This is a genomic window from Demequina capsici (genome assembly GCF_032102965.1).
GTDB classification, from domain to species: Bacteria; Actinomycetota; Actinomycetes; order Actinomycetales; family Demequinaceae; genus Demequina; species Demequina capsici.
This window is the reverse complement of the sequence record NZ_CP134880.1, coordinates 1,256,604-1,314,274: the sequence shown is the minus strand read 5'-3', so window position 1 is coordinate 1,314,274 and position 57,671 is coordinate 1,256,604. Positions and strand designations below refer to the sequence as shown.

The 57,671-nt window shown below is 69.7% G+C and carries 51 protein-coding genes (1 of these 51 only partly in view); 20 read left to right on the top strand and 31 right to left on the bottom strand.

From position 1 onward, the window contains the following. Positions 1-101 precede the first annotated feature (101 nt). Positions 102-680 (bottom strand): TetR/AcrR family transcriptional regulator, encoded by a 579-nt coding sequence (locus RN607_RS06320; RefSeq protein WP_313545107.1) that lies wholly within the window; start codon positions 678-680, stop codon positions 102-104. A 156-nt stretch (positions 681-836) separates the two neighbouring features. On the opposite strand from RN607_RS06320, the gene RN607_RS06315 reads away from it, so the two are divergent. The 3 genes from RN607_RS06315 to treZ all read left to right on the top strand — a co-directional run bounded on the left by RN607_RS06315 (position 837) and on the right by treZ (position 5,639). Then, positions 837-1,283 carry an Ohr family peroxiredoxin gene (locus RN607_RS06315; protein WP_313545105.1) on the top strand — a complete coding sequence of 149 codons (447 nt, stop codon included), beginning with the start codon at positions 837-839 and terminating at the stop codon, positions 1,281-1,283. A gap of 100 nt (positions 1,284-1,383) precedes the next feature. Then, a complete protein-coding gene (treY, locus tag RN607_RS06310) occupies positions 1,384-3,900 on the top strand; it encodes a malto-oligosyltrehalose synthase (protein ID WP_313545103.1) in 2,517 nt (838 codons plus the stop codon). Then, positions 3,897-5,639, top strand: coding sequence for a malto-oligosyltrehalose trehalohydrolase (treZ, locus tag RN607_RS06305; RefSeq protein ID WP_313545101.1), 1,743 nt, complete (start codon positions 3,897-3,899; stop codon positions 5,637-5,639). Before treY ends, treZ begins: the two co-directional genes overlap by 4 nt. Positions 5,640-5,727: 88 nt before the next feature. Here the strand turns inward: treZ and zapE are convergent, their stop codons facing one another. From zapE to gnd, 3 genes are read right to left on the bottom strand one after another with little or no spacing between them, the layout of a single operon-like run. Next, positions 5,728-6,711: a cell division protein ZapE gene (gene zapE, locus RN607_RS06300; RefSeq protein WP_313545099.1), complete on the bottom strand. Its 984-nt coding sequence runs from the start codon at positions 6,709-6,711 to the stop codon at positions 5,728-5,730. A 34-nt stretch (positions 6,712-6,745) separates the two neighbouring features. Further along, a complete protein-coding gene (locus RN607_RS06295) occupies positions 6,746-7,969 on the bottom strand; it encodes a carboxylate--amine ligase (RefSeq protein WP_313545096.1) in 1,224 nt (407 codons plus the stop codon). Between the two features lie 5 nt (positions 7,970-7,974). Continuing rightward, the gene (gene gnd / locus RN607_RS06290; protein ID WP_313545094.1) at positions 7,975-9,408 is read right to left on the bottom strand and encodes an NADP-dependent phosphogluconate dehydrogenase; all 1,434 of its coding nucleotides are present in this window, start codon (positions 9,406-9,408) and stop codon (positions 7,975-7,977) included. Positions 9,409-9,509: 101 nt separating this feature from the next. On the opposite strand from gnd, the gene RN607_RS06285 reads away from it, so the two are divergent. After that, positions 9,510-10,070, top strand: a complete 561-nt coding sequence (locus RN607_RS06285) for a DUF3000 domain-containing protein (protein ID WP_313501100.1) — start codon at positions 9,510-9,512, stop codon at positions 10,068-10,070. Further along, entirely contained in the window at positions 10,067-11,353 is a 1,287-nt protein-coding gene (locus RN607_RS06280) for an HRDC domain-containing protein (protein WP_313545092.1), read from the top strand. The genes RN607_RS06285 and RN607_RS06280 overlap by 4 nt, the downstream gene beginning before the upstream one ends. Before the next feature lie 3 nt (positions 11,354-11,356). Here the strand turns inward: RN607_RS06280 and dxs are convergent, their stop codons facing one another. The 4 genes from dxs to RN607_RS06260 all read right to left on the bottom strand — a co-directional run bounded on the left by dxs (position 11,357) and on the right by RN607_RS06260 (position 19,177). After that, entirely contained in the window at positions 11,357-13,216 is a 1,860-nt protein-coding gene (dxs, locus tag RN607_RS06275) for a 1-deoxy-D-xylulose-5-phosphate synthase (RefSeq protein ID WP_313545090.1), read from the bottom strand. Positions 13,217-13,304: 88 nt separating this feature from the next. After that, positions 13,305-16,001 (bottom strand): aconitate hydratase AcnA, encoded by a 2,697-nt coding sequence (acnA, locus tag RN607_RS06270; RefSeq protein WP_313545088.1) that lies wholly within the window; start codon positions 15,999-16,001, stop codon positions 13,305-13,307. A gap of 90 nt (positions 16,002-16,091) precedes the next feature. Then, positions 16,092-17,279, bottom strand: coding sequence for a class I SAM-dependent RNA methyltransferase (locus RN607_RS06265; RefSeq protein ID WP_313545086.1), 1,188 nt, complete (start codon positions 17,277-17,279; stop codon positions 16,092-16,094). After that, the gene (locus RN607_RS06260; RefSeq protein ID WP_313501091.1) at positions 17,276-19,177 is read right to left on the bottom strand and encodes an APC family permease; all 1,902 of its coding nucleotides are present in this window, start codon (positions 19,175-19,177) and stop codon (positions 17,276-17,278) included. Before RN607_RS06260 ends, RN607_RS06265 begins: the two co-directional genes overlap by 4 nt. Before the next feature lie 41 nt (positions 19,178-19,218). On the opposite strand from RN607_RS06260, the gene RN607_RS06255 reads away from it, so the two are divergent. Further along, a complete protein-coding gene (locus RN607_RS06255; protein WP_313501089.1) occupies positions 19,219-19,884 on the top strand; it encodes a potassium channel family protein in 666 nt (221 codons plus the stop codon). After that, positions 19,881-20,555, top strand: a complete 675-nt coding sequence (locus RN607_RS06250; RefSeq protein ID WP_313501088.1) for a potassium channel family protein — start codon at positions 19,881-19,883, stop codon at positions 20,553-20,555. Before RN607_RS06255 ends, RN607_RS06250 begins: the two co-directional genes overlap by 4 nt. Here RN607_RS06250 and RN607_RS06245 read toward each other — a convergent pair. The 5 genes from RN607_RS06245 to RN607_RS06225 all read right to left on the bottom strand — a co-directional run bounded on the left by RN607_RS06245 (position 20,485) and on the right by RN607_RS06225 (position 23,166). After that, a complete protein-coding gene (locus RN607_RS06245) occupies positions 20,485-21,159 on the bottom strand; it encodes a DUF3159 domain-containing protein (protein ID WP_313501085.1) in 675 nt (224 codons plus the stop codon). The genes RN607_RS06250 and RN607_RS06245 overlap by 71 nt on opposite strands. After that, complete coding sequence (locus tag RN607_RS06240) at positions 21,156-21,443, bottom strand: OB-fold nucleic acid binding domain-containing protein (protein ID WP_313501082.1); 288 nt, start codon at positions 21,441-21,443, stop codon at positions 21,156-21,158. The genes RN607_RS06245 and RN607_RS06240 overlap by 4 nt, the downstream gene beginning before the upstream one ends. Beyond that, positions 21,440-21,901, bottom strand: a complete 462-nt coding sequence (gene dut / locus RN607_RS06235) for a dUTP diphosphatase (protein WP_313501079.1) — start codon at positions 21,899-21,901, stop codon at positions 21,440-21,442. The genes RN607_RS06240 and dut overlap by 4 nt, the downstream gene beginning before the upstream one ends. A gap of 20 nt (positions 21,902-21,921) precedes the next feature. After that, a complete protein-coding gene (locus tag RN607_RS06230; protein ID WP_313501077.1) occupies positions 21,922-22,221 on the bottom strand; it encodes a DUF4193 domain-containing protein in 300 nt (99 codons plus the stop codon). Positions 22,222-22,356: 135 nt separating this feature from the next. Then, entirely contained in the window at positions 22,357-23,166 is an 810-nt protein-coding gene (locus RN607_RS06225) for an inositol monophosphatase family protein (RefSeq protein ID WP_313545084.1), read from the bottom strand. Positions 23,167-23,231: 65 nt separating this feature from the next. On the opposite strand from RN607_RS06225, the gene sepH reads away from it, so the two are divergent. Next, on the top strand, positions 23,232-24,284 hold the full coding sequence (gene sepH / locus RN607_RS06220) for a septation protein SepH (protein ID WP_313545082.1): 1,053 nt from the start codon (positions 23,232-23,234) through the stop codon (positions 24,282-24,284). 56 nt (positions 24,285-24,340) lie between these two features. Here the strand turns inward: sepH and RN607_RS06215 are convergent, their stop codons facing one another. Together RN607_RS06215 and RN607_RS06210 are read right to left on the bottom strand one after the other, a co-directional pair. Beyond that, positions 24,341-25,510 carry an alkaline phosphatase family protein gene (locus RN607_RS06215; protein ID WP_313545079.1) on the bottom strand — a complete coding sequence of 390 codons (1,170 nt, stop codon included), beginning with the start codon at positions 25,508-25,510 and terminating at the stop codon, positions 24,341-24,343. After that, positions 25,507-26,073, bottom strand: a complete 567-nt coding sequence (locus tag RN607_RS06210) for a DUF5998 family protein (RefSeq protein WP_313501066.1) — start codon at positions 26,071-26,073, stop codon at positions 25,507-25,509. The genes RN607_RS06215 and RN607_RS06210 overlap by 4 nt, the downstream gene beginning before the upstream one ends. A 123-nt stretch (positions 26,074-26,196) precedes the next feature. Between RN607_RS06210 and RN607_RS06205 the strand changes: the two genes are divergently transcribed. Then, positions 26,197-28,644: a DNA gyrase/topoisomerase IV subunit A gene (locus tag RN607_RS06205; protein WP_313545077.1), complete on the top strand. Its 2,448-nt coding sequence runs from the start codon at positions 26,197-26,199 to the stop codon at positions 28,642-28,644. 40 nt (positions 28,645-28,684) lie between these two features. Here the strand turns inward: RN607_RS06205 and RN607_RS06200 are convergent, their stop codons facing one another. The 5 genes from RN607_RS06200 to RN607_RS06180 all read right to left on the bottom strand — a co-directional run bounded on the left by RN607_RS06200 (position 28,685) and on the right by RN607_RS06180 (position 33,401). Beyond that, positions 28,685-29,953, bottom strand: coding sequence for a threonine/serine exporter family protein (locus RN607_RS06200; protein WP_313545075.1), 1,269 nt, complete (start codon positions 29,951-29,953; stop codon positions 28,685-28,687). A 64-nt stretch (positions 29,954-30,017) separates the two neighbouring features. Further along, positions 30,018-30,422 carry a hypothetical protein gene (locus tag RN607_RS06195; protein ID WP_313545073.1) on the bottom strand — a complete coding sequence of 135 codons (405 nt, stop codon included), beginning with the start codon at positions 30,420-30,422 and terminating at the stop codon, positions 30,018-30,020. Further along, complete coding sequence (locus RN607_RS06190; protein ID WP_313501056.1) at positions 30,419-32,515, bottom strand: DNA gyrase/topoisomerase IV subunit B; 2,097 nt, start codon at positions 32,513-32,515, stop codon at positions 30,419-30,421. Before RN607_RS06190 ends, RN607_RS06195 begins: the two co-directional genes overlap by 4 nt. 66 nt (positions 32,516-32,581) lie before the next feature. Next, a complete protein-coding gene (locus RN607_RS06185; RefSeq protein ID WP_313501054.1) occupies positions 32,582-33,043 on the bottom strand; it encodes a GNAT family N-acetyltransferase in 462 nt (153 codons plus the stop codon). A 7-nt stretch (positions 33,044-33,050) separates the two neighbouring features. Next, positions 33,051-33,401, bottom strand: a complete 351-nt coding sequence (locus RN607_RS06180; protein ID WP_313501051.1) for a hypothetical protein — start codon at positions 33,399-33,401, stop codon at positions 33,051-33,053. Between the two features lie 162 nt (positions 33,402-33,563). On the opposite strand from RN607_RS06180, the gene RN607_RS06175 reads away from it, so the two are divergent. Continuing rightward, entirely contained in the window at positions 33,564-34,553 is a 990-nt protein-coding gene (locus RN607_RS06175; protein ID WP_313501048.1) for an EamA family transporter, read from the top strand. A 92-nt stretch (positions 34,554-34,645) separates the two neighbouring features. On the opposite strand, the gene RN607_RS06170 is transcribed toward RN607_RS06175, so the two are convergent. Together RN607_RS06170 and RN607_RS06165 are read right to left on the bottom strand one after the other, a co-directional pair. Beyond that, a complete protein-coding gene (locus tag RN607_RS06170) occupies positions 34,646-35,869 on the bottom strand; it encodes an RNA polymerase sigma factor (protein ID WP_313501045.1) in 1,224 nt (407 codons plus the stop codon). Between the two features lie 205 nt (positions 35,870-36,074). Beyond that, on the bottom strand, positions 36,075-37,091 hold the full coding sequence (locus RN607_RS06165; RefSeq protein WP_313545071.1) for a DUF4192 family protein: 1,017 nt from the start codon (positions 37,089-37,091) through the stop codon (positions 36,075-36,077). A 120-nt stretch (positions 37,092-37,211) separates the two neighbouring features. On the opposite strand from RN607_RS06165, the gene RN607_RS06160 reads away from it, so the two are divergent. After that, positions 37,212-38,297 (top strand): polyprenyl synthetase family protein, encoded by a 1,086-nt coding sequence (locus tag RN607_RS06160; RefSeq protein WP_313545069.1) that lies wholly within the window; start codon positions 37,212-37,214, stop codon positions 38,295-38,297. A gap of 19 nt (positions 38,298-38,316) precedes the next feature. On the opposite strand, the gene RN607_RS06155 is transcribed toward RN607_RS06160, so the two are convergent. Continuing rightward, a complete protein-coding gene (locus tag RN607_RS06155; protein WP_313501040.1) occupies positions 38,317-38,667 on the bottom strand; it encodes an Rv2175c family DNA-binding protein in 351 nt (116 codons plus the stop codon). A gap of 114 nt (positions 38,668-38,781) precedes the next feature. Here RN607_RS06155 and RN607_RS06150 point away from each other — a divergent pair, with 114 nt between their 5' ends. Continuing rightward, positions 38,782-40,131 carry a LysM peptidoglycan-binding domain-containing protein gene (locus RN607_RS06150; protein WP_313545067.1) on the top strand — a complete coding sequence of 450 codons (1,350 nt, stop codon included), beginning with the start codon at positions 38,782-38,784 and terminating at the stop codon, positions 40,129-40,131. A 79-nt stretch (positions 40,132-40,210) separates the two neighbouring features. Further along, complete coding sequence (gene pknB, locus RN607_RS06145; RefSeq protein ID WP_313501038.1) at positions 40,211-42,199, top strand: Stk1 family PASTA domain-containing Ser/Thr kinase; 1,989 nt, start codon at positions 40,211-40,213, stop codon at positions 42,197-42,199. A 70-nt stretch (positions 42,200-42,269) separates the two neighbouring features. On the opposite strand, the gene RN607_RS06140 is transcribed toward pknB, so the two are convergent. From RN607_RS06140 to RN607_RS06125, 4 genes are all read right to left on the bottom strand, one after another. Beyond that, complete coding sequence (locus tag RN607_RS06140) at positions 42,270-43,619, bottom strand: class II 3-deoxy-7-phosphoheptulonate synthase (RefSeq protein WP_313501037.1); 1,350 nt, start codon at positions 43,617-43,619, stop codon at positions 42,270-42,272. A 3-nt stretch (positions 43,620-43,622) separates the two neighbouring features. After that, a complete protein-coding gene (locus RN607_RS06135) occupies positions 43,623-44,825 on the bottom strand; it encodes a pyrophosphate--fructose-6-phosphate 1-phosphotransferase (protein WP_313545065.1) in 1,203 nt (400 codons plus the stop codon). A gap of 81 nt (positions 44,826-44,906) precedes the next feature. Beyond that, complete coding sequence (locus tag RN607_RS06130; protein WP_313501031.1) at positions 44,907-45,632, bottom strand: lysophospholipid acyltransferase family protein; 726 nt, start codon at positions 45,630-45,632, stop codon at positions 44,907-44,909. 11 nt (positions 45,633-45,643) lie between these two features. Beyond that, on the bottom strand, positions 45,644-46,606 hold the full coding sequence (locus tag RN607_RS06125; RefSeq protein WP_313501029.1) for an ROK family glucokinase: 963 nt from the start codon (positions 46,604-46,606) through the stop codon (positions 45,644-45,646). 81 nt (positions 46,607-46,687) lie between these two features. On the opposite strand from RN607_RS06125, the gene RN607_RS06120 reads away from it, so the two are divergent. Next, positions 46,688-48,478 carry an AMP-dependent synthetase/ligase gene (locus RN607_RS06120; protein ID WP_313545062.1) on the top strand — a complete coding sequence of 597 codons (1,791 nt, stop codon included), beginning with the start codon at positions 46,688-46,690 and terminating at the stop codon, positions 48,476-48,478. A 10-nt stretch (positions 48,479-48,488) separates the two neighbouring features. Here the strand turns inward: RN607_RS06120 and RN607_RS06115 are convergent, their stop codons facing one another. Continuing rightward, positions 48,489-48,728 carry a hypothetical protein gene (locus RN607_RS06115; RefSeq protein ID WP_313501024.1) on the bottom strand — a complete coding sequence of 80 codons (240 nt, stop codon included), beginning with the start codon at positions 48,726-48,728 and terminating at the stop codon, positions 48,489-48,491. A gap of 141 nt (positions 48,729-48,869) precedes the next feature. Between RN607_RS06115 and RN607_RS06110 the strand changes: the two genes are divergently transcribed. After that, the gene (locus RN607_RS06110) at positions 48,870-50,591 is read left to right on the top strand and encodes a DEDD exonuclease domain-containing protein (protein ID WP_313545060.1); all 1,722 of its coding nucleotides are present in this window, start codon (positions 48,870-48,872) and stop codon (positions 50,589-50,591) included. Between the two features lie 16 nt (positions 50,592-50,607). Here RN607_RS06110 and trpD read toward each other — a convergent pair whose 3' ends face one another. Next, entirely contained in the window at positions 50,608-51,648 is a 1,041-nt protein-coding gene (gene trpD / locus RN607_RS06105) for an anthranilate phosphoribosyltransferase (protein WP_313545058.1), read from the bottom strand. A 9-nt stretch (positions 51,649-51,657) separates the two neighbouring features. Then, entirely contained in the window at positions 51,658-52,071 is a 414-nt protein-coding gene (locus tag RN607_RS06100; protein ID WP_313501017.1) for a response regulator, read from the bottom strand. Positions 52,072-52,160: 89 nt separating this feature from the next. On the opposite strand from RN607_RS06100, the gene ctaE reads away from it, so the two are divergent. The 5 genes from ctaE (at position 52,161) to RN607_RS06075 (ending at position 57,142) form a co-directional block, all read left to right on the top strand. Further along, positions 52,161-52,790 carry an aa3-type cytochrome oxidase subunit III gene (gene ctaE / locus RN607_RS06095; RefSeq protein ID WP_313501014.1) on the top strand — a complete coding sequence of 210 codons (630 nt, stop codon included), beginning with the start codon at positions 52,161-52,163 and terminating at the stop codon, positions 52,788-52,790. A gap of 14 nt (positions 52,791-52,804) precedes the next feature. Further along, a complete protein-coding gene (gene qcrC, locus RN607_RS06090; RefSeq protein WP_313545056.1) occupies positions 52,805-53,587 on the top strand; it encodes a cytochrome bc1 complex diheme cytochrome c subunit in 783 nt (260 codons plus the stop codon). Further along, a complete protein-coding gene (qcrA, locus tag RN607_RS06085; protein WP_313501009.1) occupies positions 53,584-54,630 on the top strand; it encodes a cytochrome bc1 complex Rieske iron-sulfur subunit in 1,047 nt (348 codons plus the stop codon). The genes qcrC and qcrA overlap by 4 nt, the downstream gene beginning before the upstream one ends. Next, positions 54,630-56,300: a cytochrome bc1 complex cytochrome b subunit gene (gene qcrB / locus RN607_RS06080; RefSeq protein ID WP_313545055.1), complete on the top strand. Its 1,671-nt coding sequence runs from the start codon at positions 54,630-54,632 to the stop codon at positions 56,298-56,300. The genes qcrA and qcrB overlap by 1 nt, the downstream gene beginning before the upstream one ends. A 221-nt stretch (positions 56,301-56,521) precedes the next feature. Beyond that, entirely contained in the window at positions 56,522-57,142 is a 621-nt protein-coding gene (locus RN607_RS06075; protein WP_313545054.1) for a superoxide dismutase, read from the top strand. A 47-nt stretch (positions 57,143-57,189) separates the two neighbouring features. Here RN607_RS06075 and RN607_RS06070 read toward each other — a convergent pair whose 3' ends face one another. Then, a protein-coding gene (locus tag RN607_RS06070) for a GNAT family N-acetyltransferase (RefSeq protein WP_313545052.1) crosses the window boundary here: on the bottom strand, positions 57,190-57,671 show its end. It continues 937 nt past the right edge of the window; 482 of the gene's 1,419 nt are visible here — the last part of the coding sequence; its start codon lies beyond the right edge, outside the window — the gene reads right to left on this strand; its stop codon occupies positions 57,190-57,192.

The window sequence follows — 57,671 nt, the reverse complement described above, 5'->3', positions numbered from 1 at the left end:
CCGGCATACGACCGACTCTCACCGAGCATCGACCTCGTCGGGTCAGCCGCGCATGGGCAGGAGGTCCCAGTCGGACGGCTCCGCCAACGAGCTCGTCGGCGTCACACGGCGCGCGCGACGATCGCGCCGACCGCCCGCTGGAGAGCAGCCGTGACGCCGTCGGGATCGCCGGTCAGATAGCCCGCGACCATCGCGCCGTCCCGCACCATCATGATCTCGGCGGCACGCGCGCCCGAGTCCTCGACGCCGAGTCCGGCGAGCTGCACCGCGATCTCCCCGATCAGCCACGCACGGAACCTCGTGACGACAGCCCGTACTGGATGCGAGGCGTCCGGATACTCGGCGGCCGCGTTGATGAAGGGACAGCCGCGGAACCCTGGAAGGCACATCTGCTCGCCCATGGCCTTGACGAAGGCCTGCGTCCGCCACTCGCGGGGAAGGCCCTCGGCGCTGGCGACCACCGCGCGCGCGGACTCGAGCTCCTCCTCGAGGTACGCGACCACCAGATCGTCCTTCGTCGGGAAATGGCGATAGAAGGTCACCTTGGCCACACCGGCGTCGGCGAGGATCCGGTCCGCGCTCACCGCGCGGATCCCCTGCTCACGGAAGAGGGTCGTGGCCGCGCCCAGGATCCGCTCGCGCACCGCCGCGCCGCGCCGTGATGCCTCGCTCGTCGCCATGACCACCCCTTCCTCCGTCGCCCTGCCGTGGCGCACACGGGAACATTCTGTCGCGTGTCGTTGTAGACATACTAGTTCGTCTACATTGTGTGACGACAACACCGGGTCACGCCACAGGTGCGCACCCGTGACCAGCATCGAACCGAAGGAGCATGCATGACCGCCAAGCCCAAGGTCTTCTACACCGCCACCGCCACCGCCACCGGGGACGGCCGCAACGGTCACGTCGCGTCAGCGGACGGCCTCATCGACATGGACCTCGTGACCCCCAACCCCATCACGACACCCAGGAAGGCCAACCCCGAGCTCCTGTTCGCCTCGGGATACTCGGCCTGCTACAACTCCGCCTTCCAGGGCGCGGCGAAGTCCATGAAGGTCCGCATCGAGGGCTCGTCCGTCACCGCGAAGGTCGGCATCGGCCCGGTGTCGTTGCACGAGTTCGCTCTCACCGTGACGCTCAAGGTCGACGCGTACGGCATCGACCAGGCGACCGCACAGGCGATCGCGGACAAGGCCGACCAGATGTGCCCCTACTCGAACGCGGTGCGAGGCAACATCGAGGTGAACGTGGAGGTCACGGCCCACGAGGCCGTCGACGCCTGACACAGGCCGACCCTTTGCCTCGCCTTTGGAGGGAATTAACACTCCCGTGACCAGCGTCTGACATCATGAGAAGAGGACACTGACGATCGGAGCTCACTCCATGGCAGACGGACCGCATGAACGCACGAAGAGGCTGGGACACCGTGTCGACGCGAAGGTCCCGACCTCGACCTACCGACTGCAGCTGACCCCCGATTTCACCTTCGCGGACGCCGCAGCGAGGCTCGACTACTTCGCGCGTCTCGGCGTCTCCCACCTGTACCTCTCCCCCATCCTCACCGCCGCACCAGGGTCCACGCACTTCTACGACGTCGTGGACCACTCGCGCATCTCCGAGGCGCTCGGCGGCGAGGAAGGGCTGCGAGCGCTCGCCTGGAAGGCCGGCGAGCATGGCATCGGACTTGTCGCAGACCTGGTGCCCAACCACATGGCCGTCCCGACGCCCGCCTACCACAACCGTGCGCTCTGGTCCGTGCTCGCCCTCGGCCCCGACTCTCCCTATGCGCACTGGTTCGACGTCGACTGGTCCAGCGGCGAACCGGTGCTCATGCCCGTGCTCGGGCAGCGGCTCGGATCCATCCTCGCCTCCGACGAGCTTCAGCTCGACCGCATGATCGTGCCCGGATTCGAGCACGAAGGCGAGGTCCCCGTGCTCCGCTACTACGAGCACGTGTTCCCCGTGAAGGAGGGCACGGAGAACCTCCCGATGGCCTCGCTCGTCGATGAGCAGAGCTACCGCCTCGCCTACTGGCGCGTGGGCAACGAGGAGCTCAACTACCGACGGTTCTTCGACGTCGGCTCGCTCGTGGCAGTCCGGGTCGAGGACCCCGACGTCTTCGACCAGACCCACCACGTGATCGTCGACCTGGTGAAGGACGGCACGCTCGACGGCCTCCGCATCGACCACCCTGACGGCCTCGCCGACCCGGCCGGCTACATCGAGAGGCTCTCCGAAGCCACCGACGGCGCATGGATCGTCGTCGAGAAGATCCTCGAGGACGATGAGCAGCTGCCCACCTCCTGGAAGACCGCCGGCACCACCGGGTACGACGCCGCCTGGCGAGTCGGAGCGCTCATGCGCGATCCCGCTGGAGCCGCCCCGCTGGCAGGCACCCTCTACAGGCTGACGGGAGACGCACTCGGCTCGCTGCCCACGCTGATCCAGGACGCGAAGCGCGAGATCGTCAAGGAGTCGCTCTCGAGCGAGGTGCATCGCCTCGCCAACCTCGCGCACGAGGTCTGCACCTCGGACGTGAGGCTGCGGGACCACACGTGGCGCGCGCTGTACGACTGCATCCGCCGCATGCTGGTCGCCTTCAACCGCTACCGCGCCTACGTCGTCCCTGGTACACCACCCAAGCCGATGTCCCTGGAAGCGATCGATCACGCGGCCGCCAAGGCCCGTGAGCTCCTGGACCCCGAGCGGTACGAGACCCTCGACGTGGTCGTGGACCTCCTCAAGGGCCGCGAGGTCGGATCCGCGGGCCAGACCGAGGGCGCCACCCGCGCCGAGCTGATCACCCGGTTCCAACAGGCCTGCGGCGCCGTCATGGCCAAGGGCGTCGAGGACACCGCCTACTACCGCTGGACGCACCTGCTGCCGCTGTGCGAGGTGGGCTCACCCGCGTCCAGGTTCGCGCTGCCCCCCGCGAGCTTCCACGCATGGGCCTGGGACCAGCAGCACAACTACCCGCACGCGATGACCACCCTCACCACCCACGACACCAAGCGCTCCGAGGACGTCCGTGCCCGCCTCGGCGTGCTCAGCGAGGTCCCGGACGACTGGGATGCCCTCGTCGGCCAGCTGCACGCCGCCGTCGCGGACCGAGTGCCCGCCCAGCTCGACGGACGCGTCGAGAACCTGTGGTGGCAGACCCTCGTCGGCACGTCCGACGAGACCGGGATGATGGAGTGGGAGCGCCTCTCCGGCTACCTGACGAAGGCGATGCGCGAGGCGAAGAACCACACGACGTGGACGTCGATCGATGCCGACTACGAGGACGCCGTGCAGACGTTCGCCCGCGCCGCGCACGGGGACGACCAGGTCGCGGAGCTCATCGCGCAGTGGCATCACGACACAGCGGAGGGAGTCCGGGCCGCCATCCTCGGCACGAAGCTGATCCAGCTCACCATGCCCGGAGTCCCGGACTGCTACCAGGGCAACGAGTGCGTCAGCCCCTCGCTCGTCGACCCTGACAACCGGCGCCCCGTGGACTACACGCGTCGCGACGCCGCGCTCGCACACCTGCTCAAGGGCGGCCGCCCTCGCAGCGTCAGCGAGGAGAAGCTGCTCGTCACCGCTCGGGCGCTGAGCGCTCGACGCGATCACCACGACGCCTACGTCGGCGCATCCGCGGGATACCAGGCGCTCGCCTCCTCCTCGGGACACGCCGTGGTGTACGCGCGGACGGTCGGCGACCGGCCCGAGGTGATCACGGTCGCCACCCGCGTGGCTCTCGAGCTCGAGCGGCTCGGCGGCTGGGCGGATGCAACCGTGCAGCTCCCCGACGGCGGGTGGCGCGACCTGATCGGCAAGGGCGAGTTCGACGGAGGCACCGTGCCGCTCGCGACGCTGCTGCGCAACCATCCGGTCGCACTCCTGGAGCGCGCCTCATGAGGGCCCGGGTCTGGGCGCCCGACGCGACATCCCTGAGCATCCAGCTGCGCCCCGACAGCTCGGACGCGGCCGTGGCTCCCATGACGCGCATCTCCGACGGGTGGTGGGAGGGCCCCGTGCTGGTCCCCGGCAGCGACTACGCCTACGAGGTCGACGGACGCGGCCCGTTCCCCGATCCCCGCAGCGCCTGGCAGCCTCACGGGGTGCACGGATTCTCGCGCGCCTTCGACCCGTCGCGGCACCTCTGGCACGACCAGTCCTGGGGCGGCATCGACGCCCTGGGCGCGGTCACGTACGAGCTGCACGTAGGCACCTTCACACCCGGAGGGACCCTCGACGCGATCGACGCACGACACCTCTCCGACCTTGCGCGGCGCGGCATCCAGATGATCGAGCTCATGCCGCTCGCCGCGTTCCCCGGCGAACGCGGCTGGGGCTACGACGGCGTCGCGCTGTACGCGGTGCACGACCCGTACGGCGGGCCCGAGGCGCTCCAGCGGTTCGTCGACAGGGCGCACGCCGCGGGACTCGGCGTCTGCCTCGACGTGGTCTACAACCACCTCGGACCCGACGGCAACTACCTGGCCCAGTACGGCCCCTACTTCACGGACGCGCACGAGACCCCGTGGGGATGGGCCGTCAACCTGGACCAGCCCGGGTCCGAGGGCATGCGCGGCTTCCTGATCGACAACGCGGTCCGATGGATGCGTGACTTCCACGTCGACTGCCTCAGGCTCGACGCCGTGCACGCGCTCCAGGACGACTCCCCGCGTCACCTGCTCGCCGAGCTGTCCGACACGGTCGCCGCGCTGTCCGCGACGCTTGGACGGCCGCTGTCGCTCGTCGCGGAGTCCGACCTCAACCAGGCCGCCATGGTCATGCCCACGGCCGAAGGCGGCATGGGGATGACCGCCCAGTGGGCCGACGACGTGCACCACGCGCTCCACGCGTACCTCACCGAGGAGATCCACGGCTACTACGGCGACTTCGGCAGCGCCGCGACGCTCGACAAGGCGTTCCGGGGCGTGTTCGTGCATGACGGCACCTACTCGACGTTCCGTGGCAAGCCCTGGGGCGCGCCCGTGCCGCCCGAGGTCGACCGTCGCCGCTTCGTGGTCTTCGCCTCGAACCACGACCAGGTGGGCAACCGCGCGCTCGGAGACCGGCCGGCCTCCCGGCTCACCCCCGGCGCGCAGGCCGCCTCCCTGGCGCTGATCCTCCTCGGTCCCTTCACTCCGATGCTCTTCATGGGCGAGGAGTACGGCGAGACGAGGCCGTTCATGTTCTTCACCGACCACGCGGAGCCCCTCGGATCGGCCGTGTCAGACGGCCGGAGGAACGAGTTCGCAGGTCACGGCTGGGAAGAGCTCTACGGCGGGGACGTCTCCGTGCCGGACCCTCAGGATCGACAGACGTTCCTGCGGTCCAAGCTGGGGTCCGGGCTCGCGGCGACCACGGAGACGCAGCGCCGGATCGAGGCCTGGGTCGCGGAGGTCATGACCGCGCGGGACCTCACGCGCGACCCCGCCGCGTGGGAGCCGTTCCCCGTCTCGGTGTCCGAGTCGGCGCCCCGCGTGCTCACCATGCGAGGGCCCGTGATCGTCCACGCGAACCTGTCAGCGCATGAGGCGATGCTGCCGGCCGGAGCCGTGATCGCGACGTTCGGCCGCTGCACATCCGCTGACGACTGCCTCAAGCTCGGGCCCGACTCGGTCGCGCTCGTCGCCGCCCCCCATTGATGGCGCCGCCGGCCCCCTCCCGGCCGCGCATCTGCTCCACACCACCGACGGTCCGCTGCGCCTGGTGGCAAGGCCGGCGTGTGAGGACTCAGCGCGGTGCAGCCATCGAGGTGAGGCGTGACAGCGCTCGGAAGTACTTCTTGCGGTAGCCGCCGCGCAGCATGTCCTCAGGGAAGACGTGGTCGAGCGGCGCACCGGACGCGATGATCCTGACATCACGGTCGTAGAGGCGATCGACGAGCGCGACGACGCGCAGGGCACGCGCCTGATCGTCGAGCGGCGTCACCTCCTGCAGTCCGAGCGCACGCACGCCCTCGACGTACGCGCCGTACCTGCTCGGATGCACGTGCCAGAGGTCGTCGACCAGCTCCGACCACCCGACGACCACTCCGTCCGGATCCCCCGCCACGGCATCCACCTGCGCCGACGACGCGGGCACAGGCGACTCGACGTCGCCGCGATGGCGATAGTCGGGACCGTCGATCGTCACCACCGTGAAGAGGCCTGCAACCGCCTGGATCTCCCTGCGGAAGTCCTCGGCAGCGAAGCGCCCCTCCCCCAGCGAGTCGGGCAGCGTGTTCGACGTGGCGGCTATGGCAGCACCCGCGTCGGTGAGCTCGCGCATGAGACGCGCCATCAGCAACGTGTCGCCAGGATCGTCCAGCTCGAACTCGTCGATGCACACCAGAGCGAACTGCGCCAGCTCATCGCGGGCCCGCACGAAGCCGAGCGCCCCCACCAGATGCGTGTACTCGACGAAGGTGCCGAACACCGCGCGGTCCCCCACCGCGGCCGCCGCTGCGGCGAGCAGGTGGGTCTTGCCCACGCCGAAGCCGCCATCCAGGTACAGGCCCTTGCCCGCCGTGCTGGATCGCAGCCCAGGGATGCCCCGTCGCGTCGCGCGGATCGCGAAGGTGCGCACCGCTTCGAGGGCGGCCGCCTGACTCGGATAGTCGGGATCCGGGATGTAGGTCTCGAACGTCGCGGTCGCGAAGTGCGGCGGCGGGACCAACTGGTCCACCAGCGCCGCAGCGTCGAGGGTGGGGCGACGGCCCACCAGATCCGGGGTCATGACCAGAGCCTAGCGAGCGCTCGACAGAGCGCCGTCAGTGCCCGCTCTCGGTGGCCCGCGGGTAGTACTGCAGATACTTGCGCCAGTAGTTCCAGGTGAGCGCGGTGATCGTGAGCCACCGCCTCGCCGAACGGTCCTCCGGATTGTGCAGGGGTCTCGCGACACCGCGCTTCGCCGCCGCGAGGACCGTCTGCCGCAACGCGCGTTCCTTCAGGTAGCGGCGCAGCAGCGGGATGGGAACGACGGAGTACAGCACCGACCGGTCGCCGCGTACCGGCATGATCGGGGCGCCGTCGAGATCGGCCATCACGTGCGTCGCGGGATTCACGCCCGACGCCGTGGTGTACCAGTTGTTGCGGCCGATGCGTGGGTTCACCTCGAAGAACACATGGCGACCCGAGCGGGCGTCGCGCTTGTAGTCCGCGTTCGCGAAGCCTCGATAGTCCACTCGGTCCAGGTAGCGCGACATCGCGTCCATGGCATCGCCATACGGCTCGGTGAGGATCGCCGCGGGCACCCCCAGGGTCCCGGGCGTGTGCTCCTCGAGGAGCACCCGCCCCGTCACGACCATCGTCACGTTCCCCCGCGCGTCCCGGTACGCGGTCAGCGACCGCATCTGGGTCTCATCGCCAGGGATGAACTCCTGGAGCAGATACGTGCCCGTGAACCCCGAGGCGGCCAGCCTCGCGAGAAGCGCGTCGACCGCGTCCCTGCCTCCGAGGTCATGGATCTTCAGCTTGCCCGGATAGTCGACGTAGTAGAACTCCGCCGAGGAGGCGGGCTTGCCGATGACCGGGTACTCGAGCAGGTCGAGCGACGCGTCGGGCACAGGCGAGCCCGACGAGAACGACACCGCGATCGTCCGCGGCACCGGGATCCCCAATGCCACGCAGTCGGCCTGGAAGGCCGCCTTGTCGGACACCCTGGCGAACTGCTCGGCAGTGCACATGGGGATCTCGTAGCGCGCCTCGAGGCGCTCCCGCGCCGCGGCGATCCGCTCCACGTACCAGTCCGCGTTGGTGAGCAGCACCAGCCGCTCGTCGGGCCGGTCGGCCGCGATCTGCTCCAGCGCCGTGACGAGCGCATCCTGGTCGTCGACGTTCGCGATCACCTGGTCGGCGAGCCGCGTGTGCGCGAACGCCCTCGTCTCGACGCGTGACACGATCACGCCCCGCACCCCGTATGCCTCGTGGAAGGCACGCATGAGGGCATACGCGCCGATATCGCCGCCTACGAGGACGGGGGTCGGGGCGCGCACCCGGCTTAGGCCTCGACCTCGCTGCGGTCCTCCGACCACAGCGTGTGGAACGTGCCCTCGACATCGGTCCTCTTGTACGTGTGAGCGCCGAAGAAGTCACGCTGCCCCTGGATCAGCGCAGCGGGCAGTCGCTCCGCGCGCAGAGCGTCGTAGTACGCGAGCGACGACGAGAACGCGGGCGTCGGCACGCCGGTGAGCGCAGCCATGGAGACCACGCGACGCCACGCGGCCACGCCGTCGGACACCTCGTTCGCGAAGTAGGGATCCACCAGGAGCGACGCAAGGTCCGCGTCCCGCTCGTACGCCTCAGTGATGCGGTTCAGGAACCGCGCACGGATGATGCAGCCGCCCCGCCAGATGCGTGCCATGGCGCCGCGATCGACGTTCCAGCCGTACTCCTCGGAGGCCGCCTGGATCTGGTCGAAGCCCTGCGCATAAGCGACGACCTTGGACGCGTACAGCGCCAGCCGCACGTCCTCGATGAAGCCGTCGCGGTTGTTGATGTGCCACTCCGACGTGGAGGCGGAGAGCACGTCGCGGGCGGCCTCGCGCTGCGCGATCTGGCTGGAGATCGCGCGGGCGAACGTCGCCTCGGCGATGCCGGTCACAGGCACGCCCAGGTCGAGCGCGCTCTGCACGGTCCAGCGGCCGGTGCCCTTCTGGCCCGCTTCGTCGACGATCACGTCGACCAGCGGCTTGCCGGTCCGTGCGTCGACCTGCTTGAGGACCTCGGCCGTGATCTCGATCAGGAACGACTCCAGGTCACCCTTGTTCCATTCGTCGAAGATGTCGCCGATCTCGGCAGGGGTGAGGTCCAGTCCCTCGCGGAGCAGCTGGTAGGCCTCGCCGATGAGCTGCATGTCCGCGTACTCGATGCCGTTGTGCACCATCTTCACGAAGTGACCCGCGCCGTCGGGGCCCACGTGCGTGCAGCACGGCACGCCGTCGACCTTCGCCGAGATCTTCTCGAGGATCGGGCCGAGCGTCGTGTACGACTCCGCGGGGCCGCCGGGCATGATCGACGGCCCGAGCAGCGCCCCCTCCTCGCCGCCCGACACCCCCGAGCCGACGAAGTGCAGTCCGATCTCACGAAGAGCCGCCTCACGCCGACGCGTGTCGGGGAAGTGCGCGTTGCCGGCGTCCACCACGATGTCGCCCTGGTCGAGCAGCGGCACGAGCGCGTCGATGACCGCGTCGGTCGCGGGCCCGGCCTGAACCATGATGACGATCTTGCGCGGGCGCTCCAGCGCCGCGACGAAGTCCTCGAGAGACTCGCAGCCGATGAAGTCGCCCTCGTCACCGTGCTCCGCGAGGAGCGACGTCATCTTCTGCGGTGAGCGGTTGTGGACGGCGACCGTGAACCCGTTGCGCGCGAAGTTGCGCGCGAGGTTGCGGCCCATCACCGCGAGGCCGGTCACGCCGATCTGTGCGAGGGACATGTCACTTCCTAACGTCGGGGAGAACTCCGCGTACCAGCCTAGAGGGTGGCCGACAGCGTGGCGTACGATCCACGCGGCGTGCTCGGTCCTAGTCTCGGACCATGGCTCCCGATCGTGCCACGGCACCGCCCGCCTTCCTTGAGGCGTTGCGTTCGATCGCCGGCGCGCAGGTGCGAGGCGACGTCCGCGTCGCCGAGACCACCGCACCCTCGCGGATCGCACCTTTCGCGGCTGCGATCGACGGCGAGGTGACGGCGCCCGAGGTCGAGGCGACCGGACGCTTCGTGCTTCTGCACGACCCCGACGGCAACGACGCATGGGATGGCACCTTCCGCGTCGTCGCGCTCGTCAAGGCGCTCGCGGACGCCGAGGTCGGGGCTGACGACATCTGGGCCGACGTCGCGTGGTCGCGACTGGAGGAGGCGCTGGAAGGCGTCCCCCACCGGCAGCGAGGAGGAACTGTGACCAAGGTCGTGTCGCGATCGTACGGCGAGCTGGCCGAGCGACCCGACGAGGTGCGCATCGAGCTGCGCGCGTCGTGGACGCCCGAGACGAGCGTGATCGGGCCGCACATCACGGCGTGGACTGAGCTCATGGCCTCCTGCGCGGGCCTGCCACCGGTCCCTGAGGGCGTGACGCTGCTGCGGGGTACCCGCGCATGACCCACCCGTCAGAGCCGACCGCCTCGGAAGAAACGTCGCCCGCTGTTCCGCTCACCGAGCCTGCCGGCGGGGTGCCGCCGCTGATCGACACGCCGGAGGCGCTCGCGCAGGCGGTCGCCGCCTTCGCCGCGGGCACCGGTCCGATCGCCGCGGACGCCGAGCGTGCCTCGGGCTTCCGCTATGGACAGGCCACGTACCTGGCACAGTTCAAGCGCGCCGGCGCGGGGATCGCGCTCGTCGACACCGCCGCCCTGCCCGACCTCTCCTCCCTCCAGGAGGCTGTGGGCGCGGAGGAGTTCGTCTTCCACGCCGCGAGCCAGGATCTGCCGGGCATGCGCGATCTTGGCATCACACCCGCCAAGGTGTTCGACACGGAGCTCGCCGCGCGCCTGCTCGGCTGGCCCAAGGTAGGGCTCGCCGCTGTCGTCGAGAGGGTGCTGGGCCTGGCCCTCGCGAAGGAGCACTCGGCGCAGGACTGGTCCACGCGACCGCTCCCCCATGACTGGCTCGTGTATGCGGCGCTGGATGTCGAGGTGCTCGTCGAGGTGCGCGACCATCTCCGCTCCGAGCTCGAGGCGGCGGGCAAGCTGGACTGGGCGCTCCAGGAGTTCGAGGCGGCGCGGGTCGCGCAGCCCTCGGAGGCGCGTCCTGACCCGTGGCGGCGCACGTCAGGCTGTCACCAGGTGCGGGATCCTCGCGGGCTGGGGATCGTGCGCGAGCTGTGGCTGAGCCGTGATCGGGAGGCGCAGCGTCGCGACATGTCGCCAGGGCGCGTCCTCCGCGATGCGGCGATCGTCTCGGCGGCGCAGGCTCGCCCCGCGTCCTACGACGATCTGGTGGCGCTTCCCGAGTGGCGGTCGCGGGGGACGAAGCGGGCTGCGGCCCGCTGGTGGCCCACCATCGAGCGCGCGCTCGCGCTTCCCGACAAGGATCTGCCGGCTCGACGTGGTCCTGCGAGCGACGGCCCTCCTCCGCCTCGTGCCTGGCGCGACAAGCGTCCCGACGCCGCCACACGGCTCGCGCTCACCAAGGAGGCGATCCAGGGGCTCGTGGACAAGCACGGCATGCCTGCCGAGAACCTCATGCAGCCTGATGCGGTGCGCCGCGCCTGCTGGGAGCACCGTGGCGGCGGGGAGGCAGAGATCAGGAACCTGCTGGCCTCCCGCGGAGCGCGGCAGTGGCAGCTGGACCTGGTGGCGCCCGTGCTGGCGCAGACGTTCGTCCGCGCGGCCGAGCTCGATGCTGCCGGCACCGACGCGTCGGACGGCGTGGTCGACGCCTGATCGTCAGGCGAGCAGCGCGCCGGCCCGCTCGGCGATCGCGGAGGCGTTCAGGCCCACGCGCTCCACGACCTGCGCACGGCTGGCGTGATCGAGGAACTCCCGCGGCACTCCGTGGTGGGACCACCGGGCGGTGCGGCCGGCGAGCCGCGCGAACTCGGCCCACTCCTGGCCCACGCCCGCGTCGGTGAGGCCGTCCTCGACGGTCACGACGAGCTCGGCGTCTCCGAGCACCTCCAGGAGGCCGTCGGGCACGGGTCGCACCCAGGTGGCAGTCGCGGCGAGCACGGTCCGGCCTTCGGCCGCAAGCTTGCCGGCCACCTCGATCGCCGTGGGCGCCATGGCTCCTACGCCCAGCACGACCACCTGCGCCGGACCCTCGCCGAGCTCGGCGAGGATCTCGATGTCCTCCACGCGACGGAGCGCGGGAACGTCGTCTCCGACGGCCCCCTTCGGGTAGCGCACGACGGTGGGCGCGTCGTCGACGTCGAGCGCCTGCCTGAACGCGGAGCGCAGCGTCGCCTCGTCACGCGGCGCGGCCAGTCTCAGGCCCGGGACATGGCGCAGCAGCGCCATGTCCCACATGCCGTTGTGGCTCGCCCCGTCGTCTCCGGTGATCCCCGCGCGGTCGAGCATGAAGGTCACGCCCGCCTTGTGAAGCGCGACGTCCATCAGCAGCTGATCGAACGCGCGGTTCAGGAAGGTCGCGTACACCGCCACGACGGGGTGCATCCCGGCGAACGCGAGGCCTGCGGCGCTGGTGACGGCATGCTGCTCCGCGATGCCGACGTCGATCACGCGGTCGGGGAACTCGTCGGCGAAGGGCTGCAGGCCGACGGGCGCGAGCATGGCAGCGGTGAGCGCCACCACATCGTCACGCTCCCTGCCGGCCCTCAGCATCTCGTCCGCGAAGACCTTCGTCCATCCGAAGCGGGAGGGCACGATCGGCAGCCCCGTCTCAGGATGGATCGGGCCGACGGCGTGGAAGCGGTCGGCGACGTCCTGCTCGGCGGGCTCGTAGCCGCGGCCCTTCTGCGTCAGCACATGCACGAGCACGGGGGCGCCGTAGTCCTTCGCCTGCCGCAGCGCCAGCTCGAGGTGACGCTGGTCGTGGCCGTCGATCGGACCGATGTACTTCAGCCCCAGATCCTCGAACAGACCCTGCTCGGTGAGCAGCCCCTTGAGCGCGCGCTTGCCGTGCATCACCGTCTGATAGGTGAAGGTGCGGAACCGGCCGCGATTCTCGAAGGTGCGCTTGCCCCAGCCGAGGAAGCGCTCGTAGCGCGGGTCCACGCGGATCCCGTCGAGCTTGCGGGCGAGGCCGCCGATCGTCGGCGCGTAGGAGCGGCCGTTGTCATTGACGACGATCACCACGCGGTCCGACCGGTCGGCAAGCGAGTTGAGCGCCTCCCAGGCCATGCCGCCGGTGAGCGCGCCATCGCCGATCACGGCGACCGTGGTGCGGTCGCTCTCGCCGCGAAGCGCCCGGCCGCGCGCGATGCCCGCCGCCCACGACACGGCGGTCGATGCGTGCGAGTTCTCGACGACGTCATGCGCGCTCTCGGCCCGGGAGGGGTAGCCCGACAGGCCCCCGCGCTGGCGCAGGTCCGAGAAGTCGTGGCGTCCGGTGATCAGCTTGTGCACGTACGACTGGTGCCCCGTGTCGAACACGATGCTGTCGTGCGGCGACTCGAAGACCCGGTGCAGCGCGAGCGTGAGCTCGACGACGCCCAGGTTGGGGCCCAGGTGTCCGCCGGTGCGCGAGACCGAGTCGACCAGGAAGTCCCGGATCTCCTCGGCGAGGCCGTGAAGCTCCTCGTATGAGAGACCCCGCAGGTCCTGCGGTGACTCGATGCGCTCCAGCACGCTCTCTCCTTCTTCCGGGCACAGGGGTCACACCACTTTACGCGGCGTCGTCCCTGTGCCGGTCCAGGCCGGGATGTCCCGGCACGGATCAGGCCGTGACGAGCGACCGCAGGACGTACTGGAGGATCCCGCCGTTGCGGAAGTAGTCCGCCTCGCCGGGGGTGTCGATGCGGACCACCGCGTCGAACTCCACGACCGAGCCGTCCGTCTTCGTGGCGGTGACGGGCAGGGTGCGCGGGTGATCGCCGTCGCTGAACGCGGTGACCCCTGCGATCGAGAACGTCTCGGTGCCGTCGAGCCCGACCGACGCTGCCGACTCGCCCGCAGGGAACTGCAGCGGGAGCACCCCCATGCCGATGAGGTTGGACCGGTGGATGCGCTCGAAGCTCTCCGCGATGACCGCCCTGACGCCCAGCAGGCTGGTGCCCTTCGCGGCCCAGTCGCGTGACGAACCGGTGCCGTACTCCTTGCCCGCGAGCACCACCAGCGGGACGCCAGCCTCGGCGTACGCCTGCGCGGCGTCGTAGATCGACTCCTGCTCGCCCGTGAGGAGGTTCTTCGTGTAGCCGCCCTCGACGACGTTGCCCTCGTCGTCGGCGAGCAGCAGGTTCTTCAGGCGGATGTTCGCGAAGGTGCCGCGGATCATGACCTCGTGGTTGCCTCGACGGGAACCGTAGGAGTTGAAGTCGCGACGCTCCACACCGTGCTCCGCGAGGTACCGGCCCGCGGGGCTGTCGGCCTTGATCGAGCCTGCGGGCGAGATGTGGTCGGTCGTGACGGAGTCCCCGAGCAGCGCGAGCACGCGGGCGCCGGCGATGTCCTGCACCGGCTCGGGCTCGATCCCCATGCCCTCGAAGTACGGAGGCTTGCGCACGTAGGTCGAGTCGTCCTCCCACACGAAGGTCTTGCCGTCCGGGGTGGGAAGGCCCTGCCAGCGCGCGTCGCCCGCGAAGACGTCGGCGTAGTCCTTCGAGAACATCTCCTGCGTGATGGAGGAACCGACGATCGCCTCGACCTCGGAGGCATCGGGCCAGATGTCCTTCAGCAGCACGTCCTTCCCGTCGGCGTCCTGGCCGAGCGGCTCGGTCTCGAAGTCGAAGTCCATCGTGCCGGCGAGCGCATACGCGATCACCAGCGGCGGCGACGCGAGGTAGTTCATCTTGACGTCAGGGTTGATGCGGCCCTCGAAGTTGCGGTTGCCGGACAGGACCGACACGACGGTGAGGTCGTGCTCGTTCACGGCGCCCGAGACAGGTTCCGGCAGCGGGCCGGAGTTGCCGATGCAGGTGGTGCAGCCGTAGCCGACGAGGTGGAATCCGAGAGCCTCGAGGTCAGGCCAGAGCCCTGCCTTCTCGTAGTAGTCGGTGACGACCTGCGAGCCGGGCGCCATGGATGTCTTGACCCACGGCTTCGACGCGAGGCCCCTGGCGTTGGCGTTGCGCGCGAGCAGCGCTGCGGCGAGCATCACCGAGGGGTTCGAGGTGTTGGTGCACGACGTGATCGACGCGATCACGACGTCGCCGTCCTTCAGCGGCACGGTCTCGCCCGCCTCGTTGACGTAGGTGGCGTCCTTGGCGTCGCCCGCGCGGACCTGGGAGATCGCCTTCTCGAACTGCGGCTTCGACTCTGACAGCGACACGCGGTCCTGCGGGCGCTTGGGTCCGGCGATCGACGGCACCACGGTCGACAGGTCGAGCTCGAGGTACTCGGAGAACTGCGGCTCGACGTAGTCCGCAGCGGACGGGTCGTGCCACATCCCCTGCTCCTTCGTGTACGCCTCGACGAGCGCCACCTGGTCCGCGGAGCGACCGGTGAGGCGCAGGTAGTCGAGGGTGACGCCGTCGATCGGGAAGATCGCGGCAGTGGAGCCGAACTCAGGGCTCATGTTGCCGATCGTGGCGCGGTTGGCCAGCGGCACCGCGCCCACTCCCTCGCCGTAGAACTCGACGAACTTGCCGACCACGCCGTGGTGGCGCAGCATCTCGGTGATGGTGAGCACGACGTCGGTGGCGGTGGCACCCGCCGGGATGGCTCCCGTCAGCTTGAAGCCGACGACGCGCGGGATCAGCATCGACACGGGCTGGCCGAGCATGGCCGCCTCGGCCTCGATGCCTCCGACGCCCCAACCGAGCACGCCCAGGCCGTTGATCATCGTGGTGTGCGAGTCGGTGCCCACGCACGAGTCGGGGTACGCCTGGGTGGTGCCGTCGGTCTCCTTCGTCATGACGCCTCGCGCCAGGTACTCGAGGTTGACCTGGTGGACGATGCCCGTGCCGGGCGGGACCACCTTGAAGTTGTCGAAGGCGGTCTGACCCCAGCGAAGGAACTGGTAGCGCTCGCGGTTGCGCTCGTACTCGAGCGCGGTGTTGAGCTCGAGCGCGTCCTTGCGGCCGAAGACATCGATCACCACGGAGTGGTCGATCACCATCTCGGCGGGCGCGAGCGGGTTGATCACGCTCGGGTCGCCGCCGAGCTCCGCGACGGCCTCGCGCATGGTGGCGAGGTCCACGACGCAGGGCACGCCGGTGAAGTCCTGCATGACGACGCGCGCAGGGGTGAACTGGATCTCGGTGTCGGGTTCCGCGGAAGGATCCCACGAGGCGAGCGCCTTGACGTGGTCGGCGGTGATGTTCGCGCCGTCCTCGGTGCGCAGAAGCGCCTCCGCAAGAACCTTGAGCGAGTACGGGAGCCTCTCGAGCCCTGGCACGGCGTCGAGCCGGTAGATCTCGTAGCTACGGTCTCCCACGGCCAGCGTCGCCTTGGCTCCCAGGGTGTTCACGCTCATGCGGCTCCTCCAGTGCTCGTCCTTGATCGGCCCCATCCTAGTCATGGTCCGTGGCGGTTGCGGAGGTGGCGCCGCCGCCTCGATGACGCGTCACCGAAGGTCGAACGAGGCCACGGTCTCGACGTGATGAGTCATGGGGAACAGGTCGAACGCGTCGGCCTCGCGCAGGTCGTAACCATGCGACCTGAGCAGTGCCGTGTCGCGGGCGAGCGCCACAGGGTCGCACGCCACGTACACGATGCGCGGCGCGCCCAACGCCGCGATGGCGTCGATGGTGCGCGCCTTGGCGCCGGAACGCGGCGGGTCGAGCACGATCGTCGCGGCGTCCCACTCGCGCGCGGGCGCGCTCCGGGTCAGGTACCTGCGCACATCGTCCCCGACCGCGTCCGCCTCCGTTCGCGCCTTGAGGTTCGCAGCGAGCGCGGGGGGCGCCTTGCCTGAGTCCGGCGCCTCGACGGCGACCACAGGCCGGCCGAGCCGCGCGATCGGCAGCGCCAACAGGCCCGCGCCGGAGTAGAGGTCGAGCACCGGTCCGTCCGGCAGGATCCGTGACATCACCGCGTCCACGAGCACGCCTGGCGCGGCACGATGAACCTGCCAGAAATCGGAGGCACGGACGCGGTATGCGACCTCGCCGCGCGCGTACGCGACACGCTCATGCAACCACAGCCTGCGCGCCTCGCGGCCCGTGGTCGTCACCACGACCTCGCCGGTCGACGTCGCGGTGACATCGATACGCGCCCCGGGCTCGGTTCGCGCCTTCAAGAGCGCCGTCTCGGCCTCCGACACCGCGAGCGGCATCTCCACGAGGGATCGGCGCTCCCCGGTGCCGGGCACGGTCATCGTGGGGCGGCCGTCGTCGCCTGCGGTCGCGCTCACCCGGGTCCTGTACGCAAGGCCTCCGCGCGCGTCGTCGCCCGGAGCCGCGTTCACCTGACCGGCGAACGGGACGCCAGCGAAGCGTGCGAACGCCTCGACCAGCACCGCGTGCTTCCAACGACGCTGCGCGGGCAGCGACACATGTCCCAGCTCCGCGCCGCCGATTCCTCCTGCGGCCGCCTCCGGCCACGGATGCTCGACGCGGTCGGGAGACGCCTCGAGCACCTCGACCGTGTCCCCGCGCCAGAAGCGGGCATCGGGCGCATCGTCCGCGACCTCGACGATCACCCTCTCCCCCGGCAGCGCATGGCGCACGAAGACCGCACGCCCGTCGTACCGTGCCACGCAGTGGCCGCCGTGGGCGGGCGCACCGACCTCGACCTCGATCCTCGATGTCACGACTGCTCCTGCCCTTCGGCCGCGCGGGAGGCCCGCACCTGAGCGGACCGCACGCGGGCGGACTCCAGCTGCCACGGCACCGCCGACACGACCACGTTCGGCACGCTGAGCAGCTGATCCCGCAGCCTCTGCGAGGCCTTGTTGTGCAGGAAGCGCTCCCACCAGCGGCCCACGACGTACTCGGGCACATAGACGACGACCACGTCGCGCGGGCTCTCGCGATGAAGCGAGCGGACATACTCCAGCACGGGTCCCACGAGGTCGCGGAACGGGGAGTCGAGGACGATGAGCGGCATGCCCATGCGGCGCCTCCCCCACTCGCGCTGGAGCTGGGCGGCGGCCGTCCTGTCGATCGCGACGGCCACCGCCTCGAGCCGCGCGTGCCGGGCGGCCTTCGCCACGGCGAGCGCGCGCATGGCCGGACGGTGCAGCTGGGCGACCAGGACCACCCCGTGCGTGGAGCTGGGCAGCGCGTCTGATCGGTCGTCAGGCGTGAGCCTCACGTCCTCGCGCATGCGGGCGTAGTGGGTGCTGATGGACCGCATCAGCACCACGAGACCGACGATCGCGACGAGCGCGATCCACGCGCCGGCGACGAAGTTGAAGACCGCCACCACGATCAGGACGGCTGAGGCGACCACCACGGCGGTGCCGTGCAGGGTGCGCCGTGCCTGGAGGCGGCGGCGCTTGCTGCGCGAGGCCTCGCGCGTGAGCGCCTCGCCGAAGTGCCGCACCATCGCCAGCTGGCTGAGCACGATCGAGGAGAAGACGCCGATCACGTACATGTGGACCAGCGCCAGCAGGTTCGCGTTCGCTGCGATCACGACGAGGGCGGACGCTCCAGCGACGAGCAGCACGCCGCCGCGGAAGACCAGCCGGTCGTTGGCCATGGACAGCTGGCGCGGCAGGTAAGCGTCACGCGCCAGCAGAGAGGCGAGGTTGGAGAAGCGGCGGAAGACGGCGAAGGCCGCCGAATACAGGATCGCCGCTGCGGACAGCCCGACGATCCAGACCGCGAGAGCCTGATCCGTGACCTTCTCGGTCACCTGGAGCAGCACCGGGCCCTGCACCCAGCCCGTGACGCGGAACCGCCACGCCAGCCAGATCACGGTCAGGAAGGCGACGCTCGCGGCGGCGGCCGCGGTAAGCACGGTGCGGCCCGCGCGGACGCCGCGCGGAGGGGCGTGGAACGGACCGGACGACGCGAGGTGCTCGATGCCGGTGACCATCACCGCGCCCGAGGAGATCGCCCCGGCGAACGCCACGAGGACGGACCTCGTGGGGTCGTGCACCGCGTCGGGCGCGACCACGTCGGTGGCCGGGAACACGAGCGCGACGAGCATGAGGATCCCGATGACCACCAGGAAGCCGAACCAGACGGTCAGGAGGACGCGGGTCCGGTCGCGGATCCCTCGCAGGCTCGCGAGCGTCATGACCGCGATGACGCCCACGCCGATCACCCGGGCCCAGCCGCGCAGCTCGGGGACGGTGAAGGTGATGACGCCCGTGATGGCCGATACGGACACGGCGACGGTGAACAGGTAGTCGATCAGCAGCGCGGCGCCGGTCACGACGCCGGGCCCCGCCCCCAGCACGTCACGGACCAGGCCGTAGTCCGCGCGCTCGTCGGGCCGGCTGCGCACGTTGTCCCGGTACGCGAGGGCCAGCAGCATCAGGATCACGACCACGCCGATGCCGACGCTCATCGACGCGGCCTGCTGGCCGCCCCTGCGGAGCGAGTCGATGATCGCGTCGGGCGCGTAGGCGACGGCCGACAGCAGCCCCGCCCCGAACACGGGGAGCGCCATCCGGGTGCGCAGCATCACCGGAGCCGCATGGTCGGAGGACACCGGGCGGCCGAACACGAGGCCCTTCAGGCTGTTCAGAAACCGTCGCACGTCGCACCATCCTAGGGCTGACGGGTATAGCGTGTGGGCTTGTGCATATCGTGATCCTCGGGTGCGGACGCACCGGCGCGTCCCTGGCGATGGAGTTCGAGGCCCGGGGGCACTCGGTGGCGATCATCGATCAGGCAGCCGACGCATTCCGTCGCCTGCCCGCCGACTTCAAGGGCCAGAAGATCACCGGCATCGGCTTCGACCGCGAGACGCTCGCGTCGGCGGGGGTCGAGGACGCCTACGCGTTCGCCGCGGTCTCGAGCGGCGACAACTCGAACATCCTCGCCGCCCGCGTGGTCCGCGAGACGTACGGGGTGGACAACGTCGTCGCCAGGATCGCCGATCCAGGACGCGCCGAGGTGTACCGCAGGCTAGGCATCCCCACGGTCGCGCCGGTCCCTTGGACCGCCGCCCAGATGGTGGACCGCATGCTCCCGGGTGGCGTGGACGAGGTCTTCCACGACCCCGCCGTGGGCGTCGCCGTGCGCCGCATCGCGGTCAACGCGGAGTGGATCGGCGCCACCTATGTCACCCTCGAGGCCGCCATGAAGGCCCGGCTCGCGTACGTGGTGCGGTTCGGCGAGTGCGTCCTTCCCGACCAGACGACCCTGATCCAGTCGGGCGACGAGGCCTACTTCGCCGTCCCCGACGCCGTCGCGGCCGCCGCCCAGCGCGTCGCCGCCCGACGCCCGGGAGGCGAACGATGAAGGTGCTGATCTGCGGCGCGGGCTCGGTGGGCCGCTCCATCGCCTCCGACCTGATCTCGCACGGTCACGACGTGCTGCTGATGGACAACCAGCCGACGGCGATGCGCGTGGCCCAGGTGCCGCAGGCCGAGTGGATGCTCGCCGATGCGTGCGAGCTCGCTGCGCTGCGCGAGGCGGGGGTCGAGGAGATGGACGTCGTCGTGGCCGCGACCGGTGACGACAAGGCCAACCTCGTCGTGTCGTTCCTCGCGAAGACGGAGTTCGCGGTGCCCCGCACGGTGGCCCGCGTGAACAACCCCCGCAACGAGTGGATGTACGACACTCAGTGGGGCGTCGACGTCGCGGTGTCTACGCCGCGCATCATGACCGCGATGGTCGAGGAGGCGGTGGCGGTCGGCGACCTGGTGAAGGTGTTCACGTTCCACCAGTCGGGCGCGTCCATCATCGAGGTGACGCTGCCAAAGACCTCACCCGTGGTCGGGGCGCTCATGCGGGAGATCCCGTGGCCCGCCGACACCGTGCTGTCGTGCATCATCCGCGGCGACAGGACGATCGCCCCCACCCCCGAGGACACGCTCGAGGCCGGGGACGAGCTGCTCTTCATCGTGTCGGCGGAAGCGGAGCCTCAGGCTCTTCAGGACGTTCTACGGTCCGCACCAGGAACCAGATAGCCCACAGCGTCAGCGCCGTCAGAGGCAGTCCCATCGCGAGCTTCGCGGTTCCCAGCACGGCGACCCGGTCCGCGAGATAGAGGGGCACCTGCACCAGCAGCCTCAGCACGAACATGCCCGCGAGCAGCGCCGTGCCCCACTGGTACCGACGCATCGCGGCAGGGACCTTGCGCCACGCCATGCCCCCGCCACGCAGCAAGGCCACGACGACCCCGACGAGGGGCCATCTGACGACCATCGTGAGAAGGACCCCTGCGGCCCAGGCCGCGTTGATCCACAGACCTGGCAGGAAGTACTCCCCCGCATCGCCTGCGCGCCAGGCCCACACCGCACCGAGCGCGACGCCGACGACGCCGGACAGCGCCTGCGTGATCGGGGTGCGCCCGACCAGGCGAGCGACCACCAGGACGACGACCGTCGCGACCGAGGCGATCACCGGCACCCTGAAGCCGCCCCACACAAGGAAGGCGACCACGAAGACGAGTCCGGGTGCGACCGACTCCGCGAACCCTCGCCATCCTCCTATCGCCTGGTGGAGCGAGAACTCCTCGGACGACAGCAGCGCGGCGAGCCCCGGCTGACGCTCGCCGTCGTCGGCCGTCATCGGAGCTCGTAACGCGGGTTGTAGATGCGTGGCTCCGCTGTCGTCTCGCAGACCCTGCCCTCGACGTCGACGGTGCGGCCAGGCTCGATGCCCGGCACCTCCCGTCGACCCATGAAGACGGCGTGCACGAAGCCCGTGCCGTCATCGATGCGCGCGACCACGGTGGGTGCGGCGTCCGCGGGCTCGACCTGCACGGCCACGATGCGTCCTGCGACGCGTGCCACGCTGCGCGGCTCAAGGTCGCACGCGGGCGTCACGCGCTCGAGCAGCATCGCTCCCGTCATGCGGGCGCTCCCGCGGTGTCCACGCCGGTGGAGCCGAAGCCGCCCTCGCCTCGATGCGACCCGGGCAGGGTCTCCACCTCGACGAATCGGGCCCGCTCCACACGCTGGATGACCAGCTGGGCGATCCTGTCCCCCACCTCGAACGAGATGGGCTCGCCGGCGTCGGTGTTGAGAAGCGTCACAGCGATCTCGCCGCGATAGCCGGCGTCGACGGTGCCGGGCGCGTTCACCACGGTGACGCCGTGCCGCGACGCGAGGCCGGAGCGAGGGTGGACGAAGGCGACGTAACCATCGGGAAGCGCGATGCGCACGCCGGTCGGCACCGTGGCGCGCTCGCCAGGGGCGAGCGTCACCGCGATGCGCGTCGTGAGGTCGGCCCCCGCGTCTCCCGGATGGGAGTACGCGGGGGTCGGGACGTCCGGGGAGGTCGTGCTGAGGAGCACGTCGACGTCTGTCATCGGAGCGGCTCGCCTGGCCCTCAGGCCGCGCACTCCGAGCAGATCGGGTCCTCGCCACGGAACTCGGCGAGCTGGCTGCGGTGGTGCACGAGGAAGCAGCTCATGCAGGTGAACTCGTCCTGCTGCGGCGGGAGGACTCGCACGGAGAGCTCCTCGCCGGACAGGTCAGCACCTGGCAGCTCGAATCCCTCGGCAGCCTCGGTCTCGTCCTCGTCGACCACACCCGAGCTCTTGTCGGCGCGGCGCGCCTTCAGCTCCTCGATGGAGTCCGCCGAGATCTCGTCGTCGGTCTTCCGGGGGGCGTCGTAATCGGTGGCCATCCTGGCATCGGTCCCTTCGCTGCACTATCAGTGCGGAGTGAATGCCCCACGGTGGAGTTTTGTTCCCGCAGGCGCACGCATTGTGCATCAAAAGACGGCGCGGCGCCACCCAGGTCACCCTCGCCTGCGCGCCGTTCAGCCCACGCGGTCGGCTCCCGCCGCACGCAGGGCGTCGGCGAGGTCGTCCCAGACGTCAGGATGCGCGGCGATCACGAGCCGCTCGTCCGCAGGACCGCCATCGAGCCCCGCCACCTTGAGGCCTGCCTCGGTGGCGATGAGAGCGCCCGCCGCCATGTCCCATGCGTTGATGCGGTGCTCGTAGTAGGCGTCGACGACCCCCGCGGCCGCATGGCACAGGTCCAGGGCGGCCGCTCCGAGCCGCCTGATGTCCCGGACCACGGGCAGCATGCGCGCGACCACCTGCCCCTGCTGCGCCCGAAGATGGGGCACGTACTGGAAGCCGGTGGCGAGGAGCGTCGTCTCGAGAGGCGGCGCGGACTCGCGCCGGATCGGCACACCGTCACGCCATGCGCCCTCGTTCCTCGCGGCAGCCCACAGCTCACCTGTGCCTGTGCGGATCGCTCCTGCGAGCTGCGTCCATTCGTGCGTGCGCGGCGGACCCGCCACCGCGGCGACGGACACTCCGTAGTACGGGAGGCCGTACGCGTAGTTGACGGTCCCGTCGATCGGGTCGAGCACCCAGGTGATCCCGGACCGCGACGGGACGTCGTCACCCTCCTCGCCCAGGATGCCGTCATCAGGTCGCAGCTCGCGGATGCGCTGCCGCAGGAGCCGCTCGGATGCCAGGTCCATCTCGGTCACGATGTCCGCCGATGACGACTTCGTGCCCGCGATCTGCGCGGTCGCGCGGCCCTTCACGACGAGGTCACCGGCCTCGTTCGCGAGGCGGGTGGCGATGTCGAGGAGCACGAGAGCGTCGGTCATGCGCCCATCCTGCCGCACCGCGTGGCGTGCGACGCAGTCGCGGACGCGCGTGGCACCCTGAGGGCATGACCGAGCTCCATCTTGTGGGACCAGCCGACGACGGTCAGCAGCTCGTGCTCGCTGACTCCGACGGCCACGAGTTCCGCGTCGCCGTGACCGACGAGCTGCGCCAGGCGGTGCGGCATGCGGCGGCGCGCGTTCGCGAGACCGCGCCGGCACCGGCCGCCGCTTCGAGCAGCATGTCCCCCAAGGAGATCCAGCAGCGCATCCGCGGGGGCCTCACGGCCGCCGAGCTGGCGGAGCTGACGGGCGAGCCGCTCGCCGCGCTCACGAAGTTCGAGGCGCCCGTGATCGCCGAGCGGGAGTACATCGTCGCTCTCGCACGCGACACCCGCATCGGCTCTGACGCCGGGGCACCCATTCTCGGAGACCTGGTCGCCGACCGGCTGGCGCAGCGCGGGATCGATCCGGAGGCGCTCGCGTGGGACGCCTGGCGCGAGGTGGACGAGCCGTGGAAGGTCTGCGTGGACTTCCGTGCGGACGACCGTTCCGTCCGCGCGCTGTGGACGTTCGACCACCAGGCCCGTTCGCTCACCGCGCAGGACGACGAGTCCCGGTGGCTCACCGAGACGGAGCTGCTCGACGTGCCGATCCCCAAGCGGCATCTTGCTGCGGTCCGCGCGCAGGACGATGTCGAGGCCGCTCGGCCCCTGCACCCTTCGCGCCCGGTTCAGCCCACGGCGGCGGACTCCGAGACCTCCGAGCCTGCGAACGCGACAGAGCTGCTCCTGCAGGACCTCGCCGAGCGTCGTGGGACCCGTGACCCGCTTCCTGTCGACGAGCTCGACGACCACGACGAGGACGGCGGGTTTGAGGGCTTCGGGCCTGCGGCGAAGGCGCGACAGGCCGAGACGGGCTTCGGTGCGCCGCGCCGAGGCTCGTCGGCCTCGACCGCCAAGCCGAGGCCGACCGCACCGACGACGTCAGGCGCGAGCCCCGCCTCGGCGCCCTCGGCGGCTTCGCCTCGCACTCCGGCCAACGGGGAGCGTCGTCCCCGCAAGGGCCGTGCCTCGGTGCCCAGCTGGGACGAGATCGTCTTCGGCGCCAAGCACGACTGACAGGCCGTCTCCCCGCGCAGTCCGCCCCTGCGGCCCCTGCGGCCGCAGTCGGCCGGTCAGCGGGCGGCGACGGTGAGGAGCGGCACGTACAGCTCCTCCGGGGTCAGCGAGCCATGCACGCCGATGAGCAGCAGAGACTTCGCCGGCTGGGTGGCCGAGTCGACCACCGTCGCACGGCCGGCCATCGCCACGACCACGTCCCCGAAGCGATCGGCGACTGCCGGATCGAGCTGGCCTATCAGCCGTGCCTCGACGATGTCGTCCCGCGTGCCCACCGCAGCGTGCACGCCGAGGATGTCCTGCCAACGGGCCACGACGGCGTCGGGACTCACGCCTGGCTCCAGGTGAAGGTGCAACGCCCGTGGCTCGCCGGCGACGAGCGCGACGCCCTCCTTCAGCCCGGGCTCGTGCGCGACGTCCCAGCGGGGTGCGCCCGTGATGTCCACCATGCCGTGATCTGCGGTGATGAGCAGCACTGCGTCCGGCGGCAGGGAGCGTGCGAGCCGCTGCAGCTCGCGGTCGGCGTCCTCGAGCGCGGCGACCCACTCGGACGACCCCCACCCGTAGCGGTGGCCGGCGGCGTCGATCTCACCCCAGTACAGGTAGGAGATGCCAGGACGACGCGCCACCCCGATCGCGACGTCGATGCGGTCGTCGAGCCGCTCCGCGCCGATGAACGCACCGCCACGCAGCGCCGCGTGCGTGAGCCCGGAACCCGCGAAGCGCGCCTTGCCCAGCGTGGTGACCGTCAGGCCCTCCCGAGCCGCCTCCTCGAGCAGCGAGGGACGCGGCTGCCACTCCTCCGCGCGATACGCGCCGTCCCAGGAGACCAGGTTGGCCAGCTCCCCCGTGCGCGGGTTGCGCACCGAGTAGCCCGCCATACCCGTGCGCCCGGACGGCTCGCCCGTGCCGAACAGCCCGAGAGACGTGGCCGTCGTGGTCGGGAAGCCTGCGGTGATGCGCCCGGACACCATAGAGCGAAGGAAGGGCGCATGGCCGCGGCGCTCGTCGAGCTGCTGGTGGCCGAGCCCGTCCAGGATCACCACGATGACGTGACGTCCCCTGGGCACCCCCAGCCGGATCCTGTCGGCGTCCGCCGAACGACCCGTGACGGCATGGCTCGCGCCGACCGCGGCGAGCGCGGCGGGCAGCACCGCGCCCAGCTCCCTGCCGCCGTAATCAGGCTTCTCGAGGCCGACAGCCGCCAGCCTCGCGTCGAACGTCACGCGTTCTCCCCGAGCCTCCGCTGAAGAGTGGTCGCGAAGTCCTGCAGCGCGCGGATGGCGTCCTCACCGTCCGCGATCGCCGAGACCCTCACGAGCGTGTCGTCACCGGTGATGCCCCCGGTGTAGCCGTGGTCCGCCTCGCAGTTCTCGTCGCCGCACGTGGCGGGCTCCAGCTCGATGCGGCTGTGGATGCCGTTGCCGACGGCCAGCACGAGCTCGCTCGGCAGGTCGCCCTCTCGGAACGACTCGGGGTGGTGCACGACGTGCGTGAGCGCCATGGTGCGGATGTTGCTCACGAGCGAGGTCTCCACGGTGGCCTGCGCCTCATGCGTCGACTCGCCGGTGGGTCCGAGGCCGTCGTCCATGTGCACTCGCATGAGGCGGGTGTCCGTGAGCACGAGAACCGTCATGTGACGGCGCACCTCAGAGGTGTCGAACGTCGTCTCCGTCTGCACGAAGTGGGCGCGGACCCGCTCCCCCGCGATGGCCGAACGCAGCACCGTGGTGGCGAGCGCCGGGTAGTATCCCGCGACGGCGACGGATTCCTCGAGCGTGTGCGGCATGCGCGCTATTGTTCCACCTCTGCGCCTTGCATGGCGACCTCCGCCGCGTGGCGTGCCCTCGTGGCCCCCGCCGACGGGGGGACAATGCTCTGCAGCCCTTGACCACCACCGGACAGGAGAGAGATGGCAACCGCGCCGGATGGCCAGATCGTCGACATCGACGTCAGCACCGAGATGGAGAGCTCGTTCCTCGAGTACGCCTACTCGGTGATCTACTCCCGCGCGCTGCCCGACGCCCGCGATGGGCTCAAGCCCGTCCAGCGGCGCATCGTCTACACCATGGGCGACATGGGCCTGCGACCCGACCGCGCCCACGTCAAGTCCTCCCGCGTCGTCGGCGAGGTCATGGGCAAGTACCACCCGCACGGCGACAGCGCGATCTACGACGCGCTCGTGCGCATGGCGCAGTCGTTCTCGCTCAGGCTGCCGCTGGTGGACGGTCACGGCAACTTCGGGTCGCTGGACGACGGGCCGGCCGCGTCGCGGTACACCGAGGCTCGGCTCGCCCCCGGGGCGATGGCGATGATCGCGGACCTGGGCGAGGACGTCGTCGACTTCGTGCCGAACTACGACAACAAGCTGCAGCAGCCGTCCGTGCTTCCCGCAGCCATCCCGAACCTCCTGGTGAACGGCGCGTCAGGCATCGCGGTGGGCATGGCCACGAACATGGCGCCGCACAACCTCGTGGAGGTCGTGTCAGCCGCCCGCCATCTGCTCAGCAACCCCCAGGCGACGCTGGACGAGCTCATGCGCTTCGTGCCCGGTCCCGACCTTCCCGGCGGCGGTCGCATCGTGGGCCTCGAGGGCATCAAGCAGGCCTACGAGACCGGCAAGGGAGCATTCAGGACGCGCGCCACGACCAAGGTGGAGAAGGTGACCGCTCGACGCCAGGGCATCGTCGTCACCGAGCTGCCCTATCTCGTGGGTCCTGAGAAGGTCATCGAGAAGATCAAGGACGGCGTCTCGAACCGCAAGCTCGAGGGCATCTCCGCCGTCACGGACCTCACCGACCGGCACCACGGCACCCGGCTCGTCATCGAGATCAAGAACGGCTTCAACCCCGATGCTGTGCTCGAGCGTCTGTACAAGCAGACGCCCCTCGAGGAGTCGTTCTCCATCAACAACGTCGCTCTGGTCGACGGCCAGCCGCGCACGCTCGGCCTCAAGGAGATGCTGCGCGTCTGGGTGGACCACCGCCTGGACGTCGTGCGACGCCGCTCCGCCTTCCGCCTCGCGGCACGCAAGGATCGGCTGCACCTGGTCGACGGCCTGCTCATCGCGATCCTCGACATCGACGACGTCATCCAGATCATCCGTTCGTCGGACGACGCCGCGGCGGCCAAGCAGAGCCTCATGACGGCCTTCGACCTCTCTGAGATCCAGTCCGACTACATCCTCGAGCTCCGCCTGCGCCGCCTCACCCGCTTCTCCCGCCTGGAGCTGGAGAACGAGAAGGCGCAGCTGCTGGCCGAGATCGCCGAGCTCGAGGAGATCCTGGGCTCGGACCGCGTGCTCCGCGACGTCGTGGGCCGCGAGATGGACGCCGTCGCCGCCGAGCATGGCACGCCTCGACGCACCATCCTGCTCGCGGAGGCGGGAGGTCCCGCCACGACTGGCGTGGCGGGCGCCGCAGGCACCGCCGCGTCGGCCAGGACGCCCGCGCTGTCCATGCAGATCGAGGACACCCCCTGCTTCGCGCTGCTGTCGGAGACAGGGCTGATCGCCCGCACCTCCGACGAATCCCCGATCGCTCGTGACGGCAGGCGTTCGGCGCATGATGTGCTGCGCGCCGTCATCCCTGCGTCCGCGCGGGCCGACATCGCAGTCGTCTCGTCCTCGGGTCGGCTGCACCGCCTGTCGCTGCTCGACGTGCCCGCGCTGGCGCCGTCCGCCGAGCCGCCCTCGCTCGGCGGAGGAGTTCCGCTGGCGGAGCTCCTCCAGCTGGACAAGGGCGAGGAGGTCGTGACCATCGTGCCGCTCGGATCCGAGACGCCGCTCGCGCTCGGCACCGCCAACGGCGTCGTCAAGCGCGTCACGCCGGGCGACGAGCCGAGCAAGGACCTGTGGGACGTCATCGGGCTCAAGGAGGGCGACCGCGTGATCGGCGCGGGCCTCGCCGGTGACGACACCGAGGTCGTGTTCGTCTCCACCGCCGCGCAGCTGCTGCACTTCCCCGCGTCCGGGGTCCGTCCGCAGGGTCGTGCCGGCGGTGGCATCGCGGGCATCAACCTGGGCGATGCGCAGGCGCTCTTCTTCGGCATCGTCACGCCCGACGCCCAGGAACCTGTGGTCGTCACCATCTCCGGGCCGTCGAGCGCGCTGCCGGGCACCACGCCTGGCTCCGCGAAGGTCACCCCGTTCTCCGAATATCCCGGCAAGGGGCGCGCCACGGGCGGCGTCCGTGCTCATCGCTTCCTGAAGGGCGAGGACACGCTGCTGATCGCGTACGTGGGAGCCTCTCCCGCTCGTGCGACGTCTGGCGCGGGTCAGGCCGTCGAGCTCCCGGCGGAGCACGGTCGACGAGACGGCTCCGGCGCCCCGCTCGCGGCGCCTGTGCTCGGCATCGGCTGACCCGGCGGGCTCGCCGTGGTCACGGCGCCGGCGGCGAGGCTCAGCGCTCGAACGACCACTCCCAATCGGTGATGAGCTTCGCGATCACCAGGCCCACGAGGATCGCGATGCCGGCGAGCACTACCTGCAGGATGCCGGAGACCGCGTCGATGTAGCGAGCCTCGTTGAGAGCCACGATCGCCTCGTGCGCCGGCACCCCGGGGATCTGCACCAGAGCAGCGGGCACCTGCAACGTGATCACGGGCCAGCGACCTCCCCGTGAGAACACCGCAGCGAGGATCCCGATCAGGATGCATGCCACCGCCGTGCCCATCTGGATGGCCATGCCGGAATGGACCAGCAGATTCCGGATCGCGTACGCGACCATGCCGATCCAGGCCGCGTTCAGCGCCATCGACCACGGCGAGTTGAACATCAGGGCGAATCCCAGGACGCCGACGAAGCTCGCCACAGCCCAGATGAGCACCTGGACCACGAGAGGCAGGGTCGCCTCCCGCTGCGACGTGTCGAGGCTGCTCATGAGCGACACCGCCCAGACAGCCACCGCCGCCCCGAGCACGATCATCGTGCCGTAGGCGACTCGCGACAGGCCTGCCGAGAAGTCGAGCTTGGCCATGTCGAGCGTGCCTGTGATCAGGGCGAAGCCAGGGAGCAGGAACAGCACCGAGGAGATGTAGCCCGACGCATGCACCTCGAGCCCCGGACCCACGAGCCCGATCAGACCCAGGACTCCGAGGTACAGGCTGGTGGCGAGGAACGCGGCGATCATGGTGGTGCCGAAGGCGTTGAAGCCCTTGTGCGCCAGCAGACGGCGCAGGTACTGGCCTGCCCCAGCGGCGACGAACACCGTCACGATCTCGATCACGTGGGCATGGTTGAGAGCGGCGAACCCCGCACAGGCGGCACCCGCGGCGGCGGCGTTGAACAGCGGGCTGTAGCGCGCAGGAGTGCGCTCGATCGCATCAAGGGAGCGGTGGATGTCACCGGGCGTGCTCGTGGCAGGCAGCTCGCGCCGGAACCGGTCCATGGCCGCGATGCGGTCCGCGTTCACGCCGGCCTTGCGCAGCTCGGCCACCTCCGTGCGGAAGCGATGGCCCACGCGCGACGTCAGCGTGATCTCGGTGAGCGTCACCTGCTCCTGCACCTGCTCCACGCCCAGCGAGCTGGCGACGGCCTGCATCGCCTGCTTCACGCGGTAGCTCGCCGTGCCTGCCTCGAGCATCATCAGGCCCGTGCGCATGATCGCACCGGAGCGGCGGCCCAGCTCGACGGAGTCGATCTCTGTCCCGGAAGTGGAAGCGTCGGTCACGTCGCCCATTGTTCACCACCGAGGTACCGGACATGCCTGGTCGATGGTCCCATGAGTAGCTCCGTCAGCGGCCCACTCGCCGGCGCCAGTCCGCGACGCGCGCCATCCGTTCACGGGTCACCGCGGAGCCGATCCGTTCGAGCGCCAGCGCGGTGACCGTCCCGACCGGGATCGCGACGGCGGCAGACGGCACCGTGTAGAGCAGCACGAGCGCCACAAGCACTCCGACTGCCACGAGCACGGCGCGGGCGGGCGCCGCCGTCCGCTGCATCACGGCGAGGTCGTCCTGCATGTCGATCTCCCTGTCCGCCTCGAGCAGCTCCTCCTCGAGCATCGGGCACCGGCGCGGCAGCCCGACCAGCGAGTGGTGGCGCAGCACGTGTCGCGACCCGACGGGCTGGACGCGCGCAGCGTGGTGGTATCCGTACGGGTGCACAGGGCACACGGGCCTGAGCTCGTCCTCGGTCATGCGTCGATCCTCGAGTGGTCCAGGTCGGCCGCGCCGGCCACGATGAAGTCACGGCGCGGACCGACGTCGTTGCCCATGAGCAGCTCGAAGACCCGCTCCGCAGCCTGGGCGTCGGCCGCAGTGATGCGGCGGAGCGTCCTGTGCTCCGGGTCCATGGTCGTCTCCGCGAGCTGGTCCGCGTCCATCTCACCCAGGCCCTTGTAGCGCTGGATGTCCTCCTTGTACCTGCGGCCCGCCCGCTTGAGGTCCCGCAGGGTCTCCTGAAGCTCCTTCTCGGAGTACGTGTAGATGTACTCGCGCTCGCGGCGGGCCGATCCCATGACCTCCACGCGGTGCAGCGGCGGCACCGCTGCGTACACGCGTCCTGCATCGACCATGGGACGCATGTAACGGAAGAACAGCGTGAGCAGGAGCGTACGGATGTGCGCACCGTCCACGTCGGCGTCCGTCATCAGGATGATCTTGCCGTAACGCGCCTGCTCCAGGTCGAACGTGCGTCCCGACCCCGCGCCGAGCACCTGGATGATGCTGGCGCACTCGGCGTTGTGCAGCATGTCGGTCACGGAGGCCTTCTGCACGTTCAGGATCTTGCCGCGGATGGGCAGGAGCGCCTGGAAGTCGGACCTGCGGGCGAGCTTCGCTGTGCCGAGCGCGCTGTCCCCCTCGACGATGAACAGCTCGGACGACTCGACGTCGTTGCTGCGGCAGTCGGCGAGCTTCGCGGGAAGGGACGACGTCTCGAGCGCGTTCTTGCGGCGCGAGATCTCCTTCTGCTTGCGCGCAGCGACGCGCGCACGCATCTCGGCGACGATCTTCTCCATCACGATGGTGGCCTGCGTCTTGTCGTCACGCTTGGAGGAGGACATGATCGCGCCGAGCTCGGTCTCGACCACCTTGGAGACGATCGCACGCACGGGCGTCGTGCCGAGCACCTCCTTGGTCTGGCCCTCGAACTGCGGCTCAGGGATCCGCACCGTGACGACGGCGGTGAGGCCGGCCATGATGTCGTCCTTCTCGATGCGCTCGGCACCGTCCTTGCCTGTCAGCTTGAGGCGACGGGCGTTGGTCTCGATCACCTTGCGCATCGCCTTCACCAGGCCCTGCTCGAAACCGGCCTGGTGGGTGCCACCCTTGGGGGTGGAGATGATGTTGACGAAGCTGCGGACCTCGTTGTCGTAGCCCTTGCCCCAGCGGAGCGCGACGTCGACCACGCAGTTGCGCTCGACCTCCTCGCTCTCCAGGTGTCCATTCGCCTTGAGGACCGGGACGGTCTCGGTGTACGTCGCCTCGCCGCGCAGCTCCCACGTGGCGGTCACGGCGGCGTCAGGAGCGACGAAGTCGACGAAGTCCTTTGCGCCGCCCTCGAACCTGAACGTCTGCTCGGACGGTTCCAGCGGGTTGCGCTCGTCGCGGACCACCAGCTCCAGCCCCGGCACCAGGAAGGCTGTCTGGCGCGCACGCGTGAGCAGATCCTCGAACGAGAACGACGCCGACTTGTTGAAGATCTGACGGTCTGCCCAGTAGCGCGTGCGCGTACCGGTGCGCGCCTTCGCGACCTTGCCCGTGGTCTCCAGCTTGGAGCCCGTGACGAACGGCGAGAACTCCGCCTGCGGGGTGGGCCCCGCGGCGGGGTCGGCGAAGTAGCCGGGCTCGCCCCTGCGGAAGGCCATGTGGTGGGTCTCTCCCCCACGGTCCACCCAGACGTCGAGGCGCTCGGACAGCGCGTTCACCACCGACGCGCCCACTCCGTGAAGGCCGCCCGACGCGGCGTACGAGCCGCCGCCGAACTTGCCACCCGCGTGCAGCTTCGTCATGACGACCTCGACGCCGGTCAGCCCGGTCTTCGGCTCGACGTCGACCGGGATGCCACGGCCGTTGTCACGTACCTCGACGGAGTCGTCCGGATACAGGATCACCTCGATGCGGCTGCCGAAGCCTCCGAGCGCCTCGTCGACGGAGTTGTCGATGATCTCCCAGAGACAGTGCATCAGGCCGCGGGAATCGGTCGTGCCGATGTACATGCCGGGTCGCTTGCGCACCGCCTCGAGACCTTCGAGGACGGAGAGATGGCGTGCCGAGTAGTCAGAACTCACGGACAGAGTCTACGGACCCGTCCGACACCCGCGTCCCGGGGCACGCCGCCGCGCCGATGACCCGCGTCAGGACGGCGGGCGGTGACGCACGCTCGTCATCGCGATGTTGTCGCTCTTGACGAAGAACCCGAGCTCCTCGTAGATCTCGCGGCCCATCGGCGTGGCGTGCAGCTCGACGACCTCGATGCCGCGCGCGTCCGTCTCCTTGAGCAGCGCGGTCATGATGGCGTGCGCGTAGCCCTTGCGCTGGTGCTGCGGCGCCGTCGACACCCATTGGACGTAGCCCACCTGATGCGACCTTGCGCCCGGCCTGGGCAGACGTGGGCCGATGTTCACCAGGCCGCAGCAGGCGAGCCCGCCCTCGGGCGCATCGATCACCATCCCGATCAGGTCCTCACCGAGCCTCAGGCGAACGGTGCGTGTCGACTCCGCAGCCCACTGCGGCGTCGGCTTGGCGCCCACAGCCTTGTACATCAGCGCACCGAGGTGCACGATCTCCGCCGCGTCCGCCGCGACGGCCTGCCTCACGCGCGGCTCAGTGCCACGCGACCGCGACGATGACATTCAGGATCGTGAGCCCTCCGACAGTGCCCCAGACGGGCACCGGGACGGCGTCCTTCTTACGGTTCATGATGATGAGCACGGTCACGACGAGCGCGACCAGCAGCTTCACCGTGATCTTCGCGTTGTCGACGTCGTCCCCGTGGCCGCGCGCATACGCGACGCCGACGAGCGCGATGCCTGTCACGAGCTGCGTCAGGGCACCGTGCATCATGCCGGGCGCGAACCGCTTCACCTTGTCGGACATGGAGTAGAGGAAGCCGCCCAGCAACGCAGCCAGGCCCAGGAAGTGCAGGATCAGCAGCACGGTGCGCAGGATCGTCACGTGAGGAACTCCTGTTCTCGACGCCGTATGGGGTGGTGGCGTCTCGCTCCGATGCTAGCGCCACGCCGCGCGCGGCTCGTGCGCGGCGGCAGATGGCGCGCCCTGCCACGACAGGTCCACCGGACGCGCACCGGCATGCTTCGGCGGTCCTAGTCTGAGCCCGTGACCGATGCCATGACCGCCCGCCGCTCGCCCGCGCTCGGCGCGCTCTTCGTGCTCACGGGGGCCTTCCTGTTCGGTTTCAACGGGTCCATGACGAAGGTGGTCATGCAGGCCGGGATCACGCCCGAGCAGCTGACGCTCTTCCGCGTGCTCGGCACGGCTGTCATCGCAGGCACGGTGCTGGCGATCACGGACCGCGCACAGCTCCGCCTCACGTGGCGCGACGCCGGGCGGTTCGCGGCGCTGGGCATCGCGGGGCTGGCCATGGTGCAGTGGCTCTACGCGGTCGCGATCAAGCATCTGCCGGTCGGCGTGGCGCTCCTGTTCGAGTACATGGCGGTCGTGATCGTCGCCATCGTCGCGCGGGTCGTGTTCAAGGAGAAGGTACATCCCCGGCTGTGGTGGGCGATCGGGGCCGTGCTCGTAGGCCTGGCGATCGTGGCGGAGGTGTGGGACTCGACCCTCTCGGGCGTCGGCGTCGCCGCGGGCCTGGCCGCGGCCTGCGCGTACGCCTTCTACTTCATCTCGGGCGAGCGCTCCGTGGCCGACCGGCCGCCGATGGCGGTCGCCTTCTGGGCGTCCGCGTTCGCGACCGCGTTCTGGCTGATGTTCTCGCAGTGGTGGCGGATCGCGCCGGGGACGTTCGCCGAGAACGTCTCGTTCGGGGGCTCGCTCGACGCGATCCACGCCCCTATGTGGGTTCCGCTCGTGGGGATGGTCGCGCTTGGCGCCTTCGCGCCGTTCACCCTGATCTTCATGTCGTTGAGGCACATCAGCGCGACCGCGTCCGGCATCCTGGCGACGTCTGAGGTGCTGTTCGCGTTCATCGTCGCGTGGCTGTGGCTCGGCGAGACGCTCGCGCCTCTCCCACTGGTGGGTGCTGCCGTAGTGCTGGTGGGAATCGTGATGGCGCAGACCGCGCGTGAGCGTGCGGTATCGCCCGACTCGGATGACGCTTTCGCTCTCGCGGTGCCGCCGGAGGCTCCCTGATCGGGGCTGCGAGTCGGACGGTGCCCTGCCGGAAGCGCGAAGGGGCGGCTCACCAGCCGGTGAGCCGCCCCTTCGCCGCGTTCGGGCCCTGATCAGTCCAGGTAGTCGCGCAGCACCTGCGAGCGTGACGGGTGACGCAGCTTCGACATGGTCTTGGACTCGATCTGGCGGATGCGCTCACGGGTGACGCCGAAGACCCGGCCGATCTCGTCGAGCGTCTTCGGCTGGCCGTCGGTGAGCCCGAAGCGCATGCCGACCACGCCCGCCTCGCGCTCGGACAGGGTGTCCATGACCTTCGACAGCTCCTCCTGGAGGAGCGTGAAGCCCACGGCGTCCGCAGGGACCACGGCCTCGGAGTCCTCGATGAGGTCTCCGAACTCCGAGTCGCCGTCCTCGCCCAGAGGGGTGTGGAGCGAGATGGGCTCGCGGCCGTACTTCTGGACCTCGACGACCTTCTCGGGCGTCATGTCCAGCTCCTTGGCGAGCTCCTCAGGCGTGGGCTCGCGGCCCAGATCCTGGAGCATCTGGCGCTGCACGCGAGCGAGCTTGTTGATGACCTCGACCATGTGGACGGGGATGCGGATGGTGCGCGCCTGGTCGGCCATGGCGCGCGTGATGGCCTGACGGATCCACCACGTCGCGTAGGTGGAGAACTTGTAGCCCTTGGTGTAGTCGAACTTCTCGACGGCACGGATGAGGCCGAGGTTGCCCTCCTGGATCAGGTCGAGGAACAGCATCCCGCGACCGGTGTAGCGCTTCGCGAGGGACACCACCAGACGCAGGTTCGCCTCGAGCAGGTGGTTCTTGGCGTGACGACCGTCGTTCGCGATCCACTCGAGCTCGCGACGCAGCTTGGGCGCGATCTTCTCGCCCGAGCCGAGCTTCTCCTCCGCGAACAGGCCCGCCTCGATGCGCTTCGCGAGGTCGACCTCCTGCTCGGCGTTGAGGAGCGCGACCTTGCCGATCTGCTTCAGATAGTCCTTCACCGGGTCTGCGGTGGCACCGGCGGTCGTGACCTGCTGGACGGGCGCGTCGTCGTCGGCGCCGCCCAGGACGAATCCACGGTCGGGCCCCTCGTCCTCGTCGTCCTTCACCTCGTCGGGACCGGCCTCATCGGCGAGATCGACCTCCTGCTCGGCGTCGTCAGCGTCCAGCGCCTCCGCCGCCTTGGGCGCGGCCTTCCTGGTCGTGGCGGTGGCCTTGGACGCCGTCTTCCTCGCGGTGGGCTTCTTGGCTGCGGTGGTCGTGGCGTTCTCCTTCGTCGTGTCGCCTTGGACAACGTCCAAGGCGGCCGGCCTGCTGCGTGGTAGCGTCACCGTTCCTCGTCCAGCCTCGTGGACCACGCGGTGACGACGGGCTCACCTTGGACAAGGCGGCACCGACGACCTCTCGCGTGGTGTGGGGGCTGAGCGATGAGGACGGTGACCGCCTCGCGCAAATCCATTAAAGTATAACGCCCGACGCAAGCGGATCGCTTCCCACATCTCCACGGCGCAGGCCGCGCACGTCGACACGCTCCTGTCACCCCGTCGCGCGGAGCCATCCCGGCCTGATTCCACGCCACGCGGTCTCCTGGACGAGCGCCGCAAGGCGTGATGCGGGGTCCGCAGCAAGTGCGAATCGCGCGGTGACGAGGCATTTCTCCGCGTCGCCCTGCCACCACGCGAGCAGTGCCCTCACGGCGAGCGCAGCGGCGCGCTCGTGCTCCCGCACAAGCTCCTGGACATCCGCGAGCGCGTCGTCGAGAGCACGCGCGACGTCACCCACGGGCCTCCGCGATCCGTGCATGACCTCATCCAGGCAACGCGACGCGTCGGAGTCGATCCGTTCGTGGAGGACCGCGTGGACCTGCTCGGATGAGCCGCCGAACGCTGTCACGATGACTGCATCGCGCACGGCGGGCACCCCCAGCGCCGCGCCGAGCCGTCCGGCCGTGGACGCTGACGGTCTGGTGCCGCGCATCGCGCGCGTCCACTCGTCGAGCGCGACATCCCGCCACGCGCCCTCGTCCCGCGCCCTGCGTGCAAGGAATCGTGCACGCGCGCGCCGGGCGCTCCTCCGGCGCTCGGACAGCGGCCTGTCCCGTTCCGGCTCCCGCGCGACCTCATCGCCGCAGGCGCCCTCGCGCACGTCCACCGGACGCCCGCCTGGCGGGCAGCACAGCGGGTCGTCGCATCCCGGCGCCCAGTAGCGGCCCGCGTGGATCACCCACGTGTCGCGGATCACGACGGAGTCCCGCAGGGCGAGGCAGAGACCCTCAGACGCCTCGGTGCCCCACGGCACAGGGTGCTCCGCATACTCGAGCACGACGAGCGCGCACGAGCGGGTCCTGTCCACCTCCGACGCGATCGCGCAGGCGAGCGCCGTGGCCACGTCGGACAGAAGGCAGTCCTCGCGGTCCAGCCGAGCCATCATGGTGACGCGGTCGGCCTGGTCGACGCCCAGCACGACGATGGAGTCGCGTGGCTCGAATCCCAGGAGCCGCGGCACGAGCGCGATCAGCTCGGCAGGTTCGGAGACTCGGATCGTTGGCTTCATGCGTCGAGGACATCGCACGCGGGCGCGCACCGCCGCAGGCCGGACACCATCAGGGGACGGGCGTGCGCGAAGCACGGTCTGGGGACGACGATCGAGGCCGGTGGCCCCTAGTCTTGACGCGTGCCAGCGAACCCGAGCCTTCCGCCCTTCGACGCTCTGCGTGCACGCGTCGAGATGCGCATGAGCGAGGTGCTCGCGGACACCGCCGACGCCGTCGCACCGGCAGGAGTCGCGGGCACCGAGGTCATCGAGGTTCTTGAGGCATCCTCGAAAGGTGGGAAGCGGCTGCGCGCGCTGCTCACGATGGCGTCCTTCGGAGCGAACGGTGGCGCGGACGACGATCGGGCGGCCGTCTCCGTCGCAGCCGCGCTCGAGTGGTTCCAGACGGCGGCGCTGATCCACGACGACGTGCTCGACGGCTCCGACACGAGACGCGGAGAGCCCGCCGCGCATCGTCGATTCGCCACCCTGCATGCGCACCTCGGTGAGGACGCCGCAGGCGAGCTCGGCCGTGCCGCGGGCGTCCTTGCCGGCGACATCGCGCTCATGACCGCGCATCGGGCCCTCGACTCGGCGCTCGTCGTCCTGCCTGACCCGGGACGCACCGCGTCGCTCTTCGCGTCGATGGAGGAGCTGGTGACGGCGGGCCAGTATCTGGACATGCGCATCGCCGCGGCGCCGCTGGAGTCGGTCGGTGAGCAGAGGGCCGACATCCTCGCCACGATGCGGTGCAAGACCGCCTCGTACTCGGCGGAGCACCCGCTCGCGCTCGGCGCCGCCCTTGCCGGTGCGGAAGCGTCACGGATCGACGCGATGCGCAGCATCGGCGTCCCGCTCGGGATCGCCTTCCAGCTCCGCGACGACGTGCTCGGGCTGGTCGGCAGCCCTGCGGTGACGGGCAAGCCGGCCGGGGACGACGTCCGTGAGGGCAAGCGCACGCTGCTGGTCTGGCACGCATGGACGCATGGCACCCAGAGCCACCGCACGGCGATCGCGGGCGCGCTGGGCAGGCGTGATGCGACGCCCGGAGAGATCGGCCGTGCCGTGGACGCGATCGTGGACGCAGGCGGCCTCGACGCCGCGGAGTGGGAGATCGCTGCGCTCACCGGGCCTGCCCTGGCCGCGCTCGAGGGTCTTGGGCTCCAGGATCCCGGCGTGACCGCCTTGAGGGACCTGTGCACGCGCCTCGTGACCCGCAGCTCGTGACGCCGCGGCGGCGCGGCCGCTAGAGGAGCGCCTGAGCCAGCCGTCGCACGGGAGCGCGCTGGCCCTCACGCAGCGCCGCCATGGGGGTCGCACCCAGCTCCTCTGCGAAGGTGAAGAGCCACTCCATCGCGGCATCGTCGTCGAACCCGGCGTCGAAGAGCACGGTCAGGGTGCCCTTGAGGGTCGCGAGCACGTGCGGCGCGTGATCGCCGGGCACGATGAAGTCCGCGGGCAGCATGAGCGCGCTGTTCTCACCCCGCCGCACGGCGATCAGCGCACGGTCGCGCAGCAGGTCGCGCACTCGTGCGTCGCGCACGGAGATGCGCGACGCGAACTCAGGGATGGACAGCCATTCGACGTCGGTGCTCACCGCACCAGGGTATAGAACGCGGGCCGGTCCCTCTTGCCGGACACCTGATCGTGACATACAGTCACTTGAGTCACATCTGTCACACCGGTATCAGATGTCACATTGGAGGTCGTCTTGCCCAGCGTTCGAATCACCAGCCGCGGCCTGCCGCGCGGCAGCCGCCGTACCGCGATCGGAGCGCTCGCCGCCCTTGCGATCTCGACGTTCGCCGCGCTTCCGGCGAACGCGGACGAACGCCATCGCGTCTCGTCGGGCGAGACGGTCAGCGGCCTCGCTGCCGCGTACGGCACGACCGTGTCCGCCATCGTCGACGCCAACCGGCTCGATGCGAGGGCCACCATCTACGTGGGCCAGACCCTTGCGATCCCGACCGGCACCTCCCCCGCGACGTCGGTCGCGATCGGCGCCACACACGTCGTCGTCCCGGGCGACACGGTCTGGGACCTCGCCAGAACGTACGGAACCACGGTCGCCGCCGTCGTCTCAGCCAACTCGCTCGGCGCGTCCGCCACGATCCGCATCGGTCAGAAGCTCACCATCCCGGGCCTCGCCAGCGCGAGCACCGCCACGACCAGCACCCCGGCCGCAACCACCGCTACCCACACAGTCGTCGCCGGGGACACCGTCTGGAACCTCGCTCGCACCTACGGCACCTCGGTGTCCGCGATCACGACGGCGAACTCGCTCGGCGCGTCCGCCACGATCCGGATCGGCCAGACGCTCACCATCCCCGGTGCCACCGCCGTGGGCAACGCCACCGCAGCGGGCAGCACCGCCACGCTCGCCACGGCCAGCAACATCGCCTCCTTCGGCGCGACCACCCAGTCGCACACCGTCGCGAGCGGCGAGACCCTGTCCAGCATCGCATCCAAGTACGGCGTGGCCGTGTCGACCATCGTCACCGCGAACGGCATCAAGAATCCGTCGTTGATCCGCATCGGGCAGGTCCTCACCATCCCCGGAGCGGTGCCGACCGGGCTCGTCGGCGACACCTTCGCAGGCAGGACCTACGCCTCCGACGTCGTCGCATCGGCGAACCAGAACAAGGCCACGCTGCTGTCGATGCAGGTGCCGTCCAGGAACGAGATGCAGGCCATGGTCGTGAGCACGGCACGCGCCATGGGCGTCGACACCGCCCTCGCCCAGGCCGTCGCCTACCAGGAGTCCGGCTTCAACATGCGCGCCGTCTCCCCTGCCAACGCCGTGGGCGTCATGCAGGTGATCCCCACGTCCGGCGCCTGGGCCTCAGACCTGGTGGGGACCGACCTCAACCTGCTGATCGCCCAGGACAACGTCACCGCCGGGGTGGCGATCCTGCGCCAGCTCACCCGCACCAGCAGCTCGCTCGAGACCGCGATCGCCGGCTACTACCAGGGAGCGGCCTCCGTGAGGAAGTACGGCATGGCGTCCGATACCCAGAGGTACGTCGCCAGCGTCCTGGCGCTCATGGAGCAATTCGGCTGACATGCTCGTTGTGACCGTGACCGCGGCCGCATCCGCACGCCTTCACGGCCGCTCCATGTCCCCGAACTAGAATGTGCCTGTGTCTGAGACCCTCACCGATCCCCTGCTCGGCCGCCTGATCGACGGCCGCTACGAGGTGCGCGCGCGCGTCGCCGCGGGGGGCATGGCCACGGTCTACGTCGCCTTCGATCGCCGACTCGAGCGCGAGGTCGCGATCAAGGTGATGAGTCCCAGGCTCGGCGAGGACGCCGACTCCGCTCGATTCGCGTCCCGGTTCCGACGCGAGGCCCGTGCCGCAGCCCGGCTCACCCACCCTGGCATGGTGCGCGTGTACGACCAGGGCGTCGACGGGGACATCTCGTACCTGACCATGGAGTACGTCGAGGGCGAGAACCTGCGCGCGCGGATCGCTCACGAGCGCACGCTCACCGTCGGCGAGGCGCTCGCGATCGGCGACCAGGTGCTCGACGCCCTGGCCGCCGCGCACCGGCTCGGACTCGTGCACCGCGACATCAAGCCGGAGAACGTCCTGCTGGACTCCGACGGTCGACCCAAGGTGGCCGACTTCGGCCTCTCACGCGCCATCGAGGACTCCACCGCAGGCGCCACCTCCGCAGGCGTGATCATGGGCACGGTCGCCTACCTCGGACCCGAGCTGGTGTCCCACGGCACCGCCGACGCCAGCACCGACGTGTACGCAGTCGGCATCCTGCTGTTCGAGATGCTCACCGGACGGCAGCCGTTCGTGGGCGGCTCCCCCATCGAGGTCGCCACCCAGCACGTGCACGGCGACATGCCCTCGCCCTCCGCCTTCGTGCCGTGGCTCCCCGCCGAGATCGACGCGCTCGTGCAGCGCATGACGGCCAGGGACCCGAAGGATCGCCCCACCGACGCCGCCGCGGCGCTCGTCGAGCTCCGCGAGGTCCGCGCGACCCTCGACGATCCGACGCTCGATCGTCGCGCGACTCCCCCGTCCGGCGCGATCCCGATCGACACGGATGACCCCGACGCCACCACCGTGCTGGACGCCGTGCCTCAAGGCACCACCGTCGTGCTCCCGGTGGGACTGGCGACGCTCCAGGATGAACCACCCGTCGAGGCCGAGATCGTGGACGAGGCGACCGCGCTCGTCACCCCTGACCGGGGCCGCACCCGGCCCGCCGTATGGATCGGGGCGCTCGCTGCCGCGGTCGCGGTCCTCGCACTGCTCGGCGTGTGGTGGTACAACGCGATCGGCCCAGGCGCCTACTCCGTCGTCCCCGACGTCACGGGCCAGACGGAGGCCGCAGCCACCGACACCCTCGAGACCGCCGGCTACACGGTGCTGCCCTCGCAGACCGACTACTCGGACTCCGTCGATGCGGGGCTCGTCATCTCCACGTCGCCCGAAGCCGAGGCGAGGGTGCTCAACGGTTCCGAGATCACCCTCACCATCTCCGCCGGACCGCAGATGGCGACGGTCCCCGACGTCGTCGGAACCGCACAGGATGACGCAGTCGGCGCTGTCACCGATGCCGGCTTCGGCAGTCCCGCCATCGCGCAGCAGTACTCCGACACGGTCGCGAGCGGAACCGTCTTGTCCGTGAGCCCCGACCAGGGTCAGGAGGTGCGCCATGACACGGCCGTCACGCTCACCGTCTCCCAGGGGCCCGAGCCGATCACCGTCCCCAACGTGTCCGGCATGACCGAGGACGATGCGGTCGCGACGCTCCAGAACGACTACGCGATGACGGTCACGGTCCAGTACGACCGCACCGACAAGGTCGACAAGGGCATCGTGTACGCCCAGACGCCCGCCGCCGGCGCCGACGGCTTCCGCACAGGCGCGATCACCATCACCGTCTCCGATGGCCTGCCTCTGGTCGAGGTGCCGGACTTCATCAACATGAAGGCGAAGGCAGCGCAGCAGGCCGCCGACGACGCGAACATCGTCGTCCAGTACAGCCCGCGGTTCTTCTCCTTCATCACCGGCGACCTTAAGAACGACTCGGTGATCGTCGACCAGAACGTGGCTCCCGGCACACAGGTCGAGCAGGGCTCGACGGTCTACCTGATCTACGACAACTGACGCCGGTCACCGGTCAGACGAGGAGGGGCCCGCATCTCACGATGCGGGCCCCTCCTCGTCTGCGGTTCCGCTAGCTGCGGGCGCTGAGAAGCTCCGCGACCAGGAACGCCATCTCCAGCGACTGCTGGTGGTTCAGACGCGGATCCACCTTCGTCTCATACCGGAACGCCAGACCCTCGTCGTCGATCTCCTCGGTGCCGCCGAGCACCTCGGTGACATCGTCACCGGTGAGCTCTACGTGCAGGCCTCCCGGCACGGTGCCGAGCGCACGATGCACCTCGAAGAACCCGGCGACCTCGTCGAGGATGGTGTCGAAGCTGCGCGTCTTGAAGCCCGACTCGGACGTGAACGTGTTCCCGTGCATCGGGTCGGTCAGCCAGGTCACGGGCACACCCGAGTCCCGCACGCCTTCGACGATGCCCGGCAGCACGTCACGCACCTTGTCCGCGCCCATGCGAGCGACGAACGTGAGCCGCCCCTCGATGCCGTTCGGGTTGAGCCGCTCGGAAAGCGCCAGAGCATCGGCCGCGGTCGAGGTCGGGCCGAGCTTCACCGCGATCGGGTTGTGGATCCTGGACATGAACTCGACGTGAGCGCCGTCCAGCTCTCGCGTGCGCTCCCCGATCCAGAGAAGGTGAGCCGAGCAGTCGTACGGCAGCCCGGACCGCGAGTCGATGCGCGTGAGCGCCCGCTCGTAGTCCAGCAGAAGCGCCTCGTGGCTCGAGAACATCTCGACGGTGCGCAGCGCGTCGAACTCCCCGCCCGCCGCCGCCATGAAGCGGACAGCGCGGTCGATCTCCCCAGCCATCTGGTCGTAGCGGGCGTACGCCGGGTTGGCGGCGAAGCCCTTGTTCCACTGGTGCACGCGCCGCAGATCGGCGAAGCCTCCCGTGGTGAACGCCCGGATGAGGTTCAGCGTCGACGCCGACACGTGGTACGCGTCGAGGAGTCGATCCGGGTTCGGGACCCGGGCCTCCTCCGTGAACGCGAACGAGTTCACGATGTCGCCGCGGTACGCGGGCAGCGTCACACCGTCGCGGGTCTCGGTGTCCGAGGACCGCGGCTTCGCGTACTGACCCGCCATACGGCCGATCTTGATGACCGGCGTCGATGCGCCATAGGTCAGCACGACCGCCATCTGCAGGATGGTCTTGATCTTGTTGCGGATCCTGTCCGCGGTCGCCTCTGCGAAGATCTCGGCGCAGTCGCCGCCTTGCAGAACGAAAGCCTCACCTCGACCGGCGGCTGCGAGGTGTCCTCGCAGCACGTCAGCCTCACCGGCGAAGACCAGCGGGGGGACCTCCCTCAGGCGTGCCGTGGCGCGCTCGAGGGCATCCTGGTCTGGCCAGGCTGGCTGCTGCTTCGCCTCGCACGCGAGGTACGAGTCGACGCCTGCCGCCTGGAGGGCTGCCTCGGTCATCCGTTATCCGGCCTGACCGATGTCCGACAGGAGCTCGGTGTACCAGGCAATAGCGGTATCGAAGGGCTTGTGTCCTGCGATGCGCGGGAACGCGATCGCCTTCAGCCGGTCGCCGTCCTCCTCGTCGTGCCCGATCACGCCGGCCTCGCCACGCAGCGCGCACTCGACGGCGTAGTCCGTCATCGACTTGATGAGACGCAGGTCCTCGGCATTGGCAGCCGCGGCACGCGAGTAGTAGCCCGACTTCTGGACCATGACCTTCTCTGCGCCCAGGCGCTCCGCGAACTGCTTCGCGAACCACTGGCCCGGGTTGATGGTGTCCAGCTTCACGTGACCGAACGGGTCGCGCTCGACCACACCGCCGGACTCCTCGATCTCCTTGATGATCTCGGGGACGCCCGCGCCCTCGGAGAGGAAGATGTTGACGTTGCCCACCTCATCCATGACGGTGCGCAGGCGCGCAGCCTCAGCATCGAGGTCGATCTTCGACTCGGGCACGTACACCGCGTGGATGTCCCAGCGCTCCTTGGTCAGGCCGATCCCGGGCAGGAAGGTCCGAGTGTCCAGGTCCTCGCGGTAGGACTTCGCGGCGGCTGCGGTGAGCCAGCCGCATGCGCGGCCCATGACCTCGTGGATGATCAGCATGCGAGGGCCGGAGCGGTGCTCGCCGATGATGTTGCGGCCGAACTTCGCCGCCTCCTCGGCAGCGGTCCAGGCTCCGAGCGACTGACGGATCGGCACCACGTCGTTGTCGATGGTCTTGGGCAGGCCCACGACGGTGAGACCGTAGTCGTGGTCCGCCAGGTAGGCGGCGAGGTCCGCGGCCGTGGTGTTCGTGTCATCGCCGCCGATCGTGTGGAGCACGTCGACGCCGTCGGCCTTGAGCTGCTCCGCGGCGACCTCGAGGGGGTTCTGACCCTCCTGGACGAGCCCGCGCTTCACGCAGTCGGCCGCGTTCGTGAGCTTGACGCGCGAGTTGCCGATGGGCGAGCCGCCGAACTCGTGGAGAAGGCCTGCGTGCTTGCGCACCTCGTCGTCGATGACGGTCTTCTTGCCGAGCAGCAGTCCCCAGTAGCCGTGCTCATAGGCGATGATCTCGATCTCGGGCGCGATCTCGGTGTAGCGCTCGATCAGACCTCCGACAGCGGAGGACAGGCAGGGGGCGAAGCCACCGGCGGTGAGCAGGGCGACACGGCGAACCGACATGGCGATTCCTTTCGATTTCGGTCGAGATTTCCTCGGCCATTCTAGGGGCGGACCCTCCCCGGTGCAGACGGCCCGAAGGGCCTAGGACGCGGAGCTCGGACCCAGGTCCTCGGCTGCGATCCTCGCGGCCTTGTCGAGCTCACGCTTGTACTGCGCGGCATCACGGTCGGCGATCTCCTGGCCGGACAGCCCGGCGATGGCCGCCATGACCGTGTCGGTGAGCTCCCGCAGCGCCTCGCGGTCGTCCTGACGGGCGCTGTACTCCGACGGGTCGATCGGCGGCCCGATGCGCACGCCGATGTCCGTGCGCGATGGCACCCGCTGTCCGATCGGCTGGGCGATGTCGGTCCCGATCATCGCGACGGGCACGATCGGCACCCCGGCCTCGATCGCGAGCCGCGCCACGCCGGTCTTGCCACGGTACAGCCGACCGTCGGGGCTGCGGGTGCCCTCCGGATAGATCCCCAGCAGCTCGCCGCCCTGGACCACCTGCATGCCGGTCCGCAGCGCCGCCTCCGAGGCACGCCCGCCTCCGCGATGCACGGGGATCGTGCCGACGCCCTCCATGAACGCCTTGGTGGCGTAGCCCTTGACGCCGGAGCCGGTGAAGTACTCCTCCTTGCCCAGGAAGACGACCTTCCGCTTCAGCACGAGCGGAAGGAAGATCGAGTCCGAGAACGACAGATGGTTCGACGCGAGGATCGCCCCGCCCTCGGCGGGCACGTTGTCGGCTCCCTCGACCCAGGGCCTGTAGTAGGCCTTCACAGGCGGGCCGAGCAGCACATGCTTGAACAGTCCGTAGTACATGGAGACTCCTCCTAGCCGGCGACGACGGCCTCACGGGCCAGCGCCGCCGCACCGACGATGCCGGCGTCGTTGCCCATCTCAGCGGCGAGGATGGGAGTGACCGGACGCAGAGCCTGCGCCGGGACGTGATCGTTGTACGCCTGGCGCGCCGGCTCGAGGAGCAGGTCCCCCGCCGCCACGACGCCGCCTCCGACGACGAAGACCTCGGGGTCCAGGATCGCGGCCATCGACGCGCACCCGATGCCGATCCAGGTGCCCAGGTCGTGCAGCAGCTCGATGGCGAGCTCGTCGCCCTCCATGGCGGCAGCGGTCACATCGGGACCCGAGATCCTCGAGGCGTCGCCGCCGCTGCGTGCGAGCAGGGCCGCGGCGCGGACCTCCCGTTCGACGCCGGCACGGCGGGCCTCGCGGGTGAGCGCGGAGCCCGAGCCGTACTGCTCCCAGCAGCCGCGCCGGCCGCAGCCGCACGGGTGGCCGTCGGGGACGACGCGCATGTGGCCCAGCTCCGCCGCGAAGCCGTACGCCCCGCGCACCAGCTCGCCGTTGACGATCAGTGCGGCTCCGATGCCGGTGCCGATCGTCAGCATGGTCATGTTCTGGGTGTGGCGGCCTGCGCCATACACGTACTCCGCCCAGCCGGCGGCGTTGCCGTCGTTCTCGACGACGACCGCAAGGTCGTCCCGACCGATCAGCGCGCGCACGTTGTCGCCGAGAGGGTACTCACGCCAGGCGATGTTCGGCGCGAAGGTCATGTGGTTGCGATCAGAACTCGCGAAGCCCGCCGCCGCCAGCCCGACCGCGTGGAACTCGAAGTCCTTCCCGAGCTCCTTGACAGCGTCCGCGATCGCGGCGTCGATCGACGCAGGATCCTGAGGCTTCGTGTCGCGTCGCAGCTTGGTCACGATCGTGCCATCGGGGTCCACGACCCCTACGGCGATCTTGGTGCCGCCGATGTCGACTCCGATGGCGTGCATGGTCCTCGCTCTCCTGTGGTCGTCTCCCCGACTCCACAGAGTATCGTGTGGACACCGGCCGGACAGACGAGGGAGCACCCGATGGAGACCGCCGCGCAGGAGTACGCGCCGAACATCCCCTTGATGATCCGAGCCGCATGGGAGCGCCTCGCCGACAGGACGGTGCTCCGCTACACCGACGAGGACGACGTCTGGCACGACCTCACGGGCGGGGAGGCGCAGGCGCTCGTCAACGCGGTAGCCAAGGGTTTCATCGCGCGAGGGGTCCAACCGGGTCAGACGGTCTCCATCATGGCCCGCACCCGGTACGAATGGTCGATCATCGACGTGGCGCTGTGGACTGCGGGCGCGCTGCCGGTGCCCATCTACGACACCTCGTCGGCCTCGCAGATCGACTGGATCACGTCCGACGCCGAGGTGTCGATGATCGTCGTCGAGACCTCGCACCACGCGGAGCTGGCGCTCTCGGTGGCGGCCGACCCGGAGAGCCCGCTCAAGGACGTCCTGGTCATCGACGACGGCGTGGTGGACCAGCTGGCGGCAGAGGGCGTCGACGTGCCCGACGCGGAGCTGAACCGTCGCATCGCGCTGGCGGGCCACGGCGACCTGGCGACGATCATCTACACGTCGGGCACGACGGGACGGCCGAAGGGTGTGCAGCTGACCCACTTCAGCTACGTCAGGCACACGGTCGGGATCCAGCAGGAGCTCGCTCCGGTCCTGTTGAGCGAGGGAGCGTCGACGGTGCTGTTCATGACGCTCGCGCACTCGCTCGCGCGGCTTGTCGAGGTGGTGCTGCTCGCCTCAGGCACCGTGATCGGATACTGCCCGGACTCGCGCAAGCTCGTGCCGCTCCTCGGCACCTTCAAGCCGACGCTGCTGCTCGCGGTGCCTCGCGTGTTCGAGAAGGTGTACAACTCCGCGGAGCAGACCGCTGCCGCCGGCGGCAAGGTGAAGATCTTCCGGTGGGCGGCCAAGCAGTCGATCGACTACTCGCGGGCGCGAGGCACGTCGCGCGGGCCCTCGCCCATGCTCCGAGCGACCCATGCCCTCGCCTACAGGCTGGTGCTCTCCCGGATCGTGGACGTGCTGGGAGGGAACGCACGCTGGGCCATCTCAGGGTCCGCGCCTCTGGGCGAGCGGCTGGGACACTTCTACGGCGGCCTGGGCCTTCACGTGATGGAGGGCTACGGTCTCACCGAGGTCAACGCGGCCTCCCACGTGAACCGCCCCGACGTCACGAAGATCGGTACGGTCGGCCGGATCCTGCCGGGCATGGAGGCCAAGGCCGCCGACGACGGCGAGATCCTGATGCGCGGAGACATGCTGTTCACCGGATACCACCGCAATCCTGACGCCACCGCGGCGGCGATGGTCGACGGTTGGTTCGCCACGGGCGACATCGGCACGATCGACGACGAGGGCTTCCTGACGATCACCGGACGGAAGAAGGAGATCATCGTGACTGCGGGCGGCAAGAACGTGGCGCCCGCCGTGCTCGAGGACCGGCTTCGCGCCTACCCGCTCGTGGACCAGTGCGTGGTGGTGGGCGATGGCAAGCCGTTCATCGCCGCGCTCGTGACGCTTGACGCCGAGGCGTTGCCCGGCTGGCTGAAGGGCAAGGACCTGCCCGTGATGACGGTGGCCGAGGCGGCGGCCCACCCGGTGGTGCGCGAGCACATGGACCGTGCCGTGGAACGCGCGAACAAGGCCGTCTCCCGTGCCGAGTCGATCAGGAAGTACGAGATCCTGCTCGACGAGTTCTCGGTGGACAACGGATACCTGACCCCGTCTCTCAAGGTGAAGCGGGCAACCGTGCTCAAGGACTTCGCGGACCGGATCGAGCAGCTCTACACGACGCGCAAGGCCTGACCCCGGCCGGTCATCCCGCGCGCCGCCGCTCCACGAGCCGAAGCGGCGCGACGAGCCCTCCAGCCGCGAGGTTCGCGACCGCCTTGAGCTGGTCCGCGTCCATGTGGACCGGTTCGGACGTGACAGGCGCCTCCACGGACGCGATGGGCGCCGGCGCAGCACCGGGCCTCACAGGGATGGTCAGGAAGCTGACCACGCAGTCGCCGCACGCGCGGCCGCGCATCTCGCACGTATCGCAATCGATCAACATGATGGACACGCTAGGCGCAGGGTCTGACAACGGGACGGCGGCGCCCGTATCGCCGCGGCGCGCCACGTGCGGCCACGGCCTGTGGACGCTCGCGCCACGCAGCGGCGCGTGGGTGTCAGCCGCGTGACGTACCTTCCTTCCATGACGACCCCCGATCTCGCGCCGCTCCTCGCCGGCACCCAGCGCAGCCTGGAGGAGATCGGCGAGCCGTTGTCGGCGACGACATTCGTGGTCGTGGACCTCGAGACGACCGGAGGCTCGCCGGAGACGTCGGCGATCACGGAGATCGGTGCGGTCAAGACGGTTGGGGGCGAGGTCGTCGGCGAGTTCCAGACCCTGGTCGACCCGGGCGGGCCGATCCCGCCGATGATCGTGGCGCTGACCGGGATCACCGACGCCATGGTGATGGCCGCGCCCAGGATCGAGACGGTGCTGCCGTCGTTCCTGGAGTTCTTGGGCGATGCGGTGCTCGTCGCTCACAACGCACGCTTCGACGTCGGCTTCCTCAAGGCGGCGTGCCGGTTGCACGGGTACCCGTGGCCAGGCAACGAGGTGGTGGACACGCTGCTGCTCGCACGCCGCGCCACCACCAAGGAGGAGGCGCCCAACAAGAAGCTCGGCACGCTCGCACGCGTGTTCGGCACACAGGTGACGCCCAACCACCGCGCGCTCGACGACGCCCGCGCCACCTCCGAGATCCTTCACGGCATGCTGGAGCGGTTGGCGCGCTTCGGCATCACCCACCGCGAGGACCTCGACAGCCTCCGCAACCCGATGCCGGAGAAGCTGCGACGCAAGGCCGTCCTCGCAGACTCGGTGCCCGCCAAGCCGGGCGTGTACATCTTCCGTGGGCCGCGGGGCGAGCGGCTTTACGTAGGGACGTCCAAGAATCTGCGCGCCCGCGTCAAGAGCTACTTCACGCGCGGCGAGCAGCGGCGCCAGATCCGCGAGATGCTCGAGCTCGCCGTCGCGGTGGACACCCACGTGTGCGCCACCGAGATCGAGGCCAACGTGCGCGAGGTGCGGCTCATCGAGGAGCATCGACCGCGTTACAACCGAAGGTCCGCACGGCCCGAGCGCACCGCCTGGGTCAAGCTCACGGCCGAACCGTATCCACGACTGTCCGTGTCACGCTCGATCGCCGGCGCGGGCGCGGCTCTCGGCCCCATGCGCGGCGCCGGAGACGCACGGGGCGCGATCGAGGCGCTGCAGATCGCGCTGTCGCTGCGCACGTGCACCACACGGCTTCCGCTCGTGCCGCGCCCCCACGCGCGCGCGTGCCTGCTCAAGGACCTCGGCCAGTGCTCGGCACCGTGCCTGCGCGGGCAGGAGTCGCACTATGACGACGCCGTGAGCGCCGCGCGCGACGCGATGCGACACGACCCCTCCCCCGTGGTCGCCGCATTGTCGGCGCAGATCCAGGAGCACGCGCAGCGGCTCGACTACGAACGCGCCGCGGAGCTACGGGACGGCGTGAGCGCGCTCATCGAGGCATCCATGCGCGCGCAGCGTCTCGCCGCGTTGCGCAGCGTCAGCCTCGTCGCGGCACGAGCGCAGGGCGAGGGCTGGGACCTCGTGTCCGTGGCAGGCGGGCTGCTCGCGGGATCCGCACACGTGTCGCACGGGGTGTGGGAGACCGCAGGGACCCTGCGGGATGCGTGGGCGTCGCTCGACGTCGTGGAGCCTCTCATCGAGGAGCAGGAGATGCTCGCCCGCTGGCTCGAACGCCCCGGCACGAGGCTGCTGCATATCGACGGCGACTGGGCGCAACCCCTCGACGGGGCCGGCCGGCACGCCTCGTGGGTGCAGGCGCGCCGCGCGGATCACGCGAACGTGACGGACAGCCGCCGCGGCGGCAGCTGAAGCCCCCGCGCGGAGCTCATGACTGCGTGGCGGCCACCCAACGGTCGAGCACGTCGCTCGCGAAGCCCTCGTCGATCGCCCTCGCAGCGATGCCCATGCCTGCGGCGAAGCGCTCGACGAGGGTGCCGCTCGAGGTGCCCGGCAACGTCCCGTCGGACACCATGCCCGCAGCCGCGTTGAGGATCACCGTGTCGCGGACAGCACCGGACTCGCCGGCGAGGACGCGGCGTGCGATGTCGGCGTTCTCGGCAGGCTCGCCACCCCGCAGATCCTCGATGGTGATCGGCGGGAGGCCCAGGTCCCTCACCGGGTCGAGACGCAGCTCGGTCACCTCACCGCCGCGCACCTCCCAGACCGTCGCCCCTCCGGTCGGCGCGAGCTCGTCGAGACCGTCGTCCCCGTGGAAGACGAGCGCCTCGCGTCCTTGGGAGGCGATCACACCCGCCAGCACCGGCGACACGCGCATGCTGGACGAGCCGATGGCGGTCGACTCCGGCTGTGCCGGGTTCGTGAGCGGCCCGAGGATGTTGAAGGTGGTCGGCACCCCGATCTCCTTGCGGATCGGCATGGCGAAGCGCATTGACGGATGGAACACCTGCGCGAAGCAGAAGGTGATGCCCACCTCGGTCGCCAGCTCCTTCACGCGCTCCACGGGCAGGTCGAGCCGCACGCCGAGCTCCGCGAGCACATCTGCTGACCCCGACTTGGAGGTCGCCGCACGGTTGCCGTGCTTCACCACGGTCAGGCCCGCCCCCGCCATCACCAGCGAGGCCATCGTGGAGACGTTGACGGTGTACGCACCGTCGCCGCCCGTGCCCACGATGTCCACGGAACGCTGAGGCACCGAGAAGCGCACGGCGTGCTGGAGCATGGCGGAGGCCAGCCCCGCCACCTCCTCGGCGGTCTCGCGCTTCACGCGGAGCGCGGCGAGGAACGCCGCCATCGCCACCGGCGACGCGGAGTCGGTCAGGATCTGGTCCATCACGCTCGCCGTCTCCTCGGCGGTGAGGTCCTCGTGCTCGACGAGGCGGGACAGCAGTGCCTGGAGCGTCGCCACCCGTCTGCCCTACTTGGTCAGCAGCTCGACGACGGCCTCGCGGACCACGAACGGGTCCAGCGGGTGCGCCACTGCGGCGTCCGCCTCGGACCAGGTCGCGAGCCAGGCGTCACCGGGTCGTCCGACCAGCAGGAGGATCGGAGGGCAGGTGAACAGCTCGTGCTTCATCTGCCGGGCGATGCCCATGCCGCCGACCTTCGCGGCCTCGCCGTCGAGGATGACGAGGTCGAACGCCGCCGCGTCGAGCGCGCTGATCGTCGCCTCGTGCGTGGCCGTCTCGAGCCAGTCGAGCTCGCGTCCGTCGATGGAGGAGCCGACCGCGAAACGCACCTTCTCGCGCACGTTGCGGTCGTCCGAGTACAGCAGGATCCGCGCAGTGGCGGTGGAGAGGGCGTTCTCGTCCCTGGTCTGCAGGTCGCTCATGCCGCCCATTCTGGCACGCCCCCACGGGCATCGGCGTGTACGGCGTTTACTGGTGTCGCGTCAACGGTCCTTAGGCTTTAATAGGACCTATGTCCCACGCCACGACTGTGCCGTCACCCATACATGCCACCAGGCCGAACCAGGTGGCCGTTGGAACCATCGTGTGGCTCAGCTCCGAGCTGATGTTCTTCGCCGGGCTGTTCGCGATGTACTTCACACTCCGGGCCCAGGTCCCGGACGTATGGGAGCAGATCACACCCCTCCTCAACGTCAAGTTCGCCTTCGTGAACACCACCGTGCTGGTGCTCAGCTCCTTCACCGCCCAAGCGGGCGTGTGGGCGGCCGAGCGTTACCAGCGCCGCCGCACCGGCTCGATCTGGCAGGTCAAGAGCTGGGGCATGCACGAGTGGTTCGTCCTCACATACCTGATGGGCTCGTTCTTCATCGCGGGCCAGGTCTACGAGTACGCAGGCCTCATCTCCGATGGCCTCACGATCTCGTCGAGCCCGTACGGCTCGGTGTTCTACCTGGCGACCGGCTTCCACGGCCTGCACGTCCTCGGTGGACTCATCGCGATGCTGTTCGTCCTCGCGCGCTCCTTCGCCGCGAAGAAGTTCACCGCGCACGAGGCCACCACCACCATCGTCGTGTCGTACTACTGGCACTTCGTCGACGTGGTCTGGATCGCCCTGTTCTCCGTCGTCTACCTGGTTCAGTGAGGGCCCCCACGACAATGCACGCACTCGCAACGAAGCGCTACCACAAGGCGGCGCCATTCCTCCTGGTCATGCTGCTCCTCGCACTGATCACCTGCATCGGGGCCATCGCGACGTCGCAGACCGCTGAGGCGACCACCGCGTCGTCCTCCGATCTCGAGGCCGGCCAGAAGCTCTTCTCCTCCAACTGCGCCACCTGCCACGGCATCGACGCCCAAGGCCAGGACGGCGTGGCACCGTCGCTCGTCGGCGTCGGCGCGGCGGCCGTCGACTTCCAGGTGGGCACCGGCCGCATGCCGATGCAGGCCTCCGGACCGCAGGCGCCCGCCAAGCCGGTCGCATTCTCCGCCACGGAGATCTCGCAGCTCGCCGCGTACGTCGCGTCGCTCGGCTCCGGCCCGTCGATCCCGACCGCGGAGGAGGTGGACCCGTCGCTCGGCGACCCCGCCAAGGGCATGGAGCTCTTCCGCACCAACTGCGCCATGTGCCACGGCTCCGTCGGCGGCGGCGGCGCGCTCACCGAGGGCAAGTTCGCGCCGTCGCTCATGAAGACGACGCCCACGCACATCTTCGAGGCGATGCTCACCGGCCCGCAGTCCATGCCGGTGTTCAACAACGCCAACATCACCCCCGAGGACAAGCGCGACATCATCGCGTACCTGGTCGCGCAGCGCGACGGATCCCCCGGCGGACTCTCGCTCGGAGCCATCGGCCCCGTCGCCGAGGGCTGGTGGGCCTGGATCGTCGGAATCGGCCTCCTCATCGGAAGCACCATCTGGATCGGAGCGCGCTCCTCATGAGCATCGACAAGCACACCGAGCCCTCCTCCGACTCGACGTTCGAGGACCCGGGCCTGCCCTACCACCGACCACGCAAGGCCGACGTCGACCCCAAGGCCGCCGACCGCGCCGAGCGTCAGACGGCGTTCCTGTTCGGGCTGTCGATCCTCGGCACGATCCTCGCGCTCGTCGGCTACTTCGGTATGGACCTCGGCGACACCGTCGGCACCGTGCGCAGCTTCACCGCCGTCCTGGGCCTCGGCATCGCCGTCGCCATGCTCGGCATCGGCACCGGCGCCATCCACTGGGCGAAGACGCTCATGCGCGACCACGAGATGGTCGAGGAGCGCCACCCCATGCGCTCCTCCGACGAGGCGCGAGACGGCGCGGTCCAGGACCTCAAGGACGGCGTCGTCGACTCCGGCCTCGCAGGCCCCAAGCGCCGCAGCCTGCTCAAGGGCTCGTTGATCACGGCGCTCGCGATCGCTCCCCTGTCGCTGCTCGTGCCCCAGATCGGCTCGATGGGCGCCGACTGGAACGTGTCCAAGTTCCGCAGCACCATGTGGGCCAAGGGCGTCCGCCTGACCAAGGACCCCTCAGGCGACCCGATCAAGGCCTCCGACGTCACCATCGGATCGGTCTTCCACGTCATCCCCGACGGTCTGAACGACCTCGAGGAAGGCAAGCTGGAGGAGAAGGCGAAGGCCGTGGTGCTCCTGGTCCGCCTCAACCCGGCCGATCTCAACGTCCAGCCCGGCCGCGAGAACTGGTCCTTCGACGGCATCATCGCCTACTCGAAGATCTGCACCCACGTCGGCTGCCCTGTCGCGCTGTACGAGCAGCAGACGCATCATCTGCTGTGCCCGTGCCACCAGTCGACGTTCGACGTCGCCAACGGCGCGAAGGTGGTGTTCGGCCCGGCCAAGCGCCCGCTGCCGCAGCTGCCGATCGCCGTCGACGACGAGGGCTACATCATCGCGCAGAGCGACTTCCACGAGCCTGTCGGACCGAGCTTCTGGGACCGTCTGAAGGGCGATGACACCGCCGAGGAGGTTCAGGGCTGATGGGCGCCAAGCTCAACAAGGCTGCCGCGGGCACCGCCAACTACGTCGACGAGCGCACCGGCATCGGCGCCCTCGTCAAGTTCTTCTCACGGAAGCTCTTCCCCGACCACTGGTCGTTCATGCTGGGCGAGATCGCGCTGTACTCGTTCATCGTGCTGCTGATCTCGGGCGTCTTCATCACGGCGTACTTCGAGCCGTCGATGACCCCCGTGATCTACAACGGTCCGCTCGAGACCATGCAGGGCGTCGAGATGTCGAAGGCGTTCCAGTCGACGCTGCACATGTCGTTCGAGGTGCCTGGCGGCCTGCTGATGCGCCAGATCCACCACTGGGCCGCGCTGATGTTCACCGCTGCGATCCTGATCCACATGGCCCGCGTGTTCTTCACCGGAGCGTTCCGCAAGCCTCGCGAGATCAACTGGCTCGTGGGCTTCACGCTGATGATCCTGTCGCTCGCGGCAGGCTTCACCGGCTACTCGCTGCCCGACGACGTCCTGTCCGGCAACGGCCTGCGCATCATCGACGGCGTGGTGAAGTCGATCCCGATCCTCGGGTCGTACATCTCCTTCTGGCTGTTCGGGGGCGAGTTCCCAGGCGAGGTGCTGATCCCGCGCCTCTTCACCGCGCACATCCTGCTGGTCCCTGGCCTGATCCTCGCGATGGTGGCGCTGCACCTGTTCCTGGTGTTCCTCCACAAGCACACGCAGTACCCAGGCGGCGGGCGCACCCACAAGAACGTGGTCGGGCTCCCCCTGTTCCCGGTCTACACCGCGAAGGCGGGCGGATTCTTCTTCGTCGTGTTCGGCATCATCGCCATCCTCGGTGCCTTCTTCACGATCAACCCCGTGTGGAACTACGGTCCGTACGACCCGTCGCCGGTGTCTGCTGGAACCCAGCCTGACTGGTACATCCTGTTCGTCGACGGCGCTCTGCGACTCATGCCCGGTTGGCTCGGCGGCTTCCCGTTCGAGTGGACGATCTTCGGCTACACGCTGACGATGAACATCCTCACGCCCGCGGTGATCATCCCGGGCCTGTTCTTCGGCTTCCTCGCGCTGTACCCGTGGATCGAGGCGTGGGCCACCGGCGACCGTGGCGAGAAGCACGTGCTCGACCGTCCGCGGAACGCGCCTACCCGCACCGGCATCGGCGTCGCGCTGATCTCGTTCTACATGATCCTCGCCATGGAGGGATCGAACGACATCATCGCGAACCTGTTCCATCTGTCGCTCAACGACCTCACGTGGACGTTCCGCGTCGCGATCTTCGTCGTGCCGCCCACGGCCTTCTGGATCACCAAGCGCATCGCGCTCGGCCTCCAGCGGAAGGACCGCGAGCTGGTGCTCCACGGGCACGAGACGGGCCGCATCGTCCGTCACGAGCACGGCGAGTACATCGAGGTGCACGAGCCGCTCGACGAGCAGGAGCGTTGGCTGAGGGTCAACTTCGACAACCTCACGCCGTTCGAGGCGGACCCCGAGTACAACGAGCGTGGCGTGCGTCGCCCCGGCGCCCGGTGGCAGCGGTTCAAGGCTCGCCTGTCGCGCTTCTACTTCGAGGACCGCATCGAGCCTGTCACTCCTGCGGAGTACGCGGCGGCACAGCACCACGGCCATGGCGAACAGGCACACGAGGGCGAGCAGGAGCTCGCTGAGGTCGCCAAGGACTGACGTCACGATCGACCGAGAAGCCCAGGAGGAGCAGTGCGCACCACGCCGCTCCCCTGGGCTTCTCGTCTGCCAGGACCCGTGGCGGGCGCGTCCACGCACCTGCCAGGACCTGGAACATCTGCGGCACGCCGCGGGTTGAAGTAGAACGGAAGCACGGCGGCTCCGGCTGTCGCGCTCGCATGACCCGATCGCCCCGTCCAGGGGCCTGACAAGGAGGAAGAATGGCCGAGTACAGCCTGCCGGATCTCACGTACGACTACGGAGCACTGGACCCGCACATCGCTGGCCAGATCATGGAGCTGCACCACAGCAAGCACCATGCCGCCTACGTCGTCGGCGCCAACACCGCGCTGGAGAAGATGGCGGAGGCGCGCGACACGGACAACTTCGGTGCGATCGCCGGCCTCGAGAAGGCCCTCGCGTTCAACCTGGGCGGTCACACGAACCACTCGATCTTCTGGACCAACATGTCCCCCGAGGGCGGCGACAAGCCGACGGGCGAGCTGGCCTCGGCGCTCGACGACAACTTCGGATCGTTCGAGAAGTTCCAGGCGCACTTCACCAACAACGCCATGACGATCATGGGCTCCGGCTGGTCGATCCTCGCCTGGGACACCATCGGCAAGAAGCTCATCATCGTGCAGCTCTACGACCAGCAGGGCAACGTGCCCGTGGGGCTCGTCCCGCTGCTCATGCTCGACATGTGGGAGCACGCGTTCTACCTTCAGTACAAGAACGTCAAGGCCGACTACGTCAAGGCATGGTGGAACGTCGTGGACTGGGCGAACGTCCAGGCCCGCTTCGCGAAGGCCACGTCGACCGAGGGCCTGCTGGTCCTCTAGCCGTCACTGCACCCTCGGGTGTGGCAGAGCCGGGCGGCACCTGCGCCTCACGAGCGCGCTGGGGCGCCGCCACTGGCTCGGGGCGGGTCTCCTTCGGGAGACCCGCCCTTTTCGCGTCTGCACGCGGCGAGCACATCGTCTCCCCTCGCACGCGCGGCGGGTGACACGTCGTCGAGCGTGAGGAAGCCGTGCACCATCCCCGCGAGCTCGTCGAGGCACACGTGCACCTGCGCGGCGGCGAGATGCTCGCTCAGGGCCACGCCCTCGTCCCGCAGCGGGTCATGCTCGCTGACGACGATCCGCGTGGGCGGCATCCCCTGGGCCGAGAGCTCCAGCGGCGCCAGCGCCTCCACCGGTCCCTCCCCGACCCACTGCGCCAGGAACCAGCGCAGGCCCGCCTCGGTGAGACCCCAACCGGAGCCTTTGGCGCGCACGCTCGGCATCCGCAGGCGTGGATCGACGTTCGGGTTCACGAGCAGCAGGCGCGCCACCGGCACTCCCGCATCCACGAGGCGGCGGGCGGCGAGGT

Excerpts from the sequence above, each read along its gene's own strand:
- RN607_RS06195 (WP_313545073.1), bottom strand. The coding sequence starts at position 30,422 with ATGACCGAGGACGAGCTCAGGCCCGTGTGCCCTGTGCACCCGTACGGA.
- ctaE (WP_313501014.1), top strand. The coding sequence starts at position 52,161 with ATGTCCCACGCCACGACTGTGCCGTCACCCATACATGCCACCAGGCCG.
- RN607_RS06120 (WP_313545062.1), top strand. The coding sequence starts at position 46,688 with ATGGAGACCGCCGCGCAGGAGTACGCGCCGAACATCCCCTTGATGATC.
- qcrB (WP_313545055.1), top strand. The coding sequence starts at position 54,630 with ATGGGCGCCAAGCTCAACAAGGCTGCCGCGGGCACCGCCAACTACGTC.
- RN607_RS06100 (WP_313501017.1), bottom strand. The coding sequence starts at position 52,071 with ATGAGCGACCTGCAGACCAGGGACGAGAACGCCCTCTCCACCGCCACT.
- RN607_RS06315 (WP_313545105.1), top strand. The coding sequence starts at position 837 with ATGACCGCCAAGCCCAAGGTCTTCTACACCGCCACCGCCACCGCCACC.
- RN607_RS06205 (WP_313545077.1), top strand. The coding sequence starts at position 26,197 with ATGGCAACCGCGCCGGATGGCCAGATCGTCGACATCGACGTCAGCACC.
- qcrC (WP_313545056.1), top strand. The coding sequence starts at position 52,805 with ATGCACGCACTCGCAACGAAGCGCTACCACAAGGCGGCGCCATTCCTC.
- qcrA (WP_313501009.1), top strand. The coding sequence starts at position 53,584 with ATGAGCATCGACAAGCACACCGAGCCCTCCTCCGACTCGACGTTCGAG.
- treY (WP_313545103.1), top strand. The coding sequence starts at position 1,384 with ATGGCAGACGGACCGCATGAACGCACGAAGAGGCTGGGACACCGTGTC.
- RN607_RS06075 (WP_313545054.1), top strand. The coding sequence starts at position 56,522 with ATGGCCGAGTACAGCCTGCCGGATCTCACGTACGACTACGGAGCACTG.
- treZ (WP_313545101.1), top strand. The coding sequence starts at position 3,897 with ATGAGGGCCCGGGTCTGGGCGCCCGACGCGACATCCCTGAGCATCCAG.
- acnA (WP_313545088.1), bottom strand. The coding sequence starts at position 16,001 with ATGAGCGTGAACACCCTGGGAGCCAAGGCGACGCTGGCCGTGGGAGAC.
- RN607_RS06125 (WP_313501029.1), bottom strand. The coding sequence starts at position 46,606 with ATGCACGCCATCGGAGTCGACATCGGCGGCACCAAGATCGCCGTAGGG.
- zapE (WP_313545099.1), bottom strand. The coding sequence starts at position 6,711 with ATGACCCCGGATCTGGTGGGCCGTCGCCCCACCCTCGACGCTGCGGCG.
- RN607_RS06135 (WP_313545065.1), bottom strand. The coding sequence starts at position 44,825 with ATGTCGGTTCGCCGTGTCGCCCTGCTCACCGCCGGTGGCTTCGCCCCC.
- RN607_RS06320 (WP_313545107.1), bottom strand. The coding sequence starts at position 680 with ATGGCGACGAGCGAGGCATCACGGCGCGGCGCGGCGGTGCGCGAGCGG.
- RN607_RS06280 (WP_313545092.1), top strand. The coding sequence starts at position 10,067 with ATGACCCACCCGTCAGAGCCGACCGCCTCGGAAGAAACGTCGCCCGCT.
- RN607_RS06140 (WP_313501037.1), bottom strand. The coding sequence starts at position 43,619 with ATGACCGAGGCAGCCCTCCAGGCGGCAGGCGTCGACTCGTACCTCGCG.
- RN607_RS06245 (WP_313501085.1), bottom strand. The coding sequence starts at position 21,159 with ATGACGGCCGACGACGGCGAGCGTCAGCCGGGGCTCGCCGCGCTGCTG.
- sepH (WP_313545082.1), top strand. The coding sequence starts at position 23,232 with ATGACCGAGCTCCATCTTGTGGGACCAGCCGACGACGGTCAGCAGCTC.
- dut (WP_313501079.1), bottom strand. The coding sequence starts at position 21,901 with ATGACAGACGTCGACGTGCTCCTCAGCACGACCTCCCCGGACGTCCCG.
- RN607_RS06130 (WP_313501031.1), bottom strand. The coding sequence starts at position 45,632 with ATGTACTACGGACTGTTCAAGCATGTGCTGCTCGGCCCGCCTGTGAAG.
- RN607_RS06110 (WP_313545060.1), top strand. The coding sequence starts at position 48,870 with ATGACGACCCCCGATCTCGCGCCGCTCCTCGCCGGCACCCAGCGCAGC.
- RN607_RS06165 (WP_313545071.1), bottom strand. The coding sequence starts at position 37,091 with ATGAAGCCAACGATCCGAGTCTCCGAACCTGCCGAGCTGATCGCGCTC.
- RN607_RS06230 (WP_313501077.1), bottom strand. The coding sequence starts at position 22,221 with ATGGCCACCGATTACGACGCCCCCCGGAAGACCGACGACGAGATCTCG.
- RN607_RS06285 (WP_313501100.1), top strand. The coding sequence starts at position 9,510 with ATGGCTCCCGATCGTGCCACGGCACCGCCCGCCTTCCTTGAGGCGTTG.
- RN607_RS06115 (WP_313501024.1), bottom strand. The coding sequence starts at position 48,728 with ATGTTGATCGATTGCGATACGTGCGAGATGCGCGGCCGCGCGTGCGGC.
- RN607_RS06240 (WP_313501082.1), bottom strand. The coding sequence starts at position 21,443 with ATGACGGGAGCGATGCTGCTCGAGCGCGTGACGCCCGCGTGCGACCTT.
- RN607_RS06250 (WP_313501088.1), top strand. The coding sequence starts at position 19,881 with ATGAAGGTGCTGATCTGCGGCGCGGGCTCGGTGGGCCGCTCCATCGCC.
- gnd (WP_313545094.1), bottom strand. The coding sequence starts at position 9,408 with ATGTCCCTCGCACAGATCGGCGTGACCGGCCTCGCGGTGATGGGCCGC.
- RN607_RS06210 (WP_313501066.1), bottom strand. The coding sequence starts at position 26,073 with ATGCCGCACACGCTCGAGGAATCCGTCGCCGTCGCGGGATACTACCCG.
- RN607_RS06225 (WP_313545084.1), bottom strand. The coding sequence starts at position 23,166 with ATGACCGACGCTCTCGTGCTCCTCGACATCGCCACCCGCCTCGCGAAC.